General features: G+C 67.7%; 46 protein-coding genes (2 of these 46 running past the window's edge). 21 read left to right on the top strand and 25 right to left on the bottom strand.

The genetic code is table 11. The annotated features are described in order from the left end of the window. The 4 genes from HMPREF3113_RS14750 to HMPREF3113_RS14735 all read left to right on the top strand — a co-directional run. Positions 1 to 2,212, top strand: partial view of an autotransporter domain-containing protein gene (locus HMPREF3113_RS14750; protein ID WP_070473641.1) — the 3' portion only. 1,370 nt of this gene lie to the left of the window's left edge; the window shows 2,212 of its 3,582 coding nt (coding positions 1,371–3,582); the start codon falls outside the window, past its left edge; its stop codon occupies positions 2,210 to 2,212. Positions 2,213 to 2,378: 166 nt separating this feature from the next. After that, positions 2,379 to 2,753: a hypothetical protein gene (locus HMPREF3113_RS14745; RefSeq protein WP_070473639.1), complete on the top strand. Its 375-nt coding sequence runs from the start codon at positions 2,379 to 2,381 to the stop codon at positions 2,751 to 2,753. Between the two features lie 66 nt (positions 2,754 to 2,819). Further along, positions 2,820 to 3,596 carry an AMP nucleosidase gene (locus tag HMPREF3113_RS14740; RefSeq protein ID WP_070473636.1) on the top strand — a complete coding sequence of 259 codons (777 nt, stop codon included), beginning with the start codon at positions 2,820 to 2,822 and terminating at the stop codon, positions 3,594 to 3,596. Between the two features lie 52 nt (positions 3,597 to 3,648). Continuing rightward, positions 3,649 to 4,188 carry a DUF924 family protein gene (locus HMPREF3113_RS14735; protein ID WP_019183764.1) on the top strand — a complete coding sequence of 180 codons (540 nt, stop codon included), beginning with the start codon at positions 3,649 to 3,651 and terminating at the stop codon, positions 4,186 to 4,188. A gap of 77 nt (positions 4,189 to 4,265) precedes the next feature. On the opposite strand, the gene grxD is transcribed toward HMPREF3113_RS14735, so the two are convergent. After that, complete coding sequence (grxD, locus tag HMPREF3113_RS14730) at positions 4,266 to 5,192, bottom strand: Grx4 family monothiol glutaredoxin (protein WP_046273500.1); 927 nt, start codon at positions 5,190 to 5,192, stop codon at positions 4,266 to 4,268. A 58-nt stretch (positions 5,193 to 5,250) separates the two neighbouring features. On the opposite strand from grxD, the gene HMPREF3113_RS14725 reads away from it, so the two are divergent. Continuing rightward, entirely contained in the window at positions 5,251 to 6,027 is a 777-nt protein-coding gene (locus tag HMPREF3113_RS14725; RefSeq protein ID WP_070473634.1) for a polysaccharide deacetylase family protein, read from the top strand. 30 nt (positions 6,028 to 6,057) lie between these two features. Here HMPREF3113_RS14725 and HMPREF3113_RS14720 read toward each other — a convergent pair whose 3' ends face one another. The 5 genes from HMPREF3113_RS14720 to HMPREF3113_RS14700 form a co-directional block, all read right to left on the bottom strand. After that, a complete protein-coding gene (locus HMPREF3113_RS14720) occupies positions 6,058 to 6,381 on the bottom strand; it encodes a hypothetical protein (RefSeq protein WP_046273502.1) in 324 nt (107 codons plus the stop codon). Between the two features lie 35 nt (positions 6,382 to 6,416). Next, positions 6,417 to 6,788 (bottom strand): hypothetical protein, encoded by a 372-nt coding sequence (locus tag HMPREF3113_RS14715; protein WP_046273503.1) that lies wholly within the window; start codon positions 6,786 to 6,788, stop codon positions 6,417 to 6,419. Positions 6,789 to 6,856: 68 nt separating this feature from the next. Then, a complete protein-coding gene (locus HMPREF3113_RS14710) occupies positions 6,857 to 7,540 on the bottom strand; it encodes a class I SAM-dependent methyltransferase (RefSeq protein WP_046273529.1) in 684 nt (227 codons plus the stop codon). A 17-nt stretch (positions 7,541 to 7,557) separates the two neighbouring features. Next, positions 7,558 to 8,178, bottom strand: coding sequence for an SGNH/GDSL hydrolase family protein (locus tag HMPREF3113_RS14705; RefSeq protein WP_070473633.1), 621 nt, complete (start codon positions 8,176 to 8,178; stop codon positions 7,558 to 7,560). Next, a complete protein-coding gene (locus HMPREF3113_RS14700; RefSeq protein WP_070473632.1) occupies positions 8,178 to 9,452 on the bottom strand; it encodes a pyridoxal phosphate-dependent aminotransferase in 1,275 nt (424 codons plus the stop codon). Before HMPREF3113_RS14700 ends, HMPREF3113_RS14705 begins: the two co-directional genes overlap by 1 nt. A 176-nt stretch (positions 9,453 to 9,628) precedes the next feature. On the opposite strand from HMPREF3113_RS14700, the gene rsgA reads away from it, so the two are divergent. The 3 genes from rsgA (at position 9,629) to HMPREF3113_RS14685 (ending at position 14,477) form a co-directional block, all read left to right on the top strand. Beyond that, positions 9,629 to 10,735: a ribosome small subunit-dependent GTPase A gene (gene rsgA, locus HMPREF3113_RS14695; protein ID WP_019183772.1), complete on the top strand. Its 1,107-nt coding sequence runs from the start codon at positions 9,629 to 9,631 to the stop codon at positions 10,733 to 10,735. Between the two features lie 19 nt (positions 10,736 to 10,754). Then, positions 10,755 to 12,008: a flavohemoglobin expression-modulating QEGLA motif protein gene (locus tag HMPREF3113_RS14690; RefSeq protein ID WP_026069868.1), complete on the top strand. Its 1,254-nt coding sequence runs from the start codon at positions 10,755 to 10,757 to the stop codon at positions 12,006 to 12,008. A gap of 177 nt (positions 12,009 to 12,185) precedes the next feature. After that, positions 12,186 to 14,477 carry a TonB-dependent receptor gene (locus HMPREF3113_RS14685; protein ID WP_070473631.1) on the top strand — a complete coding sequence of 764 codons (2,292 nt, stop codon included), beginning with the start codon at positions 12,186 to 12,188 and terminating at the stop codon, positions 14,475 to 14,477. A 221-nt stretch (positions 14,478 to 14,698) separates the two neighbouring features. Here HMPREF3113_RS14685 and phbB read toward each other — a convergent pair whose 3' ends face one another. The 3 genes from phbB to HMPREF3113_RS14670 are packed head-to-tail and all read right to left on the bottom strand — an operon-like array spanning position 14,699 to position 18,015. Further along, positions 14,699 to 15,439, bottom strand: coding sequence for an acetoacetyl-CoA reductase (gene phbB / locus HMPREF3113_RS14680; RefSeq protein WP_019183776.1), 741 nt, complete (start codon positions 15,437 to 15,439; stop codon positions 14,699 to 14,701). 25 nt (positions 15,440 to 15,464) lie between these two features. Continuing rightward, positions 15,465 to 16,793: a CitMHS family transporter gene (locus tag HMPREF3113_RS14675; protein ID WP_070473693.1), complete on the bottom strand. Its 1,329-nt coding sequence runs from the start codon at positions 16,791 to 16,793 to the stop codon at positions 15,465 to 15,467. Between the two features lie 40 nt (positions 16,794 to 16,833). Then, a complete protein-coding gene (locus tag HMPREF3113_RS14670; RefSeq protein ID WP_070473630.1) occupies positions 16,834 to 18,015 on the bottom strand; it encodes an OprO/OprP family phosphate-selective porin in 1,182 nt (393 codons plus the stop codon). 156 nt (positions 18,016 to 18,171) lie between these two features. On the opposite strand from HMPREF3113_RS14670, the gene HMPREF3113_RS14665 reads away from it, so the two are divergent. From HMPREF3113_RS14665 to HMPREF3113_RS14655, 3 genes are read left to right on the top strand one after another with little or no spacing between them, the layout of a single operon-like run. Continuing rightward, the gene (locus HMPREF3113_RS14665; protein ID WP_019183779.1) at positions 18,172 to 18,873 is read left to right on the top strand and encodes a response regulator transcription factor; all 702 of its coding nucleotides are present in this window, start codon (positions 18,172 to 18,174) and stop codon (positions 18,871 to 18,873) included. Continuing rightward, the gene (locus tag HMPREF3113_RS14660; protein ID WP_139146381.1) at positions 18,863 to 20,245 is read left to right on the top strand and encodes a sensor histidine kinase; all 1,383 of its coding nucleotides are present in this window, start codon (positions 18,863 to 18,865) and stop codon (positions 20,243 to 20,245) included. The genes HMPREF3113_RS14665 and HMPREF3113_RS14660 overlap by 11 nt, the downstream gene beginning before the upstream one ends. After that, positions 20,242 to 21,381, top strand: a complete 1,140-nt coding sequence (locus HMPREF3113_RS14655; protein WP_070473626.1) for an ABC transporter substrate-binding protein — start codon at positions 20,242 to 20,244, stop codon at positions 21,379 to 21,381. Before HMPREF3113_RS14660 ends, HMPREF3113_RS14655 begins: the two co-directional genes overlap by 4 nt. Here HMPREF3113_RS14655 and HMPREF3113_RS14650 read toward each other — a convergent pair. Then, the gene (locus tag HMPREF3113_RS14650) at positions 21,309 to 22,610 is read right to left on the bottom strand and encodes a CitMHS family transporter (RefSeq protein WP_070473624.1); all 1,302 of its coding nucleotides are present in this window, start codon (positions 22,608 to 22,610) and stop codon (positions 21,309 to 21,311) included. The two genes, HMPREF3113_RS14655 and HMPREF3113_RS14650, sit on opposite strands and share 73 nt — an antisense overlap. Positions 22,611 to 22,721: 111 nt before the next feature. On the opposite strand from HMPREF3113_RS14650, the gene HMPREF3113_RS14645 reads away from it, so the two are divergent. Next, positions 22,722 to 23,372 (top strand): LuxR C-terminal-related transcriptional regulator, encoded by a 651-nt coding sequence (locus HMPREF3113_RS14645; protein ID WP_070425885.1) that lies wholly within the window; start codon positions 22,722 to 22,724, stop codon positions 23,370 to 23,372. On the opposite strand, the gene HMPREF3113_RS14640 is transcribed toward HMPREF3113_RS14645, so the two are convergent. Both HMPREF3113_RS14640 and HMPREF3113_RS14635 read right to left on the bottom strand, forming a co-directional pair. After that, positions 23,369 to 26,032 carry a hybrid sensor histidine kinase/response regulator gene (locus HMPREF3113_RS14640; RefSeq protein WP_070473621.1) on the bottom strand — a complete coding sequence of 888 codons (2,664 nt, stop codon included), beginning with the start codon at positions 26,030 to 26,032 and terminating at the stop codon, positions 23,369 to 23,371. The genes HMPREF3113_RS14645 and HMPREF3113_RS14640 overlap by 4 nt on opposite strands. 56 nt (positions 26,033 to 26,088) lie before the next feature. Further along, entirely contained in the window at positions 26,089 to 27,255 is a 1,167-nt protein-coding gene (locus HMPREF3113_RS14635; protein WP_019183785.1) for an OprO/OprP family phosphate-selective porin, read from the bottom strand. Positions 27,256 to 27,519: 264 nt separating this feature from the next. Here HMPREF3113_RS14635 and HMPREF3113_RS14630 point away from each other — a divergent pair, with 264 nt between their 5' ends. Both HMPREF3113_RS14630 and HMPREF3113_RS14625 read left to right on the top strand, forming a co-directional pair. After that, positions 27,520 to 28,869: a dicarboxylate/amino acid:cation symporter gene (locus HMPREF3113_RS14630; RefSeq protein WP_070425883.1), complete on the top strand. Its 1,350-nt coding sequence runs from the start codon at positions 27,520 to 27,522 to the stop codon at positions 28,867 to 28,869. A gap of 199 nt (positions 28,870 to 29,068) precedes the next feature. Continuing rightward, positions 29,069 to 31,363 (top strand): NADP-dependent malic enzyme, encoded by a 2,295-nt coding sequence (locus tag HMPREF3113_RS14625; protein WP_019183787.1) that lies wholly within the window; start codon positions 29,069 to 29,071, stop codon positions 31,361 to 31,363. 425 nt (positions 31,364 to 31,788) lie between these two features. On the opposite strand, the gene HMPREF3113_RS14620 is transcribed toward HMPREF3113_RS14625, so the two are convergent. Both HMPREF3113_RS14620 and HMPREF3113_RS14615 read right to left on the bottom strand, forming a co-directional pair. Beyond that, on the bottom strand, positions 31,789 to 32,487 hold the full coding sequence (locus tag HMPREF3113_RS14620) for a basic secretory protein-like protein (protein WP_139146378.1): 699 nt from the start codon (positions 32,485 to 32,487) through the stop codon (positions 31,789 to 31,791). Continuing rightward, complete coding sequence (locus HMPREF3113_RS14615) at positions 32,484 to 35,840, bottom strand: GH92 family glycosyl hydrolase (protein ID WP_070473619.1); 3,357 nt, start codon at positions 35,838 to 35,840, stop codon at positions 32,484 to 32,486. Before HMPREF3113_RS14615 ends, HMPREF3113_RS14620 begins: the two co-directional genes overlap by 4 nt. A gap of 387 nt (positions 35,841 to 36,227) precedes the next feature. On the opposite strand from HMPREF3113_RS14615, the gene HMPREF3113_RS14610 reads away from it, so the two are divergent. The 4 genes from HMPREF3113_RS14610 (at position 36,228) to HMPREF3113_RS14595 (ending at position 39,419) form a co-directional block, all read left to right on the top strand. Next, a complete protein-coding gene (locus tag HMPREF3113_RS14610; protein WP_070473617.1) occupies positions 36,228 to 36,425 on the top strand; it encodes a zinc-finger domain-containing protein in 198 nt (65 codons plus the stop codon). A gap of 15 nt (positions 36,426 to 36,440) precedes the next feature. Further along, a complete protein-coding gene (locus tag HMPREF3113_RS14605) occupies positions 36,441 to 37,553 on the top strand; it encodes a glycosyltransferase (RefSeq protein WP_070473615.1) in 1,113 nt (370 codons plus the stop codon). Further along, positions 37,534 to 38,856, top strand: coding sequence for an O-antigen ligase family protein (locus HMPREF3113_RS14600; RefSeq protein ID WP_070473613.1), 1,323 nt, complete (start codon positions 37,534 to 37,536; stop codon positions 38,854 to 38,856). Before HMPREF3113_RS14605 ends, HMPREF3113_RS14600 begins: the two co-directional genes overlap by 20 nt. A gap of 107 nt (positions 38,857 to 38,963) precedes the next feature. Next, positions 38,964 to 39,419: an REP-associated tyrosine transposase gene (locus HMPREF3113_RS14595; RefSeq protein WP_070473612.1), complete on the top strand. Its 456-nt coding sequence runs from the start codon at positions 38,964 to 38,966 to the stop codon at positions 39,417 to 39,419. Between the two features lie 91 nt (positions 39,420 to 39,510). On the opposite strand, the gene HMPREF3113_RS14590 is transcribed toward HMPREF3113_RS14595, so the two are convergent. Next, complete coding sequence (locus HMPREF3113_RS14590; protein ID WP_019183794.1) at positions 39,511 to 40,431, bottom strand: LpxL/LpxP family Kdo(2)-lipid IV(A) lauroyl/palmitoleoyl acyltransferase; 921 nt, start codon at positions 40,429 to 40,431, stop codon at positions 39,511 to 39,513. Between the two features lie 95 nt (positions 40,432 to 40,526). Here HMPREF3113_RS14590 and waaA point away from each other — a divergent pair, with 95 nt between their 5' ends. Beyond that, on the top strand, positions 40,527 to 41,825 hold the full coding sequence (gene waaA, locus HMPREF3113_RS14585; RefSeq protein WP_019183795.1) for a lipid IV(A) 3-deoxy-D-manno-octulosonic acid transferase: 1,299 nt from the start codon (positions 40,527 to 40,529) through the stop codon (positions 41,823 to 41,825). Between the two features lie 57 nt (positions 41,826 to 41,882). Here waaA and mgtE read toward each other — a convergent pair whose 3' ends face one another. From mgtE to HMPREF3113_RS14560, 5 genes are all read right to left on the bottom strand, one after another. Further along, complete coding sequence (gene mgtE, locus HMPREF3113_RS14580) at positions 41,883 to 43,265, bottom strand: magnesium transporter (RefSeq protein WP_070473609.1); 1,383 nt, start codon at positions 43,263 to 43,265, stop codon at positions 41,883 to 41,885. 175 nt (positions 43,266 to 43,440) lie between these two features. After that, a complete protein-coding gene (locus HMPREF3113_RS14575; protein WP_070473606.1) occupies positions 43,441 to 44,109 on the bottom strand; it encodes a hypothetical protein in 669 nt (222 codons plus the stop codon). A 458-nt stretch (positions 44,110 to 44,567) separates the two neighbouring features. Next, the gene (locus HMPREF3113_RS14570; RefSeq protein ID WP_019183798.1) at positions 44,568 to 45,929 is read right to left on the bottom strand and encodes a TolC family outer membrane protein; all 1,362 of its coding nucleotides are present in this window, start codon (positions 45,927 to 45,929) and stop codon (positions 44,568 to 44,570) included. Positions 45,930 to 45,945: 16 nt separating this feature from the next. Then, on the bottom strand, positions 45,946 to 46,593 hold the full coding sequence (locus tag HMPREF3113_RS14565; protein ID WP_070473604.1) for a protein-L-isoaspartate O-methyltransferase family protein: 648 nt from the start codon (positions 46,591 to 46,593) through the stop codon (positions 45,946 to 45,948). A 131-nt stretch (positions 46,594 to 46,724) separates the two neighbouring features. Then, the gene (locus HMPREF3113_RS14560; protein ID WP_070425872.1) at positions 46,725 to 47,390 is read right to left on the bottom strand and encodes a TetR/AcrR family transcriptional regulator; all 666 of its coding nucleotides are present in this window, start codon (positions 47,388 to 47,390) and stop codon (positions 46,725 to 46,727) included. A gap of 121 nt (positions 47,391 to 47,511) precedes the next feature. On the opposite strand from HMPREF3113_RS14560, the gene HMPREF3113_RS14555 reads away from it, so the two are divergent. Together HMPREF3113_RS14555 and HMPREF3113_RS14550 are read left to right on the top strand one after the other, a co-directional pair. After that, on the top strand, positions 47,512 to 48,657 hold the full coding sequence (locus HMPREF3113_RS14555) for an efflux RND transporter periplasmic adaptor subunit (protein WP_070473602.1): 1,146 nt from the start codon (positions 47,512 to 47,514) through the stop codon (positions 48,655 to 48,657). Positions 48,658 to 48,661: 4 nt separating this feature from the next. Further along, the gene (locus HMPREF3113_RS14550) at positions 48,662 to 51,835 is read left to right on the top strand and encodes an efflux RND transporter permease subunit (RefSeq protein WP_070473601.1); all 3,174 of its coding nucleotides are present in this window, start codon (positions 48,662 to 48,664) and stop codon (positions 51,833 to 51,835) included. 67 nt (positions 51,836 to 51,902) lie between these two features. On the opposite strand, the gene gdhA is transcribed toward HMPREF3113_RS14550, so the two are convergent. The 5 genes from gdhA to HMPREF3113_RS14525 all read right to left on the bottom strand — a co-directional run. Further along, entirely contained in the window at positions 51,903 to 53,246 is a 1,344-nt protein-coding gene (gene gdhA / locus HMPREF3113_RS14545) for an NADP-specific glutamate dehydrogenase (protein WP_070473598.1), read from the bottom strand. 110 nt (positions 53,247 to 53,356) lie between these two features. Further along, on the bottom strand, positions 53,357 to 54,418 hold the full coding sequence (gene leuB, locus HMPREF3113_RS14540) for a 3-isopropylmalate dehydrogenase (protein WP_019183805.1): 1,062 nt from the start codon (positions 54,416 to 54,418) through the stop codon (positions 53,357 to 53,359). Further along, a complete protein-coding gene (leuD, locus tag HMPREF3113_RS14535; protein ID WP_019183806.1) occupies positions 54,408 to 54,986 on the bottom strand; it encodes a 3-isopropylmalate dehydratase small subunit in 579 nt (192 codons plus the stop codon). Before leuD ends, leuB begins: the two co-directional genes overlap by 11 nt. Next, a complete protein-coding gene (gene leuC / locus HMPREF3113_RS14530) occupies positions 54,986 to 56,407 on the bottom strand; it encodes a 3-isopropylmalate dehydratase large subunit (RefSeq protein WP_070473688.1) in 1,422 nt (473 codons plus the stop codon). The genes leuD and leuC overlap by 1 nt, the downstream gene beginning before the upstream one ends. 40 nt (positions 56,408 to 56,447) lie before the next feature. Beyond that, on the bottom strand, positions 56,448 to 57,229 hold the 3' portion of the coding sequence (locus tag HMPREF3113_RS14525) for a 2-isopropylmalate synthase (protein WP_037553334.1). It continues 766 nt past the right edge of the window; the window shows 782 of its 1,548 coding nt (coding positions 767–1,548); its start codon lies off the right edge, out of view; it ends in the stop codon at positions 56,448 to 56,450.

The raw sequence follows: 57,229 nt of genomic DNA, 5'->3' as shown, positions 1-57,229 counted from the left end.
GCACATCACCGGTGCGCTCGGTCTGCTGATGGAGCGCTTCCCGTACCTGGACAACGCACAGGTACGCGATGTGTTGTTGACCACGGCACGCGACCTGGGCGCGCCCGGCGTCGACGCGATCTACGGCTGGGGCATGGTCGATCTGAAGACCGCCATCGAAGGCTACGGCCTGCTGCGCGTGGACACCGACGTGGTCATGAACCAGAAGGCCGGTGGCCTGAAGGTGTGGGAAGGCGATGCGTGGGACGACTGGACCAATGACATCGGCGGCCCGGGCAAGCTGACCAAGTCCGGCATCGGCTGGCTGCGCCTGAGCGGTGACAACAGCTTCAACGGCGCCATCGTGCGCGACGGCGTGCTGGAACTGGACGGTGCCAATGCACTGACCGCTTCGGTCGATGTGCAGGGCGGCCAGTTCCTGCTCAACGGCAGCCTGGTGTCCACCACGCTCAACAGCCTGGGGGGCAGCAGCGTGATCTCCACCACGGGCGTGCTCGATGGCTCGGCACTCAACGTGACCGGCGGCTCGGTCACCTTCAACGGCCTGCAGCAGGCCGGCGACACCACGGTCGGCAGCGGCGGCAGCTTCGTGCTCAATGGCCGGCTGGTCGACAGCTCGCTGACCTCGGCGGGTGCCACCCGCGTCGATGCCGGGGCCCTGCTGGACGGCTCGGACCTGTTCGTCACCGCCGGCACCGTGTCCTTCAACGGCGTGCAGCAGGATGGCGCGACGGTGGTCGGTGCCAAGGGCACCTTGAAGGGCGTCGGCACGCTGGGCAGCACCCGCGTGGAAGGCATCATCGCCCCGGGCAACTCGATCGGCACGCTGACCGTCAACGGCGATTACGTGCAGACCGCCACCGGCATCTATCAGGCCGAGCTGGCGCCGGGCAGCCGCAGCGATCTGCTGCGCGTCTCCGGTACGGCTACGCTGGGCGGCACGCTGAAGGCGCTGCCGGAAGCCGGCGTGTACTACCTCGGCGAGCAGTTCAACTTCCTGCAGGCCGCCGGTGGCATCAACGGTCAGTTCGCCACGACCGACTTCTCGGCCTTCTCGCCGTTCCTGAAGTTCAGCCTGGGCTACAGCGCCAATGGGCTGCGCATCGACGTCGCCCGCGGCAACGCGCTGGCCAGCGCTGCGGTCACGCCGAACCAGATCGCCGTGGCCACCAGCGCCGATGGCCTGGCCATCACCCAGGGCCTGCCCAGGCCGCTGACCCAGCTGTTCCCGGCCCAGGTCGGTGCAGCACTGGATGCGCTGAGTGGTGAACTCCACGCCGCCACGCCGATGGCGCTGGTGGAAAGCAGCCGCTACCTGCGTGATGCGGCCCTGAGCCGTGCGGTCGGCGTGCGTTCGCCGGGTGCCGCGGATGAGGCTGCCGGTGGTGCATGGGTGCAGGCGATCGGGGGCAGCGGCAAGCTCGATGGCGATGCCAACGCTGCGCGCACCGATTCCAACAGCAACGGGTTGCTGGTCGGCGCCGATCATGTGTTCGGTGGTGGCTGGCAGGTCGGTGGGCTGGTCGGTACCGGCCGTACCGACATCAAGCAGGCCGCGGGTCGCGGCGCCCGGTCGGAGATCGACAACACCCACTTCGGTGCCTATGTGGGCAACCAGTGGGGGGCATTTGGCCTGCGCGCCGGTCTGGGCTATTCCCGCCATGACGTGGACAGCAAGCGTCAGCTGACGTTTGCCGGCTACCAGGACGCACTGTCGGCCAAGTACGACGCCACCACCCGCCAGGGCTTCATCGAGGGCGCGTACCGCTTCGGTGGTCGCGAGGCCGGGCTGGAGCCGTACCTGCAGTTCGCCCGGGTCGAGGTGGATGTGGACGGCATCACCGAGCAGGGGGGCGCTGCGGCACTGCACGGCCAGGTCGCCGACACCCGCACCAACGTGGCGACCGCCGGCGTTCGGTTCGACAAGGGCCTGAAGACCTCGTGGCAGCAGGAAAGCTGGCTGCATGTCCGCGGTGGCGTCGGCTACCGCCGTGCCTCCGGCGACCGCAGCCAGGTCGCCGATCTGGCCTGGACCGGCGGCAGCAGCTTCGCGGTCAGCGGTGCGGCGATTGCCGACAACGCCGTGGTCGCCGAGCTGGGCCTGTCGGCCTGGTTGAGCCCGCGCAACCAGCTGGAGCTGGGCTACAACGGCACCTTCGGTGACGACGCCCGCGACCGCAGCGTCACCGCGCGCTGGTCCGTGCAGTTCTGATCCAGCGGTACCGGTAAACGGGAAAAGGCGGCCATGGGCCGCCTTTTTCTTGCCCACGGCCGCCAGGTCGCGATCGCCACTTGCGCCGCTGTCATCCAAGGTGGAAGGTTCAAGCAGGTGGGCAACCCGCGCCCGCAGAGAACCGGACAGTCACAAGGAGGTGTCGATGAAGGTAACCGAAGGCTTTGATCGCAGGCATGCCAGGCACTACTACCTGGTGCTGGTCCTGCTGGCGTTCGCGTCTGGCCTGATGCTGGTGGCCGGCTTCGTGGAGCATTCGCCCAGCGGGCTACCCAACGAGGTGCGCATCGTCCTCGCCGCCCTCTCCCTGTTGTCGTGCACTGCCAGCTACCTGGCCATCAAGCGGATCCAGCACCCCTTTCTGTTGGTTGGCATGTCCTCCATCGCCTTTGCGGCGTCGCTGTGGGGCTTTGGTGCGCCCATGGCGCTGGTCCTGCTGCTGGCCATACCGGCCGCCCTTCTTTCGCTGGCCTCGCTCATCCTCCACGGCAAGGCCGATGGGATCGACCACCCGGATTGAGTGCCCACCCTCGAGGCCACGGGGCGGGTCTCGCAGAATTGTCGCCTGTCGTTCGTTGGATCCATCATGAAAACCAAGCAGGACATCGTTGAAAACTGGCTACCGCGCTACACCGGCGTGCCATTGGAACACTTCGGCCAGCACATCCTGCTGACCAATTTCGGTGGCTACCTGCATACCTTTTCCCAGCTCACCGGGGCGCCCATCCAGGGCGCGGACCGGCCGATGGCCAGCGTCACCAGCGACGACATCACCCTGATCAACTTCGGCATGGGCAGCCCCAACGCGGCCATCATCATGGACCTGCTGTCGGCGGTGATGCCCAAGGCCGTACTGTTCCTGGGCAAGTGCGGCGGGCTCAAGCGCAAGAACCAGCTGGGTGACCTGATCCTGCCGATCGCCGCGATCCGTGGCGAGGGCACCTCCAGCGATTACCTGCCACCGGAAGTCCCGGCCCTGCCGGCCTTTGCCCTCCAGCGGGCGGTCTCGACCATGGTCCGCGACCTCGGCCACGACTACTGGACCGGGACCGTCTACACGACCAACCGCCGGGTCTGGGAGCACGATGATGCCTTCAAGGAAAAGCTGCGGGTGATGCGCTGCATGGCCATCGACATGGAGACGGCAACCCTGTTCGCCGCCGGCTTTGCCAACCACATCCCGATCGGGGCCTTGCTGTTGGTGTCCGACCAGCCGATGATTCCCGACGGCGTGAAGACCGAGGTCTCCGATGCCAAGGTCAGCTCACAGTTCGTCGAGAACCATATCCAGATCGGTATCGAGGCACTTAAGCTGATACGGCGCAACGGCAAGTCGGTCCGCCACCTGCGTTTTGACGAGTAACGGCAATGGAACGGATGGGCGTCTTGGGGCGGGCCATTCACAGGGGTAGTAAATGGACGTGGCGGCACAAGTAGTGGAGTTCTGGCGCGACGCCGGACCGCAGAAGTGGTTCGCGCGCGATGACGCGTTCGATGCGCGGTTTCGCCAGCAGTTCCAGGACGCGCATTTCGCCGCCGCCCGGCGTGCCCGCGAGCATTGGCTCAGCAGTGCCGATGGCGCGCTGGCACTGATGATCCTGCTCGACCAGTTCCCGCGCAACTGCTTCCGCGATACGGCCCATTCCTACGCCACCGATGGCCTGGCGCGTCATTACGCCATGCGCGCGGTGGAAGAAGGCCTGGACCTGCAGCTGGTACCCAAGCTGCGGGCCTTCATCTATCTGCCGTTCGAGCACTCCGAGGATCCGCAGGACCAGGAACGCTCGGTGGCGATGTTCGATGCGCTCGGCGACAAGGAATACCTGCAGTACGCCGAACTGCACCGCGACATCATCCGCCGGTTCGGCCGCTTCCCGCACCGCAATGCGGTGCTGGGCCGGATGCCGACGCCGGAGGAACTGGATTACCTGGCCGAAGGCGGGTTTGCGGGATAACCGATGGACGCCCGTGCGCCACGCACAAAAAACGCCGGCATTGCCGGCGTTTTTCGTATCGCGCTACGTGCTGAAGATCAGTACTTCGGCACGCCGTTGTCCACCTCGTTCGACCAGGCATCGATGCCGCCGGTGATGTTGGACACCTTGGTGAAGCCCAGGGCACGGAACTGCTCGGCGGCCTGTGCGCTGCGGCCACCGTGATGGCACAGGAAGGCCAGCGCGGTGTCCTTGGGCAGGGCTTCCAGGCGGGCGCGGTTGTCGCCGTCGAACGTTTCGAACGGGGCGTTGATCGCCGCGATCGCACGCTCGTCGGCCGGGCGCACGTCGACCACGGTGATGCTGCCGGCACGCAGCTGGTCGTCGGCGTCGCGCACGCTCAGTTCCTGCACCGCCTTGGGGGCGTTCGGGTTGTCGATCGCCAGGCCCTTGCCGCGGATGTCGTCCACCCAGTCGATGGTGATGCCTTCGGCACGACGGGCGCTGGCCAGGTCGAACTGCACGCGCAGGCCGTTGGACTCGGCGGCGATCGCGTTGTCGTCGTGCGGGGCCAGCTGGAAGTTCGGCTGGAAGCGCGCGTCGATGCCCAGCTGCAGCGCAGCACCCGGGGAATCGGCCAGCGCGCCGCGCAGCATTTCCACGGCGGCCGGGGTCACGGTGATGCGCGGCGGGGTGCGGTCCGGGGCGGCAAGCCCAAGCACGCTGCTCAGCTCACCGCTGCCGGCCATCTGCAGGATGATGTCGCTGCCACCGATCAGCTCGCCATCGATGTACAGCTGCGGGATGGTCGGCCACTCGCCGTAGGCCTTGATGCCTTCGCGGATCTCCGCGTCGGCCAGCACGTTGACGTGGTCGAACTCCACGCCGAGGTCCTGCAGGGCGCCGACGGCCTTGGCCGAGAAACCGCACTGCGGCATGCTCGGCTGACCCTTCATGAACAGCACGACGCGGTTGGCGTTGAGAATGGATTCGATGCGCGAGCGCAGGGCGGGATCAAGGGACATGACGGTCGGGGTCCGGATATGCGAACCGCCTATTCTACGCGGCATGGCATCATGGGGCATGACCGTACCGGAAACGTTGTATCGCATTCCCCGGCGCCCCTGGCGCTGGCTGCCGTGGCTGGTGCTGTCGCAGGTGCTGGTGGTGCTCGCCTGGGTCGCCTGGGGCTGGCGCTGTGGGCTGCCGCTGATGGTGGCGTCCCATGCCCTGTTCATGGTGCCGGTGTTCCTGCCCAACAGCCCCTTCTATGCCCCGGTGCTCAGCCGCCTGCCCGGCCAGGCGCGCAAGGTCTGGCTGACCATCGATGATGGGCCGTCGGAAGAAACCCCGGCGGTGCTCGAGCTGCTGGACCGTTACGAGGCTAAGGCGACCTTCTTCCTGGTCGGTGAACGCGCGCAGGCGCGGCCGGAGCTGGTGCAGGCGATGCTGGCCCGCGGGCACAGCCTGGGCAACCACAGCCACAGCCACCCGCAGACCCGCTTCTGGCGGCTGGGGCGGCAGGCCATGGCGGAGGAAATCGCGCTGTGCCAGCAGGCCCTCACCGCGATCGCCGGCACGCCGCCGCGCTGGTACCGCTCGGTGGTGGGGATGACCAATCCGTTCGTGGCCCCTGCATTGAAGCAGTGGCAGCTGACCCGGGTCGGCTGGAGCGCCCGTGGTTTCGACGGTGTCGATTGCACGCCCGGCCAGGTGGTCGAGCGGATCACCCGTGATCTGGCGCCCGGCAGCATCGTGCTGCTGCATGAGGGTGCCGCGCATGGCCACAACCTGGCCATCATCGAAGCGGTGCTGCAGGCGGTGCAGGCGCGTGGCCTGCATGCCGGCCTGCCGGACTGACGCCAGACCGGGGACCGGCGCAGGCCGGGCTCAGCTCAGCGAGCCGATGACCATCAGCAGCACCACGCCGAGCATGCTGCCGATCGAGAACACCAGGCCGAGCACGGCGAACACGCGGCGGCGGTCCGCCTGCAATGCACCGGCCACGCCCAGGCCGAAGGCCACCAGCTGCATCAGGGCGGTGAGCATCAGGCCAAGACCGACCAGGATCGCCGACATCGAGGTTTCTTCCATGCCGCCTGGCGTCGTGGTCTCGATGATGCCGGCGATGACGACCAGGCCCAGCATCAACACGGCGCCGCACACGGCGGTAATGAACGCGGCAATACCCATGCCGGAATGAGGGGTGTGCATCAGGGCTCCTTGTCGATGCGGTGGAACGGACGGTGTCAGTGGGCCAGGGCGGGCGTGGTCGGGGTCGTGGCGCCTGCGGGCGGGTGCGACGCATGCCACTGGTCGCTGATCCAGCCCCCGAGCGAGAGCTGGGCGATCAGCAGGCCCAGGGTCACCAGCAGCGCGATGATGCCGAACAGGCGGCGCCGGCGGGGTTGCAGCACGCTGCCCAGGCCGAGCAAAAGGGCCAGGATCGCCAGGCCGACGCTGCTGCCCAGCAGTGCGGCCAGCGACCATGGCAGCTCGCGCATCGCCGCGTGTTCGGGCGCATGGGCGTAATGCATGCTCAGCAGCAGCATCACCAGGCCCACGCCACTGACGATCAGCGCGGCGATGCCAAGCGCGGAATGTCGGGTCTGTCGAGGCATGGGCGGCTCCGTGCCGGAAGGGGGGCGCGAGTATGCGCGCGTGCGGCCGGTGGCGCGAGCCACGTCGGTCAAGCGACGCGCGCCCGATCGCCGACGATCAGCCAGTTGTTGAACGGGGTGTTGCCATACAGCGGTGTCATCCGCAGCTGCAGCCCGGCCCGCTCCAGGGGGGCGCGCAGGCTCCCGGCATCGGGGTAATGGCGTGGCCGCGTGCCCATCCACCCGACCAGGTGCGCGAGCATGTCGGTGATGCGCGTGGTGCGATCGCGGCCACTGTTGTCGGCCAGCACAGTGCGGATCACCAGCCGCGCACCGGGCGCCACGCGTGCGGCGGCCTCGTGCAGCAACCGGGTCTGGGCCGCGGCGGGCAGGTACTGCAACACGTCCAGCAGCGCGACGTTGCCGTGGTGTGCGGGCAGGGCGGCGCTGGCATCCACGCAGGTGAACCGGGCGTGCGGCAGCGCGGCGCGTGCGCTGGCCCGCTCTGCGCGGGCCACTTTGTCGGCGTCGATATCCAGGCCGTGGTACGCCAGCGCACTGCCGTGCTGGTGCAGCACGTGGGCCAGCAGGCCCAAACCGCAGCCGATATCCAGCAAGGGCGCGGCAGGAGCATCCTCCAGCGCGGCGAGCACCCCGGGATACAGCGGATCGCTGCCAAGTTTGCCGCGGCTGTAGTAGTAATCGCGGCGGTTGCCGAAGCGCTGTGCCGGCAGGAACGCCGTGGCGATCCGGCGGGCCTGTTCCCTGGCCAGCGGCAGCGTGGCCTCGCTCAGCGGCTGGGCTCCGCCCACAGCACGCGCGTTACTTCAAACGCGCGCTGGTGCCACAGCGTGTACATCGCCGCGGAGGGGTGCAGGCCATCGTCGGCCAGCATCACCGTCTCGCCCCCCCATTGGCGGCTCAGGTCGGTGATGTCGACAAACGCTACATCGTGCTCGGCGCAGATCGCTGCCGCCGCCGCGTTGTAGGCATCCAGTTCCTGCCCGATCTGCACGCGGTCTCGCCCGGATGCCACGGCATACGGGGTCACGCCCCAGTCGGGGATCGAGAGCACCAGCACCCGCGCGGCACGGTCACCGGCGAAGGCGAGCGCGCGCTGCAGCAGCGCGGTGAAGCGCGGGCGGTACTCGTCCACGCTGCGCCCACGGTATTGATCATTGACCCCGATCAACAGGCTCACCAGCTCGAACGGCCCCTGCGGTGCGCCTGCATCGATACCGGCCTCGAGCTCGTCGGTGGTCCAGCCGGTGGTGGCGATGATCCTGGGATCGTCCACCGCCACGCCGATATCGCGCAGGGCGGCGGCCAACTGCATCGGCCAGCGCCCGGCGGGGTCAACGCCTTCGCCGATCGTGTAGGAATCGCCCAGGGCCAGGTACGGCAGGCCCATCAGGCCACCGCGCTGCGCGGCTTGAGCGGCACCACCTTGGTGTTGGCCTCGGCACGCCGTGCCAGGGCGCGATCGATGCGCGCGAACACATCACGCATGACCTCCGGCTCGGGCAGCAGGGTCACACGGAAGTGGTGGCGGTAGGGCACGTTGAAGCTCGAGCCCGGGACCACCAGCACGCCTTCCTCGTTCATCAGTTCCAGCGCGAAATCATGGTCGTCGAAGCTGCGCGCCGCCGCACCGACCACCGCCGGGAACGCATACAGCGCACCGGCCGGGGCCACCAGCGACAGGTGCTCGCTGGCATTGCAGGCCTCGATCACTGCGCGGCGGGTTTCATACAGGCGGCCACCGGGCGCGCACAGCGGCGAGATCGTGTCCGGCCCGTTGACCGCCGCATCGATGGCGTACTGGCCCGGCACGTTGGCGCACAGGCGCAGCGCACTGAGCAGATCCATCGCTGCACGGAACTCGCCCAGCCGCTCGGCCGCACCGGACAGCATCGCCCAGCCCACGCGCCAGCCGCAGGCGCGATGCACCTTGCTCAGGCCGCTGAAGGTGATGCACGGGTGGTCGCCCGCCAGTGGTGCGACGGCATGGAACTGCGCGTCGTCGTAGAGGATCTGGTCGTAGATCTCATCGACCATCAACAGCAGGTTGTGCTTGGCTGCGATGGCGACGATGCGCTCCAGCAGCTCACGCGAGTAGCTGGCGCCGCTGGGGTTGTTCGGGTTGATCAGCACGATCGCGCGGGTGCGCGAGGACACCAGCGCCTCGATCTCGACCGGGTCGGGCTGGAAGCCGTTCTCCGGCGCGCAGCGGTAATAGACCGGGCGGCCATCGTTGAGGATGGTCGCGGCCGACCACAAGGGGTAATCGGGCGAGGGCACCAGCACTTCGTCGCCCGGGTTGAGCAGGGCGCGCAATGACAGGTCGATCAACTCGCTGACGCCGTTGCCGATGAATACCCGGTCCGGGTGCGCATCGGGTGCGCCGCGCCGGGCGTACGCGGCGGCGATGGCTTCGCGCGCCTCCGGCAGCCCCTGCTGGTGGGTATAGGGATCGGTGCGGCCCATGTCGTCGGCGATCGCGCGCTGCAGGTGCTCCGGCGCACGGAACCCGAAATTGCCCGGGTTACCGATGTTGAGCTTGATCAGCTTGCGGCCCTGGGCCTCCAGCTCCCGCGCTCGTCGCGCCAGTTCGCCCCGGATCTCGTAGCGGACTTCGGACAGGCGCTCGCGGGTGGCGAGCGGCTTCAGCGGAGGCGTGGACATGAACGGGCCGTCATTCAGGCATGGAAACCGCATGGTAGCGGAATTGTTGCGTTGCAGGGCAAGCGTTTCCGGCCGCATTCCCTGCGCTGGCAAGGCGGTTTCAACTGAAAGGATTTCCACGGGTCGACCCCAGCGCCGGCCCATCGCGGCGACGCCCGGCCGCCACACCCTTTAGAATGGGCACGATGAGCGAACCCACTGATTACCGTGCCCTGCAGACCATCGGCTGGCCCTGGCCGGGCGGCCCTGAACTGCCGGCCTGGCAGGCCCTGTTCGAGCAGTTCCCGCAGGCGCGCCCGGGCCGGGTGATCGAGCAGCATCGCACCGGCTACATCGTGTCCGATGCACCTGACGCGGCGATCAAGACCGAGTCGCCGCCGGAGTGGCAGCGCCCACGCTTCCCCAGCCACGAGCGCGCAGCGGTGGGCGACTGGGTGCTGCTGGAGGGAATCAAGATCGTGGCCCTGCTGCCGCGGCGCACCGCGATCAAGCGTGGCGCGGCCGGCGAGCATTACCACCAGCAGGTCATCGCGGCCAACATCGATACGGTGTTCATCGTCTGTGGCCTGGATGCGGACTTCAATCCGCGCCGGATCGAACGCTACCTGCTGCTGGTCGGCGGGGGCGGCGCGCAGCCGGTGGTGGTGCTGACCAAGGCCGACCAGACCGAATACAGCCAGGACGCCCTGGACGTGCTGGAAGAACTGGCCGCGCAGAACATCCCGCTGCTGGCCATCAACGGCAAGGACCCGGCCAGTGCCTCGGCCCTGCTGCCGTGGCTGGCCGCCGGCCAGACCGTGGTGCTGGTGGGATCTTCCGGGGCCGGCAAGTCGACCCTGACCAATACGCTGCTGGGCGAGGAGCGGATGAAGACCGCCGATGTGCGCGTCAACGACTCGCGCGGGCGCCACACCACCACCCACCGCGCGCTGATCCCGCTGCCGGCCGGCGCCTGCCTGATCGATACCCCCGGCATGCGCGAACTCAAGCCGACCGGTGAGGAGGCCCTGAGCGAAGGTGGCTTCTCCGACGTGGAAGCCCTGTCGGCGCAATGCCGCTTCCGCGACTGCGCCCACCAGCGTGAGCCGGGCTGCGCGATCCGCGCGGCCATCGAGGACGGCACGTTGGATGAAGAGCGCCTGCTCAACTACTTCAAGCTGAAAGAAGAAGTGGCCGCCGCCGCTGCCAAGCTGGCCGTGCGCCAGGCGCAGCAGGCGATCGAACGCAAGCACGTGGGCAAGGGCGCCCAGTGGCGCCCGGGCGGTAAGGGCGGCCGGCGATAGCTTTTGCTACTGTCCGTCCATGGACACGCCAATGACCGTGGATCGTGACGTTGCCCACCACACCGCGCTCGATGCCCAACTGGTCGAGGCGGTGGGCGGGATCAAACTGCTGGGATTGACCAGCTGGCCGGCCGCGCTGCAGGCCCCGTTCCTGGCCAGCGTCGCCCGCGGCCAGCCGGTGCTGCCGCAGGTCGATTACCCCCGGCTCGATTTCAGCGATACCCGCCACCGGCTGGCTGCGATCAGCGCCCAATGCGATCCCGACCATCCCATCGGCCTGTATGTGCAGCGCTCGGCGCACAGCTGGGACCAGGCCGCCGGCCTGCTCGAATCGCTGGGCACCGCCGAGGTCGACCGTTATTCGGTGGAGTTGTTCGGCGCGCCGGAGCAGCCATTGCCAGGCAATGGACCCAGTACCCGCGATGCTGCCCGCCACTTCATCCAGATCGCGCAGGAGCTGGACCACGAACTGCTCGCACCCGAAGAGCAGGTGCCGGTCTCGGCCACTGCGCTGCAGCTGCAGTTGCAGAGTGATCTGGATGCGTTCTTCGAGTCGCGCATCATCACCGTGCAGCTGGACCCGGAGCTGATTTCCAAGGCCGCCGCCGGCCCCAACCGGATCCGCCTGCGCACCAGTGCCCGCTTCAGCGCCTATGACCGCGCGCAGCTGTTCCACCATGAAGCACTGGTGCACTCGCTGACCGCACTCAACGGACGCGAGCAGCCGCACCTGCCCAGCCTGGCGCTGTCGTCGCCGCGGGTCACCGCGACCCAGGAGGGGCTGGCCACGTTCGCCGAACAGATCACCGGCAGCATCGACATCGAGCGCCTCAAGCGCATCAGCCTGCGTACCGAAGCCATCGCGATGGCACGCGAGGGCGCCGATTTCATCGAGGTGTTCCGCTATTTCTGCGCGGCGGGGCAGAACAACGAAGAGAGCTTTGCCTCGGCCCAGCGCGTGTTCCGCGGCGTGCCGCCGAGCGGCGGCGCAGCCTTCACCAAGGACACCGTGTACCTGCGCGGGCTGGTCTCGGTGCACACCTTCTTCCGCCACATGCTGGCCGAGGACCGCCTGCAGGTCTGCCGCTGGTTGTTTGCCGGCAAGATGTCGCTGACCGATGCGATCGCGTTTGCGCCGCTGTTCGAAGAGGGCATCCTGCGCCCGCCGCGCTGGCTCCCGCACTGGGTCAGCCGCGCGAATGGGCTGGCCGGCATGCTCGCCTTCTCGCTGTTCGCCAACCGCATCCGCATGGACCAGCTCGCCCCCGAGTAGTGCCGGCCGCTGGCCGGCAAGCTCGCGCGCCTTCCACATGCACTCAGTGCGTTAATGAGCACTGCATCGCAATTCATCTGCGATGACCCGCACCGTAAACATCCTTTCATGTTCCGCTCGCATGCTGGTCATGCACCTGCATTGCGCAGGTCATCTTCCCCCATGTAACGGACGACCATGCTTACCCGACCCCTGACGATCGCGGTGGCGCTCGCGCTGTGCGCCGCCAACGCCCACGCTGCCGATGTAGACGCCACCGCCGCTGCCAACGTCGCGCTCAGCGCGCAGACCCTGGACACCGTTTCGGTGATCGGCCAGGGCGAGACCCGCCAGGTGCAGCGCATCACCGCCGTGGACAAGGAAGTGCTGCCGCCGGGTACCAGCGGCCAGAAGATCCTCGACCGCCTGCCAGGCGTCTCCGTGCAGTCCAACGATGCCTTCGGCGCCAATGAAGAATCGCAGACGATCAGCCTGCGTGGCTTCGACAAGAGCCGCCTGGGCTACACACTGGATGGCATTCCGCTGGGCGACAACAGCTACGGCAACTACAACGGCCTGAGCATCGCCCGTGCGCTGATCGCCGAGAACCTGGCCGGCGCCGAGCTGTCGCAGGGCATCGGCTCGCTGGGCGTGGCCTCCACCAGCAACCTCGGTGGCACCATCCAGTACTTCTCGCAGGACCCGTCCACCGAGTTCGGCGGCAAGGCCAGTGTCACCGTCGGCGATGACAACCAGCGCCGTGGCTACCTGCGCGTGGACACCGGCGATATCAATGGCTTCTCTGCCTACGTGTCCGGCGTGCACCAGAACGCGGACATGTGGGCCGAGCCGAACCAGAACCAGACCACCCGCCAGTTCAATGCCAAGGCGATCTGGAACGTGGGTGACAATCGCTTCGGCGCGTTCGCGGCGACCTCGCGCGTGAGCCAGGCCAACTACGCCTACCTGTCCAAGAGCATGTTGGCGCGCGGCCTGGGCTGGGACTGGAACATCTACGCGCCGGACTGGGATCGCGCCGTCGCCGCCGCCTATTGCGCACCGGGCACCTACAACGCCCAGAAGTGTGCGTTCACCGGTGGCGTCAACAGCATCGATGATGCGTACTACCAGAGCCGCGCGCTGCGTGATGACAACCTGTATTCGCTGGATGCCGACCTCGCGCTGGGCGACAGCGCCCGCCTGAAGCTGCTTGGCTACCACCATGAGAACCGTGGCCAGGGCCACTGGTGGGCACCGGGCCAGCCGTCCAACCCCGGCACCCCGGAGATGTTGCCGATCTCCATCCGCAGCACCAACTACACCATCAACCGCCAGGGCATCACCGCCGCGCTGAGCTGGCAGTGGGGCATCCATTCGCTGGAGGCAGGGCTGTGGTACGAGCGCAACGACCACAACGTGGAGCGCAACTTCTACTACATCACCGGTCCGTTCCTGGATGACGGCTACCTCAACCACCCGGACCGCCGCCTGTTCGACCAGGACTTCGACATCCGCACGCGCCAGTTCTACGTGCAGGACCGCATGCGCTTCCTGGACGACCGCCTGACCGTGGATGTGGGCATCAAGAGCCCGAACACCCGCATGACCGCCAATGCGAAGCCGGGCACCGAAGCCAGCTACGCCTCCGGCACCCTGACCGCCAAGGAATCGGTGCTGCCGCAGGCCGGTATCGGCTTCAAGCTGAGCCCGAACCAGGAAGTATTTGCCTCGTACTCGGAGAACATCGCCGCCTTCGTCGGCGGCGGCAGCGGTGGCCCGCTGCAGGTCTCGCCGGAATCCTTCGCCGCCAGCGCCGGGCTGGAGCCGGAAAAGTCCAAGACGCTGGAAGCGGGCTTCCGCACCTTCGGCGAGAAGTACCAGGCCTCGATCGCGGCCTACCACGTGATGTTCGACAACCGCCTGCTCTCGCTCAACCCGTGCACCAGCATCGAAGTGGGTACGCGACCGGAGTGCATCACGCGCTTCATCAACGTCGGTTCGGTGAAGAGCCGCGGTGCGGAACTGACCTTCATCCTCAAGCCGATGGACGGCCTGCAGTGGTACAACGCGCTCTCGTGGAACAAGACCACCTACGAGGACAACTACACCTCGGGCGGTGCGATCGTGCCGGTGGCCGGGAAGATCACGGTCGATACGCCCGAGCGCATGGCCTCCAGTGAAATCAGCTGGAACCGCGATGGCTTCTTCGCCAGCCTGCGCGCGAAGTACACGGGCAAGCGGTATTACACCTACACCAACGACCAGTCGGTGCCGGGTGTGACCACCTTCGATGCGGGCATGGGGTACTCGTTCGGGCCGGGCATGGGCCTGCGCGACATCAAGGTCTCGCTCAACGCGACCAACCTGACCAACAAGCGCTACGCCGGCCAGCTCAGTTCGTTCGCCCCGACCGACCCGACCGGCACCCGCTACGCGATCCACGCCAGCGCGCCGCGCCAGCTGTTCATGACGGTCGCTGCGGAGTTCTGATCCGGTGGGGTAGCCACCGACCGTCGGTCGGTGGTGCCGGTAGTGCCGGCCGCTGGCCGGCAACCCCCTGAACCCGCCATCGCGAGGCGCCGGCCAGCGGCCGGCGCTACCGAAACGACGTCCACATAACGCAAACCAGCGAAAAAAAAGCCGCGATGCCAATCAGCATCGCGGCTCACCTCGTGGGGGAGGTCACGCATCAAACAGGACGCGCAAAATCCTCAGAACATGTGCAGACCACCATTCACCGCATAATCCGCACCCGTCACATACGCCGCGTCATCCGACGCCAACCACGCGCACAGACTGGCCACCTCCTCCGGCTTGCCCAGACGACGGATCGGCACCGAACCCGCCAGGCGATCCAGGACATCCGGCGGGAAACTACTGATCGACTGGCTCGCGATATACCCGGGCGAAATCGTATTCACCGTCACGCCCCGCGTCGCCACCTCATTGGCCAGCGCCCGGCTGAAGCCATGCATCGCCGCCTTCGCCGTCGCGAAGTTCACCTGGCCGATCTGGCCCTTGTGCGCACTCACCGAGCCGATGTTCACGATCCGGCCCCAGCCGCGCGTGCTCATGCCATCGATCACCTGCTTGGTGATGTTGAACAGCGCATGCAGGTTCGACCCCATCACCGCATTCCAATCATCCGGGCTCATCTGGCGGAACAGCACATCGCGGCTGCCGCCGGCATTGTTGACGAGAACATCGATCTCGCCGACTTCGGCCTTCACCTTGGCGAACGCGGCCACCGTCGACGCCCAGTCCGCGGCATTGCCTTCCGAGGCGATGAAATCGAAGCCCAGTTCGCGCTGCTCGCGCAGCCAGGCGGCTTTGCGCGGTGAATTCGGGGCGCAGCCGGCGACCACGGTGTGGCCGTTGCGGGCCAGCTTCTGGCAGATGGCAGTGCCGACACTGCCCATGGCGCTGGTGACGTAGGCGATGCGAAGAGTCATGGCGGAAGGCTCCTTGGTAGGCGGATCAGGACGCAAGCGGATACAGGCCGAACAGCAGCCCACCGAACATCAGCAGCATCGAAATGGCGATGGCCCACTTCAGGGTGAACTTCTGGTGATCGGCGAACTCCACCTTGGCCAGGCCGACCAGCAGGTAGGTCGAGGGCACTAGCGGGCTGAGCAGATGCACCGGCTGGCCGGCCAGCGAGGCACGCGCCATCTCCACCGGCGTGATGCCGTAGTTGCCGGCCGCTTCGGACAGGATCGGCAGCACGCCGAAGTAGAAGGCGTCGTTGGACATGAAGAAGGTGAACGGCATCGAGGCCAGCGCGGTGATCACCGCCAGGTAGGGGCCCCAGCTGTCGGGAATGATCGCCAGGAAACTGTGCGACATCGCCTCGACCATGCCGGTGTTGTTGAGGATGCCGGTGAAGATGCCCGCCGCGAAGATCAGCGAGACCACCGACAGCACGTTGCCGGCATGGTTGACCACGCGGCGGCGCTGCTCGGCCAGGTTCGGGTAGTTGATCACCAGGGCGATCGCGAAGCCGACCATGAACAGGACCGGCATCGGCAGCACGCCCAGGATCAGCGCGGTCATCAGGGCGATGGTCAGGCCCAGATTGACCCACAGCAGCTTCGGGCGCTTGGTGTCCTCGGCGTCTTCCACCGTCGGCAGCGTGTTGCCATCATCGGAGACGCTGTTGTCCATCCAGCTCCCGCCCTGCGGCAGGGTGACCACGCCCAGGCGACGGCGTTCCTTCATGCCCAGGTACCAGGCCAGCACCAGCACGCCGGCGCAGGCGATCACCATCGAGGGAATCAGCGGCACAAAGACGTCGGCCGGGTCCACGTGCAGCGCGGTGGCGGCACGGGCGGTGGGCCCGCCCCACGGGGTGAGGTTCATCACGCCACCGGCGAGGATGGTCACGCAGGTCATGTTCAACGCGTTCATGCCCAGGCGCTGATACAACGGCAGCATCGCCGACACGGTGATCATGTAGGTGGTCGAGCCATCGCCGTCGAGCGAGATCAGCATCGCCAGGATGGCGGTGCCGAGCACGATCTTCATCGGGTCGCCCTTGACGAAGCGCAGGATGATCCGCACCAGCGGATCGAACAGGCCCGCATCGATCATCACCCCGAAGTACAGGATGGCGAACATCAGCATCACGCCGGTCGGCGCGATCTTCTTGATGCCTTCCAGCATCATGTCGTCGATGCCGGCCGCGAAGCCGCCGATCAGCGCGAACAGGATCGGAATGGTGATGAGGGCGACCAGCGGCGAGAGCCGCTTGCTCATGATCAAATACATGAATGTAATGACCATGCCAAAGCCGAGGATGCTCAGCATCATCTGCATTCTCCAGAAGAAACGGTGCGGAAAGTAGGCATCAGAAGTCGTACTGCAGGCGGCCGGTGACCGCGCGCGTGCGATCCACGGTGGCGTCGGCCAGGCGGTCGCGGTTGCGGCTTTCGATCAGGTTGAGCATGAAGCGCAGGTTCGGGCGCATGTACCAGTTGCCACCCAGCGTCCACGCCTCGGTCTGGCCGTCGCGCAGGTCCGGCTGGCCGATCAGGTGCTGGTCGCCGCGCATCTGGTCATAGCGCAGTGCCAGTTCGAACGCGCCGGCGGTGTGCTGGAAATCCTTGACCCGGCCGAAGCGCCCCGTCTTGCGGTCGTACACGCGCGATTCGCCGGTGACGAACCAGCTGACCAGGCCGTAGCCGGCCAGCACCTTGCCGCGCTGGCTGCCGTCGTCGAAGGTGGCGCCGCTGAATTCGCCCTGCCAGGACAGCGGCCCGTTCACCTGTGCGTACTCCAGCGACCACTTGTTGACGTCGGTGTCGCGCCCGGCCGAGAAATCGACCAGGGTCAGGCGGCTGTTGTCGGAGAGGTGGCCGGCCGGGCGCGGGCGGATGCGCAGGGCAGGCACGCCGTCCGTGCCGGGGTTGTCGTAGCGCTCATGGGCCAGCGAGAGGCCCAGGTGCAGCACGTCGCCGGCGGTGGCGCCCGGCGCCCAGGTAGCGCGGCCACCGGCGGCACGGCCTTTGACCTGCCATGCGTCGATGCTCTCCAGGCTGTAGGCGCTGGCCGCCCACGTCATGTCGCCGCGTGCGGCCTGCCAGGACGCGCCGAGGCGATACAGCGGGGCCAACGTGGTGCCGGCGTTGCCGCGCTCCAGGAAGGTGCCGTAGTTGGAACTGGTGCGGTCATCCAGCGAGAAGAACTGCTTGAACTGGCCCACGGTCAGCTTGCCGGCATCGCCGAAGCTGCGGCTGACGAACACGTCCTTGGCCTCGACCCGGTCGCCGGAGAAATCCGCTTCCATCTTGTAGTCGACCACGAAGAACTTGCCGGATACGTCAAGCCACGCGCGGCGGATCTCGGTGTCGTCCTTGTTCGGGGTGCCGCGGCGGTCGTTGTGGAAATCGGCGAAATCCAGGTGCAGGCGGCCGCCGAGGCTGGCGGTGACCGGGCGCTCGTCATCACGGTCGTCGGCGGCCCAGGCCGGCGCGGCCAACAACAGCGTGCAGGCAGCCGGCAGACAGCAGCGCAATGCGTTCAGTTCCATGGACCCTCCCAGGTGCCGGATGTTCAGTAGTGACGCGAGGGCGCAGCCTAGTGCCGGGATGCTGTCATCCACCTGTCAGTCATTGCTGCACCGCAGCGAAGCGCACGGAGGCGGCCGCACGCGCTACCATTCCCGCACCTTTCCCGATCCCGACCGATGCGCATCCTGCTGGTGGAAGACAACCCGGACCTGGCCGACGCGATCGTCCGCCGCATGCGCCGCAGTGGGCATGCCGTGGACTGGCAGAGCGACGGGCTGGCCGCGGCGAGCGTGCTGCGCTACCAGAGCTTCGATCTGGTCGTGCTCGATATCGGCCTGCCCAAGCTGGACGGTCTGCGCGTGCTGGCCGGCATGCGCGAGCGCGGCGACAGCACGCCAGTGCTGATGCTCACCGCGCGTGACGGGATCGAAGATCGCGTGCAGGCGCTGGATGTCGGCGCGGATGATTACCTCGGCAAACCGTTCGATTTCCGCGAGTTCGAGGCGCGCTGCCGCGTGTTGCTGCGCCGCACCCGCGGGCAGGCCAGCGAGGTGGTGCAGATCGGTGGCTTCCAGTTCGACAACGCCGCGCACCGGGTCAGCCTGGACGGCCAGCCGATCGAGCTGCCCAACCGCGAGTACCGCCTGCTTGAGATCCTGATGGGGAGGCTGGGGCAGGTGGTGGGCAAGGACGAGATCGGCAACGGCCTGTTCGGCTTCGATGACGAGGCCGGCCCGAACGCGATCGAACTCTACGTCGGTCGCCTGCGGCGCAAGCTGGCCGATGCACCGCTGCGCATCGTCACCGTGCGCGGCAGCGGCTATCTGCTCGAAGCACACGACGCCACGCCCGATGGCAGCCGTCCCGATGGCGGGTGATGCCCGCGCGCCGAGCTCGATCCGGCGCACGCTGTGGCTCTATCTCGGCGGCTTGATGGCGCTGTTCGCCGTGGCGCTGTTCTTCGGTGCACGCGACTATGGCCAGCGCGCCGCCAATCGTTCCTACGATCACCTGCTGGTGTCCTCGGCACTGTCGATCATCGATTCGGTGGCGCTGGTGGAGGCGCAGTGGCAGGTCGATCTGCCCTACGCCGCGCTCGACCTGCTGGCGATGGCGCCGGAAGACCGCGTGTTCTATCGCGTCTCCGATGCACGCAACCAGACCGTGACCGGCTACGGCGATCTGCCGGCGCCGCCGCGCGCGCCGAGCGATCGCCCGCAGTTGTTCGACGCGTCCTACAGCGGTGAGACCGTGCGCTTCGTGGTGGTGTCGCGGCGGGTCTCCTCCCCGTCCGCGCAGGCGGAAGTCCGCGTGCAGGTCGGGCAGACCCGGCGCGCACGCGAGGCGCTGGCCCAGGACATGGTGACCCGCGCCCTGGTCGCGATCGTGGTGCTCTCGCTGTTGTCGCTGGCCCTGGTCGCGCTCGGCGTGCACCGGGCGCTGCGGCCGCTGGTGCGGGTCGAACGCGAGCTGTCCCGGCGCGAGCCCTCCGATCTGCGGCCACTGGATGCGGCCACGCCGCAGGAGATGGACCAGATGGTCGGTGCGCTGAACCGCTTCATGGGGCGGCTGTCGACCAGCAATGAAACCCTGCGCGCGTTCATGGCCGAGGCCGCGCACCAGATGCGTACGCCGCTGGCCGCGCTGCGCGCGCAGGCGCAGCTGGCACTGGATGATGATGATCCGGAGGACATGCGCCGCAGCCTGCAGGCGATCGAGCGCAACGCCACCCACATGAGCCGCCTGCTCAACCAGCTGCTCAGCGATGCCAGCGTGATCCATCGCGCGAACCTGCAGCGGTTCGCGCCGGTGGACCTGGCCGAGACCGTGCACCAGGCCCTGCATGAGGCGCTTCCGCAGGCATTGCCCGCACCCCGCGTGCAGTTGGCGGTGACCCGCGAGCCGGCCTGTGTCAACGGCGATGCACTGCTGCTGCGCGAAGCGATCAAGAACCTGATCGACAACGCGCTCAAGTACGGTGGGGACGGCGCGTTGCAGCTCGCGTTGACCACCGATGACACCCACTGCGTACTGACCATCGCCGATCACGGCCGAGGCATCGCGCCGGCCGATGCGGAGCGGGTCTTCGAGCGTTTCGCGCGTGGCGAAGGTGCGGCCGCCGGTGGCGCCGGGCTCGGGCTGGCGATCGTCAAGCGCGTGGTTGACAGCCATGGCGGCCATATCGATCTGTCCAACCGGGTGGGCGGCGGCCTGATCGCCACGATCCGGCTGCCGAGGAGGCACGCATGAAGGTTCTGTCTGGTCTGTGGTTGATGCTGGTGGCTTTCACCGCAGCGGCCGACCCCGGCGACGTGCAGCGCTTTCCCGCGCAGGGCGCGCCCACCGCGCAGCTGCGCATCCATGGCTCGACCGACATCGAGGTGTTCGCCACGGTGATCGCCGACTACCAGCGGTTGCATCCGGGGACGGAGGTGATCTACGAAGACATCATCACCCAGGATATCTACAGCCGTTACCTGCACGTGCCGGGGCCTGGTGCGGCACCGGATCTGCTCATCAGCAGTGGCATGGACCTGCAGACCAAGCTCGTCAACGATGGACACGCGCTGCCGCACCGCTCGGCGCAGACCGATGCCTTGCCCTCTTGGGCGCAGTGGCGGCACGAGGCGTTCGGGATCAGCTACGAGCCGGTGGTCATGGTCTACAACACCCGCCGCCTGGCGGCGAACCGGGTGCCGCGCACGCGCCGGCAACTGCTCGATCTGCTGCACGCTGCCGATGCACCGTTGAAAGGGCGGGTGGGCACCTACGATATCGAGCGCAGCAACGTGGGTTACCTCATGGCCACCCAGGACAGCCAGCGCGGCAGCATTGCCGGCGCGCTGCTGGGTGCACTGGGCGACAACGCGGTGCAGTTGGAGGAACGGACCGGCGTGCTGCTGGACCGGGTCAGCCGGGGCGAACTGGCCCTTGTCTACAACGTGCTGGGGTCCTATGCACGCGCACGGATCGAGGCCGGCGCGCCGTTGGCCATCGTCGAGCCGGAGGACTACACCCTGGTGGTGCTGCGTACGGCGGTCATACCGCGCAGCAGCCGGCACCCCGAGGAAGCGGGCCGATTCCTGGATTACCTGCTGTCTCCGCGCGGGCAGCAGGTCCTCTCACGGGAGGCACGCCTGACCTCGATCCTGCCCGCGGCTACTACTGGCGGCGGGCCATCCAGCAACCTTCGCCCGATCCAGCTCGGCCCCGGCCTGCTGGTGTATCTGGACGCACTCAAGCGTCGCCAGTTCCTGGAAGCCTGGCGCGCCAGCGTGCTGCCCGCAGGCAGTGACAGCACGCCGCGCGAAGATCAGAACACGCCCAGCAACCAGGCAGCCCCCAACAGAAGCAGAGAGAAGCCCCACATCCACCCCAGCGAGTAGCGGATGTGGCGCCCGATGTCCGCTCCGGCCAGCCCCAGCGCCAGCCATAGCGCCGGTGAGAACGGGCTGATGAAGGTCCCCACGATGTTTCCGATGGTCAGCGCATACACGCTGTGCGCGGGGTCCACGCCGAGCGGCGTAGTGATCTCCAGTACCACCGGCAGCAGTCCGAAATAGTAGGCATCGGTACTGAGCAGCAGTTCCATCGGCAAGCCGACCACGCCCAGCAGCACATGCAGCCATGGCAGCATGGAGTCGGGAAGCACATGGGCCAGGTCCGCCGCGATGGAGCGCAGCATCCCGCTGCCGTCCATCACCCCCAGGAACGAGCCCGCGGCCAGGATGATCGCACCCATCTTCAGCGCCGCCGGCGCATGCGCGGCGATCGCCTCCATCTGCTGCGCGGGGCCCCGGTAGTTGATCAGCAGGGCCAGCGCCAAACCGATCATGAAGATGTAGGCCGAGGGCAACAGACTCCCGACCAGCGCACCCAGGACCGCGACGAACAGCAGCGCGTTCAACCCCGCATGGCGCACGGGTACTGGCGCCGCTGCGCGGGGCAGCGGCGCAGCAGTCCCGGCAGGCGCCAGGTCGCCACCACTGGCGGCAAGGCGGGCCGCACGCCCGCGTTCGCGCAGCCCCAGCACGGCCGCCATCGCCAGCAGCAACACCGCACCGACCACCTGCACCGGCACCAGCGGCTGCCACAGCACGCCGACGTCGATGCCGGTCACGGCGGCAGCGCGCCCGAGCGGCCCCGCCCACGGAAGCATGTTGAAGATGCCTGCACCGGTCGCCAGCAGGAGCAGCATCAGGTACGGACTCATGTGCAGGCGCCGGTACAGCGGCAGCAGCGCCGGCACGGTGAGCAGGAAGGTGGTGGCACCGGCACCGTCCAGATGCGCCACCATCCCCAGCAGTGCGGTCATCATGGCGACCGCGACGACATTGCCCGCGGTCATCCGCACCAGCCCGTCAACCAGGGGGCGGAACAGCCCCGCATCCTGCAGCACCCCGAAGAAAGTGATCGCGAACATGAACATCGCAGCGATCGGGGCGACCCGCCTCAGGCCGTCATTGAAGTAGCCAGCAAGCGCATCCGTGCCGGTTCCGACAATCAGCGCAGCCACCAGCGGGACCAACACGAGGGCGATGATGGCCGTCGTTCGCCCGGTGATCAGCAGAGCCACCAGTGCAGCAATGGTCAATAGCCCGATGAGTGTCAGCATGCAGCCTCCAGTACAAGGAAATGTCGATCCGACCCTGTCACCGGTGAGCTGTCATCCAGCTGTCAGCGGCCGAATGCGACAGTGCGCCGGGTGGCATGCCACACTTCGTGCATGAGTGACATCACCGTCCTGGTCGCCGATGACCACCCGCTGCTCCGCGCTGCGGTCGTGCATTCCCTGCGTCAGGCGCTGCCGCAGGTCCACGTGATCGAAGTGGCCAGTGCCGCGACACTGGAAAGCGCGCTCGATCAGCACGCCGAGATCGAACTGGTCCTGCTCGACCTGACCATGCCCGGTGCGCGCGGATTCTCCTCGCTGCTGCACGTACGCGGTGCGCATCCGGACATACCGGTGGTGATCGTGTCCTCCAACGACCACCCGCGCGTGATCCGGCGGGCGCAGCAGTTCGGCGCGGCGGGGTTCATTCCCAAATCAGCGCCGGCCGAAACGCTCGGCCAGGCGGTGGCGGCGGTGCTCGATGGCGGCGTGTGGTTCCCGGCGATGGCGGCAGAGCGGTCCGAATCCGATGCGCTGCTGGCCACGCGGCTGGCGCAACTGACCCCGCAGCAGTTCCGGGTGCTGTTGTGCCTGGCCGACGGCCTGCTCAACAAGCAGATCGCCTATGAACTGGGCTTGGCCGAAAATACGGTCAAGGTGCACGTGACCGCGATCCTGAAGAAGCTCGAGTGCCACAGCCGCACGCAGGCGGCGGTGCTGGTGAAGGCGCTGGAGCCGGAAGGGGACGCAGGCGCCGGCATCTAGCGCGTGGCATCACCGCGATGGCGCAGCAGCACCTGCGTCATCAGCGCGCGCAAGGCCGGCGGACGCACCGGTTTGGACAGGAATCCCCACCCGTTTTCGGCCGCCTGTGCGCGCAGTGCATCGTCGCGTTCGGCCGTGACCAGGATCACCGGGGGCCGCGCCTGCCATTGCACGCACAGCGCCTCGTAAAGATCGGGGCCATGGAACTCGCCCATGCGCACATCGAGCAGCAGCAGCTGCGGCACCGTGGCGGGCGCGGCCAGGTCCAGCGCGGCCTGCGGGCCATCGGCCAGTTCCACCGCACAGCCCCAGCGTTCCAACAGCGCGCGGGTGGCGGCGCAGACCCGCGGATCATCATCGATGCTCCAGACCCGGCAATGGCGTAGCGGGCTGTCATCGCCGGTGTCGACCACCGGGGCAGCCGCGGGCGCCGATGCGGGCACCACGTCTGCCGCCTCGCCCATGGGCAGGCTTACCGAAAACACACTGCCACGCCCCAGCGTCGAGCGCAGGCGGATCGGGTGGCCGAGCAGGCGGCCGATGCGCTCCACGATCGCCAGGCCCAGCCCGGCCCCGCGTTCCTGGTCCACGCCATCGTCCAGCCGCCGGAACTCTTCGAAGATCTCGCCCTGCAGGCTGTCGGGAATGCCCGGCCCCTGGTCATGCACTTCGATGCGCAGCTGGGCACCGTCGCGGCGGCAGCCGATCAGTACCCGGCCACGCGGGGTGTAGCGCAGCGCATTGGACAGGAAGTTCTGCAGGATCCGGCGCAGCAACGCCTCGTCGCTGACCACCACCGCCCGCGTATCCACCCAGCGCAGCTGCAGGCCGCGGCTTTCGGCAGCCAGGCCGAACTCGCGCGCCAGCGTTTCCAGCAGCGGCGACAGCGCGAAGGCGCGCACATGGGTCTGCAGCGCACCCGATTCCAGCCGCGAGATATCGAGCAGGCTGTTGAGGATGGCGTCCTGCGCCGCGAGCGCGGCATCCACGTGCTCGCTGAGCTCGCGCGCGTCGCCCTGCAGCTTGCCGCGCAGCACCGAAACGAACATCCGCGCGGCGTTCAGCGGCTGCAGCAGATCGTGTACGGCCGAGGCCACGAAGCGCGACTTGTAGCGGTTGGCCCGTTCGGCTTCGCGGCGCGCTTCATCCAGATCCCGGGTGCGCTCGGCGACGCGGTGCTCCAGCGCATCGGCGAGCGAGCGCAGTTCGCGCGCGGTGTTCTTGTAGGCGGTGATGTCGGCGTAGCTGGTGACGAAGCCACCGTCGGGCAGCGGGTTGCCGCGGATCTCCAGCACCGTGCCGTCGTCTTTCTCGCTCTCGCGCATGTGCGGGCGTCCGCTGCGCAGATGGTTCAACCGGCGTTCGATGGCTTCATCGATCGGCCCGGGGCCAAGCAGGCCACGGCGCGCGTTGTAGCGGAAGATCTCCTCGATCGGGCGTCCGACCCGGATCAGCCCGGTCGGAAAGCGGAACAGCTCCAGGTAGCGTGCGTTCCACGCCACCAGCTTCTGCTCGTTGTCGATCACCACCACGCCCTGTGGCAGGTGGGCCAGGCTGCGGCTGAGACCGCTGTCGGCCTGCTGCGCGGCCTGCAGCACGCCGTCCTGGGCGGTGCGCAGCTCCTGCGCATGCTGCTTGAGCACGCTTTCCAGCTCGCGCCGGCTGCGCTGGCGGTGCGCGGCCAGGCGTCGGCGCTGCTGCACGAACAGGCCCAGGAAACACAGCGCCAACCAGATCCCGCCAGCGGCCAGCGCGGCGCTGCGGCCGACGGCCGTGCTGGCGCTGGCGTCATGCAGCAGGTGCAATTTCCACTGCGGTTCGTTCAGCGCCAGGGTCTGCCACAGCACCGGCCGTGGCAGGGCGGGCTGCTCCACACGCACCATGCGCCCGCCGTCGGCGAGCACCTCCGCGGTGCGGGCCTGCAGCGGCTGCAGCGAGCGGTCGGCGTACTGGCGGGTTGCCAGCATCTCGCTGCGCTCCTGCGGGCCGAGCGGGCGCAGCAGGCGGTAGCGCCAGGCATCGCCATTGGCCAGGAACACCACGTCATGCGCGTCGGTGGCCAGCACGATGTCCGGACTCTGCAGCCATTCCTGTTCGAGTGCGCGCAGCTCGATCTTGATCGCCACCACGCCCAGCACGGTGCCGCGATCGTCGTAGATCGCCTGCGAGAGGAAGTAGCCCGGCACGGCCGTGGTCATGCCGATGCCGTAGAAATGCCCGCTGCCGCGCGCCATCGCCTGCTGGTAGTAGGGGCGGTAGCTGTAGTCCTCGCCGACATTGCTGGTCGGCTGGTCCCAGTTGCTGGCGGCCACGGCGATGCCGTGCCGGTCGATCAGGGTCAGGGTCGAGGCACGGGTGACGCTGTTGGCCTGGGCCAGCTTGAGGTTCAGGCGCTGCCGCTCGGCGGCGGTGAGCGGATGGGACACCGCCTGGTGCAGGTCCGGGTCCAGTGCCAGTACCTGCGGCAGCGTGCCGAAGCGATCGATGCGCTGCTGCAGGGTCTGCGCATACAGGCCGAGCTGACGCCGCACCTGCAGGCTTTCGTCATCCAGCGCCCGCTGTTGCGCATAGCGCCCGGCCAGCAGCGCACACATCGCCGTGCCGCCGAGCATCAGGACGATGAGCAGCCACCAGGGGCGATAGCGGGAGACGCGGTACATGGCGCCAGTCTAGGCAGGGCAGGGCGGACGCGCGTCAACGCGTCCGCCGGACGGGCTCAGAAATGCATCTGCGCGCGCAGTTCGAAGATCTCCGGCTGGCTGCGCACGCCGCGACGGCTGGCGTCGACCTTGACGTAGTTCGCCTGGAACTTGAAGTGCGAGGTCAGGTACCAGTTGGCGCCGAGGGTCCAATCGTGCTGGCGGCCGCCGAACACGTCGGCATCGTCCAGATCGATGCGGCTGTAGCGGGTGACCAGCTCGACCGCGCCGTAGCCGTGGGCCGGCTTGACGTTGGCCACCGCGCCGGCGCTGTACGGGCGCGATTCGCCGGTCAGGATCCAGCTCGCCATCGCGTACTGGCCGCTGCCGGTGTAATCCGGCTTGCCGTCACGGCTGACCGTGGTCTGCAGCGCTTCGCCCTGCAGCGAGAACGGGCCGCGGATCCAGATGCCTTCCAGTCCGGTGCGCACGATCTTGTCGGCGGTGGTCAGGGCACCGGAGTCGACCAGGCGGATGTCGGTCAGGCCGGCTTCCGGACGCGCACGCAGGCGCGCGCTGGCGGCGTGCGAGACATCACGGCCATCGCGGTAGCCGCGCGGGTTTTCCTGCGAATACGCCAGGCCCAGGTGGACCACGTCGCCTGCGGCCTTGACCGGGGTCCACACGCCGCGCACGGCCTGGGTGGTGCCGGGGTTGTCGCCCTGCAGGTCCTTGCCGCCGTAGGCGCCGGCCTGCAGCAGGTACTGCGGGCGCTCCAGCACCCATTCGGCACCGGTGCGGCGGCCTTCGTAGAACGCCTGCACGGGCAGGGCGGTTTCCAGGAAGCTGCCGGCGCGCGAGGAGGTGCCGGCATCCAGGCCGACCGGGGTCTTCATGTAGCCGAAGCGGAAGCGGCCGATGTCGCTGCCGAAGAAGGCCTTGCTCTCGAAGCGGACGAACACGTCCAGCCAGGTGTCGGCCTGGAAGTCGTAATAGACCATGGCGTCGTACACGCCCTTCTTCTTCAGGGTCGCGCCGAATTCCTTGCGGCGCACGGCGTCGGCGTCTTCGATGCCGCTGCCGCCGGAGAAGTCGTTGAGGTCATAGGCGATGTTGGCAGTCGCTGCCAGCTCGGTACCGTCACTGAAAGTGGTCTTGGTCGGCCAGTTGTCCCAGTCGGCCGCGGTGGCGGCGAGCGGGGCGGTGGTCAGGGCCAGGGCGATGAACAGGGGCGTAGGGCGCATGGGCGGTAGCTGCTTGAATAAGGGTGGGGCAGAACAACAACGGCCGCGGACGGCAAATCTGTGGGTCTGTCCCCCTTGATCCGCAGCCGGGCCACCCGCCGCCGTGGGGGCGCGGTGCCGGGGCAGTGTAGGCAGTCCGGCCAGCTGAACCGGGGGGCTAGTACCAATAGGTTATCTGCGTTGGCGAGATGCGGGCGTAAAAAGGCCACGCCAGATGCCGCCCAACGCGGCCGGCATCCTTCGTGACACTGCCGGAGCTTTCCCATGCACGTTCCCACCACCGCCCCGCTGGCGGCCAAGCCGCTGCCGTTCTACCGCCAACTGTATTTCCAGGTGGTGGTGGCGATCGTCCTCGGTGCCATCCTCGGCCATTACGAGCCGGCCTTCGCCGAATCGCTCAAGCCGCTGGGCGACGCCTTCATCAAGCTGGTGAAGATGATCATCGCCCCGGTGATCTTCCTGACCATCGTCACCGGCATCGCCGGCATGACCCACCTGCGCACCGTGGGCCGGGTGTTCGCCAAATCGATGGCCTACTTCCTGTTCTTCTCCACGCTGGCCCTGGTGGTCGGCATGGTGGTGGCGCACGTGGTGCAGCCGGGCGCGGGGATGAACATCAACCCGGCCGACCTGGACCAGACCGCTGTCAACGGCTATGTGCAGAAATCCCATGAGCTGACCCTGGTCGGCTTCGCGATGGACATCATCCCGGCCACCCTGGTCAGTGCCTTCGTCGAGGGCAACATCCTGCAGGTGCTGTTCGTGGCGGTGCTGTTCGGCATCGCGCTGGCCCTGACCGGCGAGAAGGGCCGCCCGGTGCTGACCTTCCTGGAGGCGCTGACCGCACCCGTGTTCCGCCTGGTCCACATCCTGATGAAGGCCGCTCCGATCGGCGCGTTCGGCGCGATCGCCTTCACCATCGGCAAGTACGGGGTCGGCTCGCTGGTCAACCTGGCCTGGCTGGTCGGCTCGTTCTACCTGACCGCCTTCCTGTTCGTGGCGGTGATCCTGGGCGTGGTCTGCCGCCTGTGCGGGTTCTCGGTGTTCAAGCTGGCCCGTTACCTCAAGGCCGAGCTGCTGCTGGTGCTGGGCACCTCGTCCTCGGAATCGGCGCTGCCCTCGCTGATGGAGAAGATGGAAAAGGCGGGCTGCAGCAAGTCCGTGGTGGGCTTGGTGGTCCCGACCGGTTACTCGTTCAACCTGGACGGCACCAACATCTACATGACCCTGGCGGCGCTGTTCATCGCCCAGGCCACCAACACCGAGCTGACCCTGGGCCACCAGATCGCCCTGCTGCTGGTGGCGATGCTCAGCTCCAAGGGCGCCGCCGGCGTCACCGGCGCCGGCTTCATCACCCTGGCCGCCACCCTGGCCGTGGTGCCGGAAGTGCCGGTGGCCGGCATGGCGCTGATCCTGGGCGTGGACCGCTTCATGAGCGAATGCCGCTCGCTGACCAACTTCATCGGCAATGCCGTGGCCACGGTGGTGGTCTCGCGCTGGGAAAACGCGCTGGACCGTGACCGCCTGGCGATGGTGCTCGATGGCCGTGAAGCCGAGCTGCCGCCGCTGGTGGTCGATGACCTGCCGGCGACGCTCCCGGCCCCGGCGCATTGAGCCCGATGAGCTGATTGTGTGGTGCATGGTCGTGCCGTTCCTGCCGGGGCGGCACGGCCATGTTTTGTTTTGAAGGCCCGGTGCGCGGTGCTGGATTATGTGCGGTTGCAGCATGACCGCGACAGCGTAGCGACAGGTCCGTCCACGCCAACGGGGGTATGATCCCTTGTTCCTCTCGCCCATTCATCTGCAGAAAGCGATGTCCAACGAAGATTTCAAACAGGCAGCCCTCGACTATCACCGGCTCTCGCCGCCCGGCAAGATCAAGGTCACCGCGACCAAGCCGATGTTGACCCAGCGCGATCTGTCGTTGGCGTACTCCCCGGGCGTGGCACACGCCTGCGAGGCGATCATGGCCGACCCGCAGCAGGCCAGCGAGCTCACCGCGCGCGGCAATCTGGTCGCCGTGATCTCCAATGGCACCGCCGTGCTGGGCCTGGGCAACATCGGCCCGCTGGCCGGCAAGCCGGTCATGGAAGGCAAGGGCGTGCTGTTCCAGAAGTTCGCCGGCATCGATGTGTTCGACATCGAGATCGATGAAAACGACCCGGACAAGCTGGTCGACATCATCGCCTCGCTGGAACCGACCTTCGGTGGCATCAACCTGGAAGACATCAAGGCACCGGAGTGCTTCATCGTCGAGCGCAAGCTGCGCGAGCGCATGAACATTCCGGTGTTCCATGACGATCAGCACGGCACCGCGATCATCGTCGGTGCGGCCGTGCTCAACGCCATGCTGGTCACCGGCAAGAAGATCGAAGAGGTGAAGCTGGCCACCACCGGCATGGGTGCGGCGGGCATCTCCTGCGTCAACATGCTGGTCTCGCTGGGCCTGAAGAAAGAGAACATCCTCGCCTTCGACCGCGACGGCGTGATCCACACCGGCCGCAGCGATCTGGACCCGGAGAAGGCGCGTTACGCGCGTGATACCGACAAGCGCACGCTGGCCGAGATCGTCGACGGCGCGGACATCTTCCTGGGCCTGTCGGCCCCGGGCATCCTCACCGCGGACATGGTCAAGACCATGGCCAAGGACCCGGTGATCTTCGCGCTGGCCAACCCGACCCCGGAAATCATGCCGGAAGTGGCCCGTTCGGTGCGTCCGGACGCGCTGATCGGCACCGGCCGTTCGGACTACCCGAACCAGATCAACAACGTGCTGTGCTTCCCGTACCTGTTCCGTGGTGCGCTGGACGTCGGCGCGACCGCGATCAACGAGGAAATGAAGATCGCCTGCGTGCACGCGATCGCCGCGATGGCACGCCGCGAGGCCAGCGACCTGGGCTCGGCCTATGGCGATGAGACCCCGAGCTTCGGCCGTGACTACCTGATTCCGCGTCCGTTCGACCGTCGCCTGCTGGTGGAGCTGTCGGCCGCCGTGGCCCAGGCCGCGATGGATTCGGGCGTGGCCACGCGTCCGGTCGCCGACATGGGCGCCTACCGCGAGAAGCTGGCCCAGTTCGTTTACCGCACCAGCCTGATGATGAAGCCGGTCTACGACCGTGCACGTTCGGACAAGCAGCGCGTGGTGTACGCCGAAGGCGAAGAAGAAGTGGTGCTGCGCGCGGTGCAGAACGTGGTCGATGAAGGCCTGGCGCAGCCGATCCTGATCGGCCGCCCGGACGTGATCGAATCGCGTATCGAGCGCCTGGGCCTGCGCATGAAGGCCGGTGTCGACTTCGACATCACCAACATCAACGACGACCCGCGCTTCAACGATTACTGGCAGTACTACCACAACCTCACCGGCCGCCGCGGTGTGACCGTGGCCGCGGCCAAGAACCTGATGCGCTCGCGCCCGACCCTGATCGCGGCGGTGATGGTGGCGCGTGGCGAAGCCGACGCGATGCTGACCGGCGTGGTCGGCCGCTTCCACAAGAAGCTGGGCTACGTGCGCAGCGTGCTGCCGCTGGAAGCCAAGGTGACCTCCACCTCGGCGATGACCGGCGTGATCAACCAGCAGGGCGTGTTCTTCTTCGTGGATACCCACGTGCAGGAAGACCCGACCGCCGAGCAGATCACCGAAGCCACGCTGCAGGCGGCGTACCGAATGAAGCTGTTCGGCATCGAGCCGAAGGTGGCGTTGCTGTCGCACTCCAACTTCGGCAGCCACGATTCCAGGGACGCGCTGAAGATGCGTGCGGTCCGCGAGATGCTGCTCAAGCGCAACCCGCGTCTGAATGTTGATGGCGAAATGCAGGGCGACACTGCATGGGATGAAGCCCTGCGCCAGAAGCTGCTGCCCAACAGCACGCTGAAGGGCCGCGCCAACCTGTTCGTGCTGCCCAACCTGGAAGCGGCCAACATCGCCTACAACCTGGTACGCGTGTTCACCGACGGCGTGGCGATCGGCCCGATCCTGATGGGCGTGGCCAAGCCGGTGCACATCCTGACCACCAGCGCGACCTCGCGCCGCGTGCTCAACATGACCGCGATCGCGGCCGTGGATGCGCAGATCCGCAAGCAGCTGGAGGCCGAAAAGAACGGCGCGTAACCTGCCGGTCTTTTTGATCTCAGTTGCCAGAACGCGCCCTTCGGGGCGCGTTCTCGTTTCAGGCAGCGAAACCGGTGGCTCTGCCACACGCGCGCCGCACAGACGTCACCGCCCTGCAACCTCCCAGGCGCCCAATAGCACCACGCGGCCCGGCCGTGGTGGCGCTCCGGTGGGGGCGCCGCCACCCTGGGCCCGACCATATCCTCCACGGTCAGCCACGGGAACGGTGTCATGCGCGATCCACGCACGAAGCGGTATTTCCAGCAGTTGTTCGCGCTGTACGCCGGGTTGGTGGGCGCGCGCTGACCCACGAAAGCGTACCGACCAACGGTCGGTACCTACCAACACCCCGTGGGCACCGATGGCACCGGTAGTGCCGGCCGCTGGCCGGCGCCTCGCAGACGCCGATCGGGCACCCGGAGCAATCAGCGTGCCCGCACGTACTGTTCCCACAACGCCGGCAACGCCACGCCACTGAGCGTTTCCCACAACGCCGGCGTGTAGCGCCCCTCGCGCAGGGCGCCATCGAGCGCCTTCACCAGCCCGGGATGCTGCGCCTCGCTCCAGGCGAGAAACGCACCGGTCACCCGGTAGCCGGTATCGAAGTTCTGCTCCGGCTTGACCTGCGTGGGCAACGCCCAGCCGGCCCCGGCATTGTCCTTGCCGTAGCGGTCGCGGGCGTAATCGGCGATGCCTTCCACCAGCCAGCCCGGCACGCGCGCATTGGCGTACTCCGGGTAGCCCTGCACGATATGCATGGCTTCATGGGTGACCAGATCGATGTCGCCCGGGTGCTTGGCCAGCCAGGCCGGATTGATCGTGATCGTCGCCGCCTGCGCCTTCTCGCCGACAAAGGCGATGCCGTCGTAAGCCGGGTCGATCACGATGCCGACCTGCGTCGGTGCGGCTGGATGGAAATCGGCGCGCTCGCGCAGATACGCGCCGAAGAAGGTCTCGATGATGCGCTCCCGGACCGGCGCGGCCAGCGCATCGCTGGCGTCGCGGTAGTGCAGGGTCACGTCCTCGCGGGTCTGCGTGGTCTCGAATGCGTGCGCATCGGCGAGCCCGGCGCTGACGAGCAGGGCGGTCAGCAGGCAGCGGGTGATCGGTAGGGCAGTGCTCATCGCGCCGCCGCCGGTGCGAGCAGTTCGACTTCCGCCAGCTGCAGGCGACCCGGTGCACCGATGCGCAGCCGGTACTCGGCGTAGCGGCCCGGCTGGGCGATGCGGAACGGTCGGGTCTGCATCGCCCAAGCGAAGGCTTCGCCGCGGCGCTGGTCGACCTGCACCCAGCGATCACCGGTGGTGCGCGCTTCCAGCGTCCATTCACCGCCGCGGATGGGGCCATTGCCGCTGGTCAGCGTGTACATCGACGGCGTGCCCGCGGCGACGTTGCTGAAGGTGATCGTGCTCGAGCCGCCCAACGGCAGTGCCGTGGCCGCATCGTCATCGATCAGGGCCTCCGCCGCGCGGCCATCGCCGAGCTGGGCGGTGGCCCCCCCGCCCAGCAGATCATGCAGCAGGGCCGGCTGCTGGCCGCGCGCGGTGAGCGAGCGCGGTGCATCATCCGGGCCGGTGCCCCAGCGCGAGGGTTCCGGGCCCATGACGAAGTCCAGCGTGGCGCCCTTGGCCAGCAGCTCGTGCGGCAGCCAGGTCCTGGTCCACGGCGTGCCGTTCACCTTCAACGACTGCACGTAGATGTTGGTGGCCGAGTTCTCCGGCGCGTTGACGGTCAGCACCGCGCCGCCCTGCAGCTCGACACGGGCGTGGCGGAACAGCGGCGAACCGATCACGTACTCCGGCGCGCCCATGCGCAGCGGATAGATGCCCAGCGACGCGAACAGGTACCACGCCGAGGTCTCGCCGTTGTCCTCATCGCCCGGGTAGCCCTGGCCGATCTCACTGCCCAGGTACAGGCGCGACAGGATCTCACGCACATGCTGCTGGGTCTTCCACGGCTGCCCGGCATACAGGTACATCCACGGGATGTGGTGCGCCGGCTGGTTGCTGTGCGCGTACATGCCCATGCGCACATCGCGCGCCTCGGTCATTTCATGGATGGTGCCGCCGTAGGAACCGGAAAACGCGGCATCGGCGGTTTCCGGGGTGGCGAAGAACGTGTCCAGCTTGGCCGCCAGCTGCTCGCGGCCACCGTACAGCGCGGCCAGCCCTTCGCCGTCGTGCGCGGCGGTGAAGGCGAAGGTCCAGCCGTTGGATTCGGTGTAGTCATGGCCCCACACGCGCGGGTCGTAGTCCTTGGCATCCAGCCGCCAGCTGCCATCCGGTTTGCGCCCCTGGAAGAAGCCCGCGGCCGGATCGAACAGCGTGGCGTAGGTGCCAGCGCGGTGACGGAAATAATCGGCTTCAGTGGCATAGCGTTCGCGGGCGGCCGGTGTATCGGCCTGTTTGGCCAGGGCCTCGGCCATGTTGGCCACGCCGAAATCGTTGAGCGCGCCTTCCATCGTCCACGACATGCCTTCATGCACATCGGCGGTGGCGTAGCCGCGGAAGGTGGAACGGTCCATGCCCTTGCGCCCGACATGGCGGTCCGGCGGAACCACGGTCGCATTCTTCAGCGCGGCGGCATAGGCCTCCTGCGCGTCGAAACCGCCGATCCCCTTCAGCCACGCATCGGCGAAGGCCACGTCCGAACTGGTGCCCACCATCAGGTCGGCATAGCCGGGCGAGGACCAGCGGGCAACCCAGCCGCCGGCGCGGTACTGCTCCAGGAAGCCCTGCACCAGCGCACCGGCATCGTCCTTGGTGAACAGCGCATACGCCGGCCAGGTGGTGCGGAAGGTGTCCCAGAAGCCGTTGTTGACGTAGACCTTGCCGTCGCGCACCGGCGCGAAGCTGCGCGTGGCGCTGCCGTCGGTGTTCTCATCCGAGGCACTGGCCTGGCTGGCGTAGCGCCAGTCAGGTGCCGCCGCGGTACCGGCGTTCTCGTGCCCGGAGTTGGGATAGAGGTAAAGGCGGTACAGATTGGAATACAGCGTGGTCTTCTGGTCGTCGGTGGCGTCGCCCACGTCGAAGCGGGCCAGGCGCTGGTCCCAGGCATCCTGCGCGCGTGCGGCCACGCGGTCGACATCGTCAGCGGCCGACAGCTCCAGCGCGAGGTTGTGGCGCGCCTGCTCGACCGAGATCAGTGAGGTGGCGATGCGCATCGAGACGCGGCGGTCGGCACCGGCATCGAACTTGATGTAGCCGGTCGGGCGGCCGGTCTCCACGGTGCCGCTGCTGCGCCACGGCCGGTCGAAGCTGGCCACCACATACATGCGGGTGGCGCCGGTGGACAGGCCGCTGCGGGTGTCGGTGTAGCCGGAGAGCGTCTGGGTCGCCGCATCCAGGGTCAGCCCGCCGCGGGCATCGACATTGTCGAACAGCAGGTTGGCATCGCCCCCTTCCGGGAATACGAAGCGGAACACCGCGGCGTGGTCGGTTGGCGCGATCGATGCGGCGATGCCGTTGTCGAAGCGCACGTCATAGCGGTACGGACGGGCCTGTTCGTTCTCGCGCGAGAAGGTGAGCGCGCGCTTGCTGCGATCGGCGTCGGGCACCCCGCGCGTGGCCGACGGCATCACCTGGAAGGTCTGGCGGTCGCCCATCCACGGGCTGGGCTGGTGGCTCAGTGCCAGCGCCTGCAGGCGCGGCCGGTTGGCCGCGTCGTTCTGTTCGTTCCAGCGGTACAGCCAGGTCAGCGAGCCGGCATCGGTCACCGGCGTCCAGAAGTTGAAGCCATGCGGCACGGCGGTGGCCGGGAAATTGTTGCCGCGCGAGAAGGTGCCGTTGGCCTGCGTGCCGCGGGTGGTCAGCACCCAGTCCGAGGGACGCTGCGGCGTGCTGCGCGGCTGCGCCTGCAGGCGGACGTCGTCGATCCAACCGGCGACCGGGGCGCCGTCGGCGCTGGCGACCTCCAGCTCCAGTGCGACCACGCGCCGCCCGCGCAGGGCCGGGGTGTCGCCCAGGCGCACGGCTTTGCGCGCCCACTGCTGCGGGTACAGCGTCTTCGAATCGCCCTGCGCACGCGCGCCCAGCGCCACGCCATGGTGATCGCGCGCGGCACTGGCCGAAACGCGCGTGCCGTCGTCCAGGACCAGGTCAAGCGAGACGTAGGTCGAGGCCACGGTGTCCTTGCCGACGATCTCGGGCAGCACCAGCCAGGACAGGGTGGTGTCGGCGTCGATGGTCAGATCGGTTTTGAAGAGCTGGCGGCGCGCCTGGCCGCCGGTGCTGGCGTAATGCAGCGCATGCAGGCCGCTGTAACCGACGCCGGGCTTGGCCGCGTAGGGCGCGGCGGGGCCATTGCCGATCCGGACCTGCAGGGCGCCCTCGCCGGCCGCCGCGGCCGGGGCCGGCTGGCCCGGCTCGAAGGAGGTCTGCAGGCCCTGCGCGGCCGCCGGCAACGCGATGGATGCGCAGGCCAGGGCCAGGGCGAGGGGAAGGGCGCGGCGGGCGGGGCGCAGGTCGGACAGGGTCATGCAAGGGTCTCCCGGGAAGGGCAGGCGGCAGGCAGGACCCGCATCGATGGCCACGGCGGACGGCGTCGCCCCAGCCATCGGCAGACGGCAGGTAAAGAGGCGATGCATGTCCGGTGGGGGCGGGCAGGCGATCGGGTCGATGATCGGTACCGGTCGATCCTGCATCACCGGAACTGGCCCTGACAAGTGCAATTAGTTCGATCTAAATCCGGCAAATCCGTTTCATATCGAATTGTTGACAAGCAATTTGGATCGATTTAAAAGGACCGGTGATGCGTCGCCGGGCCACCAGCGGCGGCGCCAGGCACCCGCAGGGCCCCTGCGGCCTGACGCGGCCACCAGATGCTAGAATCCACGGTCTCGCAACCCCCTTTGTGTGTCCACGCCATGAGCCATACCGCCACTGCGCCCGCCAACGCCGAGAAGCGTTACACCGTGCACCGCAGCGACCTGCCGCTGAGCTGCCCGACGCCGGAAATGGCGCTGTGGAACTCGCACCCGCGCGTATACCTGCCGATCGAAGACGAGCCCAACCGCGAGGCCGCGTGCCCGTACTGCGGCGCCGTGTTCGTGCTCGCCGACTGATCCGCGGACAACACTGTGCGCCGACTGACCGTGGTGCAGCTGCTGCCGGCGCTGCACTCCGGCGGGGTCGAACGTTCCACCCTTGAGATCGCCTCCGCCCTGGTTGCCGCCGGCCACCGGGCGATCGTCGTGTCCGCCGGTGGGCGCCTGGTCGAGCCGCTGCTGGCCAGTGGCGCCGAACACCTGACCCTGGATATCGGCCGCAAATCGCTGTTGACCCTGCGTCACGTGCTGACCCTGCGCAATCTCTTCAACGAGGTGGGCGCGGACATCGTGCACGCGCGCTCGCGGCTGCCGGCATGGCTGGGCCTGTACGCGGTACGCAATCTGCCGGCCGCGACCCGCCCACATTGGGTCACCACCGTGCACGGTCTCAATTCCCCGGGCCGCTACAGCGCGGTGATGACCAGCGGCGAGCGCGTGATCTGCGTGTCCAACAGCGTGCGCGAGTTCGTGCAGACGCATTACCCCAGGGTCCCGGCCGAGCGGCTGCAGGTGATCCCCCGCGGTGTCGATGTCGCGCAGTTCCCGCGCGTGGGCCGCCAGGACAGGCGCGCGCGCCTGGCGGTGGCCGGGCAGCATCCGGCGCTGGCCGGCGATGCGCCGCTGCTGTTGCTGCCGGGCCGCGGCACCCGCCTGAAAGGGCATCGCCACGCCCTGACCCTGCTGGCCGGGCTGCATGCTGCCGGCGTGCCGGCCAGACTGTGGATGCCGGGCACGCGCGAGCCGGGTCGCGAATCCTATGTCGCCGAACTGGACGCCCAGGCACGCAGCCTGGGTGTGTTCGATGCGGTGCTGATGACCGCGCCGACCTCGCGCATCGCGCAGGCCTATGCGGCCAGCGATCTGGTGCTTCAGCTCTCGGACAAGGCCGAAGCGTTCGGCCGCACCGTGGTCGAAGCGCTGTCGGTGGGGCGCCCCGTGCTGGGCTGGAACCACGGCGGCGTGGGCGAGTTGTTGACTCAGCTGCAACCCTCCGGCGCGGTACCCTTGGGCGACGCCGATGCGCTGTTGGCGCGCGCGCAGCAGCTGTTGCTGCAGCCGCCGGCCTTGCCGTCGCGGATCCCGTTTACCTTGCAGGCGATGCAGCGTGACACGCTCCAGCTCTATGCCTCCCTCGTCGGCTGAGACGACCCTCGTGCCCGGGTCGCCGGCCTCCCGCGCTGGCCGCTGGGCGCCGTGGTGGGTCATCGCGTTCGTTGCGCTGTGGCCGTTGCCGGGCATCGCCGAAGGCGTGCTGGTGCTCGGCGCGCTGTATGCGGCAGTGCGCATGGTGCAGCTGCGGCTGCAGGGCAATCAGCGCCTGCTCAGCAGCCCGGCGTGGGCACTGACCAGCATTCTGTTCCTGGGCTATTGGCTGCCACAGGCAGTGTCCGCCTTCGATGCGATCGACCCCGGCACCGCGTGGCGCAAAACCGCCGCCGGCCTGCGCTACCTGCCCTTCATGTGGCTGGTGGCGATAGCCGTGGCCACCCCGCAGCGGCGCGCGCTGACCCTGGGCGGCCTGGCCGCGATCACCGGCTTGTGGACCGCCGATGCATTGGCCCAGGCCCTCATCGGCAGCAGTCCGTTGTTCTGGTCGATGGACCAGCTCAAGTGGGCCGTCAGTGGCCACGGCCTGTGCTCGCCTGAAGAGATGGCGCTGGTGGACCGGCTCAGCGGGGTGCTCGGCCCCTGCAATCTCAAGTTCGGCCAGGTGCTGGCCAGCCTCTCGCCGTTCCTGCTGTTTGCTGCCTCCCGCCGCGCCGGCATCCTCGGCTGGTCGCTGGTAGCGGCCGCGGTGGGGGTGGTGCTGGTGCTGGCCGGTTCGCGCGCGGCCTGGCTGACCTATGCGCTGGTGCTGGTGTTCTCCGGCTGGCGCCTGATCGGCGTGCGCGGGCTGCTGGCCTGCGTCGCCTTCGGTGCGGTGGCAGCGGTCGTCCTGACCGTGACCGTGCCCCAGGTCGGTGACCGCGTTGCGCGTACCGCCATGGCCTGGGAGGGTGAGAGCGATGGCGTCAATCAAGCCCTGTCCGGCCGCGCACAGATCTGGGCGGCAGCTGCCTGCATGATCGAAGCGCACCCCATCAACGGCGTCGGCGCACGTGGCTTCCGCGACGCCTACCCGGCCTGCAACCCGGACCCTGCCGCCCAGGAAGTCTGGGGCGCGGGTCCGGCACTGCATGCGCACCAGATCGTGCTCGAGATCCTGTCTGAAACCGGCATCCTCGGCCTGCTGCTGTGGCTGGCGGCGGTCGCACAGGCGTGGCGCGCGTGGCGCTTCGCGCCGGCCCAGGCCCGTGAGCGCGCACGCCCGGCGATGCTGGCGCTGGCGGTGACCGTGTTCCCGCTCAACACGCATCTGGCGTTCTATTCCACCTTCTGGGGTGGCCTCACGCTGTTGTTGGCCGCGCTGTATGCCGGCAGTCTGTTGGCACGCGACGACGGGTAGAGCCACGCCATGCGTGGCTGCTTGTGGCCCGGGTATGGGGACATGCCGACGCACATGCGCGCCATCCACCGATGGGCTCCATGCCCCGGCCAACGCACTCTCGTGCGATGGCCAGCCAACGCCTTCAACGCGGCCGATACTCGCATCCAGGGTATTGCTACGCGCTCACCACCACCACGCACGACAGGCGCAAGTGGTTCGAGGATCCCCTCAACGCAGAGGTAATCATCGACACGCTGCGCTACATGGATCGTTGCGGGGTCAGCTGCACGTTATCTTGGGTGGTAATGCCGGACCATGTGCATTGGTTGATCCAACTGCGGCAAGACACCTTGGCTCGTTGCGTGCTGCTGTTCAAATCACGCAGCAGCCGATTGTTGAATGAGCGTCTGCAGCGAAAGGGAAAGCTCTGGCAGCACGGGTACTTCGACCACGCCGTGAGAAATGAGGCATCTTTGCGCCGGCAGGCGCTGTACATCCTCGCCAACCCGATACGTGCGGGATTGGCCAGTGCGTTGGGGGAGTACCCGCACGCCTGGTCGCGGTGGCCCATGGAAGCGTAGAGCCACCCAATGGGTGGCTGTTCGCGGTCAGGCACCCTGCAGCCACTCATGGGGTGGCGCTACCGAGGGGGCAGCCACCCATGGGGTGGTTCTACCGGTAATAATCGCTGCGGCCGCCGGGCTGGCGCTTGAAGCGGCGGTGGATCCACAGGTACTGGTCCGGGGCCTCGCGCACCATCGCTTCGATGGCCTGGTTGACGCGCGCAGTATCAGCCTCGACATCCTCGCTGGGGAAATTCTCCAGCGGCGCGCCGATCTTCAGGAAGTACTTGCCGCCTTCGCGACGGTGGAAATACGGAATCACCGCGCAGCCGGTCATCCGGGCCAGCTGGTGCGTGGCGGTGATGGTCGAAGCGGTGTGGCCGAAGAACGGCACGAACACCGTGTCCTTGCCGCGCATGTCCTGGTCCGGCGCGTACCAGAGGAAGCCGCCCTTCTTCAGATGCCGCACCGTCGCGCGGATGTCCTCGTTGGCGTACATCGCCTTGGCGTAGCGCAGGCGGCCGAACTTCACCGCCCACTCGTACACCGGGTTGCGATGCTTGCGGTACATGCCGGAGAGCTCGACGTGGTCGCACAGCAGGCGGCCACACATCTCCAGCGTCATGAAGTGGCCGGACACCAGCAGCACCCCACGGCCCTCGGCCTGCATGCGGTGCAGGTGCTCCAGCCCCTCGATCTGCACCTGCGGGCGGATGCTGTCGATGCTGCCCCACCAGGCCCGGGCGAATTCAAAGATGCCCACGCCCAGCGCGTCGAAGCTGTCGCGCAGCAGGCGCTGGCGCCAGGCGTCGTCCTTCTCGGGGAAGCACAGCTTCAGGTTGACCTCGGCGGCGCGCCGGCGGCTGCTGGCCAGCCGGTAGGCCACCGTGCCGACGCCGCGGCCAAGCGCACGCTGCAGCATCCACGGCAGGCGGGCGATCGCGAAGGCGACCAGCATGAAAGCGAAGGTCGGCCAGTGGCGCGGATTGCGCAGGGACGGCCGGGTGGCGGTGGAAGCGTTATCGGACATGCCTCGATTCTAATGGATGCGCCCGGATGCGTCCCGGCAGGGCCATCACGGCGGCGCGGCGTGTCTTCCCCGCGCCGCTCCCGTATCCTTTGCCCATGCGTAAAAGCCCTGTCGAATGGATCCTGCGCGGCCTGTACTCGGCCGTGCTCTACCTGCTGTTGCCGATCACCGTGTACCACCTGGTGTGGCGGGGCTTCCGGGTGCGCGAGTACTTCCAGCGCTGGGATGAGCGCTATGCCTCCTATCCGCACTCCAGCGGCCAGCCGCGGGTCTGGCTGCACGCGGTCTCGGTGGGTGAGGTGAACGCCGCAGCGCCACTGGTGAACGCCTTGCGTGCGCTGCGTCCGGACATCCGCTGGGTGATCACCACCATCACCCCGACCGGCTCCGAACGGGTCCGCGCGCTGTGGGGCGATGCGGTCGACCACGTGTACCTGCCCTACGACGTGCCGGGCAGCGTCGGTCGCTTCCTCGGTCACTTCAAGCCGAGCCTGGCGCTGATCCTGGAAACCGAGCTGTGGCCGAACCTGCTGTTCGGGTGCCGCGACCGCAGGATCCCGGTCTACATCCTCAACGCGCGGTTGTCGGCGCGCTCGCTGCGCGGCTACCGCCTGCTGCGGCCGCTGATCGGCCGCGCGCTGCGTACCGTGACCTGTGTGGCGGCGCAATCGGCCGACGATGCCGAGCGCTTCATCCAGCTCGGCGCCCGCCCGGACCAGGTGCAGCCGCTGGGCAATCTGAAATTCGATATCGCCACGCCGAACGTGCAGGACTTCATCGCGCGCTTCCATGAGCTGGTGCCCGCCCAGCATCCGGTCTGGATCGCCGCCAGTACGCACGAGGGCGAAGAGCAGGCCACCATCGATCTGCACCGCCGCCTGCGCGAGGCGGTGCCGGGCCTGCTGCTGTTGTGGGCGCCACGGCATCCCGAGCGCTTCCCAAGGGTGGAAGCGCTGGCCCGCGAGCAGGGCTGGAAGGTGGCCACGCGCCGCCAGCAGCAGTGGCCGCAGGCCGATACCGATGTGTTCGTGATCGATACGCTTGGCGAGTTGATGTCGTTCTACGGGTGCGCCCAGGTGGCCTTCGTCGGTGGCAGCCTGCAGGCCATCGGGGGGCACAATCTGCTGGAGCCGGCGGCAATGGGCACCGCAGCGGTCACTGGCCCGCACCTGCACAACTTCGCCGAGATTTCCCGGCGCATGCGCGAGGCCGGTGCGGTGGTCATTGCCGAGGATGCCAACGGGGTCGGCGATGCACTGCTGACCCTGCTGCGCGATCCGCAGGCCCGCGAGGACATGGCCCGGGCGGGCTGCGCGCTGGTGAGCAACGGGCGCGGCGCACTGAAGCGCACCGTAGCCCTGATCGCCCCGCAGTTGCCGCCGCCGGTGGCCTGATTGCAGGCCTGATCGCAGGCCTGATCGCGCGATGCGACGACCGGGCCCGCGCCTGCGTCAGGCAGCGGCGACCAGCAGGTCGCCCAGGAAGGCGTAGGCAAAGCCGAAGTAGATGAACACGCCGAGCAGGTCCATCACCGAGGTGATCATCGGGGCCGACAGCGTGGCCGGATCCGCCCCGATGCGGCGTGCGGCGAACGGCAGCAATGCGCCGATGATGCCGCCCAGTGCGGTGCACACCAGCATGCTCGAGCCCACCACCAGCAGCACGTCCATGCCAACGCCCTTGCTGAAATAGGCCAGGACCGCTTCCAGCACGGCGATGCTGATGCCCAGCGCGGCGGCCACCGGCAGTTCGCGTTTGATCACGAACGCCACATCGCGCCAGCTCAGTTTCAATTCGCCCAGTGCCATGCTGCGGATCACCAGCGTGGCCGACTGGCTGCCGGTGTTGCCACCCATGTCCACGATCGGGGCGATGAAGGCGGCCAGCACGATCACCTGCGACAGCAGCTCTTCCTGCGCGGCCACAAAGGTACTGGTGACGATGCCGAAGCAGGTCAGGATCGCCAGCCAGAACACCCGCACGCGGAACATCTGCTTCAGTGGCGTGCTGCGAACGTCCAGGTCGTTGCCGTGCGCGCTCACCGTGCCGCCGAAGCGCGCCAGCTGCGAGGCGTCCTGTTCCTTGTCGATGTCCATCGCATCGTCGACGGTGACGATGCCGATCATGCGGTCTCCGCCGTTGGTGACCGGCAGCGCGAGCAGATCGTAGCGACGGATCAGCTCGGCGGCCTGCAGTCGCGGCCAATGTGCCTTCGCGGCGATCGGCTGCTCATGCATGATCGAGGCGACCGTGCGGTTCTCGTTGGCCAGGACCAGATCGCGCAGCGCCACGGTGCCGCGCAGGCGCAGGGTGTGGTCGAGCACGAACAGGATGTTCACCGTCTCGCTGTGCAGTGCGGTGGCGCGGATGTGTGAAAGCGCCTGCGCGACCGTCATTTCCGGCGAGACCCAGACATAGTCGGACGTCGTCGCCGAACCGACCGTGCCCTCGGGATAGGACGCCATCTTGAGGATGTCGTCGCGTTCCACCTTGGTCAGCGCCGGCAGCAGTGTCTGCTTGGCGTCATCGCCAAGGCGGTTGAACAGATCGGCACGATCATCCGATGGCATGTGTTCGAACAGCTGCACTACCGCCTCGCGCGGCATCGCGGCCAGCAGTTGATCCTGGCGGAGCTCGGCGAAGTGCGCGAACAGAGCCGCGCGCGCCGGTGGCGTGAGCGTCATCAGCAACGGCAGCGTCCTGTCCACGCTCAGCGCGTCGAGCGCATCGACCAGATCAGACGGATGGGTGGTCGCGGCGATGCTGGCAAAGCCAGCGGCGTCGAGGGAGAGCGAGAGGGTGCGGATCGAGAACAGGAGGTCTTCGCGGTTCATGGTGGTTCTCCAGCAGAAAGCGGCGCGTGGGGTGACAACGCGCAGTGATGAGGTACAGGCGTGGGACGCATCGGCGTGCGCCCGTGCGAGGCAGGCAGGGGTGTGTGTGCGCGCCGCGTACGCAGCGCAGGCGGCCGGCAGGATCAGTCGGTGCGGTCAGCCGGCACGCGCGGCATTACGGCGCGGCGGCGAGATTGAGGCCGAGCGTGATCCACTGCCCGTCGCGCCGGTGGTGGGCACGTCCCGCGAGCAGATCCACGCTGGCGCCACGCCGGAGTTCGTGGCGCACGCCGAACTGGCTGCTGCGCTGGCGCGCCGCATCGCGGGCGGTTTCGGCCAGCAGTGACCACTGCGGTGCAGCCACGATTTCCACGCCGATGCCATCGGTGCGGCCCCGTGCATCGACCGTGCGTGCCCAGCCCAGGTTGAGGTGCAGCAGGGTGCGATCCGACGCGCCGAGCACCACCGTCAGCGGTGCATTGAGGCTCCAGTCGTCGGCGCGCGGGCGGTGCCAGTCGCTGCCGAGGCCGGCACTGATCGCCACGCCCCAGCGGCGCTGATCCAGATCACGCAGTACCCGCTTGGCGCCCACGGCCCACTGCGTCGTCGAGGTGGCGTGTTGATGGCTGACGCCGAGCGACCATTCGGTATCGGCGAACGTGCAGGCCGGGACGGCCGTCCAGTCGTTGCCGGCATCGGTATGGCGGCCCCAGCTTTCCAACTGGCAGCGACCGGCATCGGTGATGGAGGCGTCGTCCACCATCAGGCTGGCGGCGGCGCGGGTGTCGAGCGGAAGCATCGCCACGGCCACGAGGGGCAGGGCGAACACACGGGAAACGTGCATGGGCAATCTCCAGGCAAACGGAAACGCCAGCGGCACCCTTCTTGGGGTCGGTGGAACGGCGATACGGATGATGCGAGGCGGGCGAGCGTGTCAGCTGCGCCGGTGGGCCCCGTCCTGTGCGGACGGAACCGACCTTGGGGTCAGTGGGTCCGTCGGCTCAGGAGCAGCAACGAGATCGACTATGACTGTCCAAGGAGGGGGCCTCTGGAGGGAAAGGGAAGGTGGTGCGGGGCGGACCTTAGTCGGCCGCTGCCGGAGGGTCAAGCCCTTTTTCACGGCACGTGCCGGACTGTGGACCGGTTCACGGTGGAGAGTGTGCGCGGGTAGGCATCGCACGAAGCGGTCGCGATGGCGGCCGCCACATGGGCAGCATCTGTGGCATGTCGCGATCACCACCTTGCACGCAAAAAAAAACCACCCGCAGGCGGGTGGTTTTTTCTCTCGCCGTGCGCCGTCGATCAGTTGACGGTGGTGCTCGGCGTGGCCGCCTTCTGCGTCAGCAGGCGGTTGATGTCCTGCAGTTCGGCGATGTCCAGCGTGCCGACGGCCTGGCCCAGCTGCAGACGGTTCTGCAGGAAGGTGTAGCGGGCGTTGGCGTAGTCCAGCTGCGCGGAGAACAGGATGCGCTGGTTCTGGATCACGTCCAGCACGGTACGCGTACCGACTTCCAGGCCGACCTGCGAGGCGTCATAGGCGCTCTGTGCCGACACGACCGCCAGGCGACGCGCTTCCACTTCGCTGATGCCCGCCACCAGGGTCTGGTAGGCGTTGCGGGTGTTGCGGTCCAGGGCACGCTTCTGCTGCTCGTAACCGTCCTGGGCGATGTCACGCTGGGCCAGCGCCTGGCGCACGCCGGACTGGGTGGCGCCGCCGGAGAAGATCGGCACGTTCAGGGTCAGGCCGACGCTGTTGGTGCGGCGGTCCGGGCTGAAGCTGCCGCTGTCGCCGACCACATCACCCCAGCTGGCCGACTTGCCGGCAGTGGCACCGATCGACAGGGTCGGGTAGTGCGCGCCGCGGGCGGCCGAGACGCCGGATTCGGCAGCGTTGACCTTCAGTTCCTGCGCCTTCAGCGCCGGATTCTGCGCAACGGCCTCGTTCACCAGCGTATCGATGGTGGCGTACTTGGCCGGCAGCTCCGGACGGAAATCGGCCGGCAGGGCGCGCAGGTCGGTGACCGGCTGGCCGGTCAGTTCGGTCAGCGCCTGGTAGGCGTCGGCCAGGGTGTTCTGCGCGATGATCGTGTTGGCGCGCGCCTGGTCGTACTGGGCGCGGGCTTCGTGCACGTCGGTGATCGGGGCCAGGCCCACTTCCAGGCGCTTGTCGGCGAAGTCGAACTGCTTCTTGGCAGCGGCTTCGTTGGTCTGCGCGGCCGACAGCGATTCAATGCCCACCAGCACGTTGAAGTACGCCGCCGAGGTGCGCACGATCAGGTCGTCGTTGGCCGAATCCAGGGTGAAATCCGCTGCGCGGCTCAGTTCGCGCTGCGAACGCAGGTTGGCGAACTGGGTGAAGTTGAAGACCGTCTGGCTGCCGTTGATCGTGTAGTTCCGGCTCTTGGTGGTGAACGAGCTGGAGGTCAGATCATGGTTCGGGTTGGTGCGGCTGCGGTTGAGCGAGGCCTCGCCGTTGAGCTGCGGCAGCAATGCGGCACGCGCCTGCACGGCGCCTTCCTTGTCATACAGGCGGGTCGACTCGGCAGCCGAGAGCTGCGGATCGCCGTTGCGCGCCATTTCGTAGACCTGCAGCAGGTCGGCGGCAGAGGCGGTCATCGGCAGCAGGGCGGCGGCCAGCGCAAGGGCGAGGGATCGGCGGATCATTGCGGCTTCCTTGGACTCAGAGTTGGAACTGGGGTGCCGGGGCGGCACCGCGCAGGTAGTCGATATCGGTTTCGAACAGCGATTCAGTGGTGCCGTCCGCCTTGACCAGCACCGCTTCCATGACCGGGGACCGGCCACGGATCACGAACAGTCGACCGCCCGGACGCAGCCACTGGGCGAAACGTGACGGGATGACATCCACCGCGCCGGTGACGCAGATCGCATCGAAGCGGCGCTCGGTATCCCAGCTCAGCGCGTCGGCGGTTTCGATGCGGACGTTGTTGCCCAGGCTGGCGGCGTCCAGACGCGCGCGCGCGGTGGTGGCCAGCTCGGCATCGATCTCCAGGCTCAGCACTTCGCGGGCCAGCTCGCCCATGCAGGCGCTCAGGTAGCCGCTGCCGGTGCCGATTTCCAGCACTTCATCACCCGGCTGCAGATCCAGCGCCTGCAGGGTGCGGCCTTCGATGACCGGCTTCATCATCTTCTGGCCGTTGCCCAGCGGCAGCTCGATATCGGCGTAAGCCAGGGCCCGGTGCGATTCAGCGACGAACGCCTCCCGCGGCAAGCGTGCCAGTACATCGAGCACGCGGATTTCCAGCACATCCCAGGGGCGGATCTGCTGTTCGACCATCAGTTCGCGGGCGTGGGAGTAATCGATCGTCATGAGGTTCTATATCCAGCGCAGTGGGCCGGCCATTTTACCGGTGCCGGGAGCCGGCGGCGCGCTGAGAGCATCGCTGCCGTCGCGCCGGGGTCGCAGTGCCGGAAGTCACCGCGACCTCCGGTCCATTCAGTTTAGTGCCGCCGGGCATACGCCCGCAGGAAAAAGTCGACGCTGGCGCTCACATGAGCGTTGGCATCGCACTCGGCCGGGGCCGGCCGCAGCCCGCACATCATATGCGTATGCAGCTCGCCCTTGATCAAGGTCAGGAACTGGATGGCGGCGGTCGGGAAATCGGTGATCTCCAGCTCGCCGCGGGCCGTACGGGCACGCAGGAAGTCGGCCAGCGCATCGGTGGTCCGCTGCGGGCCGGCCAGCCAGAACATCTCGCGGATCCGATCATCGGTATCCGGCGACATCATCACACGCTGCACGGCGACGGCCGCATCGGAGGTGATCAGGGTGAAGAAGGCGTGGCCGATGCCCATCAGCTGGTCGCGCAGCGGGCCTTCGACGTCGGTGACGAACAGTTCGTCAGGCAGCATCTCGACGCATTTGGACTGCACTGCTTCGGTGAAAAGCGTCTCTTTGTCGCCGAAATGGCTGTAAACGGTCAGCTTCGATACGCCCGCTTGGGCGGCGATGCTGTCCATGCTCACCCCGTTGTAGCCTTGGTCGACGAACAGCGACTTGGCCGCTTCCAGGATGGCCGCGCGCTTGCCCAGATCCTTCGGGCGCCCCGGCCCGGCGGCCTTGGCGACCGGCTTGGAGGGCGATTTGGAGGAGGTCGGATCAGTCATCCAATCAATACTAGACCAATCGGTTCGATATTTATACTATACCGACTGGTTCAATATTGAGGCGATTGGAACAGAGCGTTTCCAATGGCTTTTCCCGGGTTACTTTCAGGTCCAGGACCTCATGAAAAACATGCGATGGATGGGTGGTGGGTTGCTGGCGCTGGCGTTGGCAGCATGTGGCAAGCAGGATGCCGAACCGGCCGCGCCGATGCCGGTGCTGGTTGTCCACCCGGGCACCGTGGCCGGCCAGGAAGTGGCCGCCTACCCCGGTGAGATCCGGGCCCGCGAGGAAAGCCCGCTCTCCTTCCGCGTCGGCGGCAATCTGATCAAGCGCCATGTCGATGCCGGCCAGCGCGTGCGCAAGGGCCAGTTGCTGGCCGAGCTGGACGCCGCCGACTACGCCTCCCAGGCCAGCGCCTCACAGGCGCAGCTGGCCGCTGCCGAAGCCGACCTGATCCGTGCCCGTGATGACCAGAAGCGCTACGCCACCCTGGCCGAGCAGCAACTGGTCAGCCAGTCCGCGCTGGACAGCCAGACTGCTGCCTTCAAGGCCGCGCAGGGCCAGGCCAATGCCGCACGCGCCAATCTGGCCGTGGCGCGCAACCAGGCCGAGTACGCGCAGCTGCGCGCGCCGGCCGATGGCGTGATCGCCAGTCGCCAGGCCGAAGCCGGGCAGGTGGTCAGCGCTGGGCAGACCGTGTTCACCCTGGCCGCCGACGGTGGCCGCGAAGTCGTGATCGCCCTGCCGGAGAGCAACATCCGCGATTACCAGGTCAGCCAGCCGGTGCAGGTGGAATTGTGGAACCGCCCCGGCCAGATGCTGCCGGGCACGATCCGTGAGATCGCCCCGGCCGCCGATGCACAGGGGCGCACCTATGCCACCCGCGTCAGCCTGGCACCGGAAGCGTTGACCGAAGTGGAACTGGGCCAGAGCGCGCGCGTGTTCGCCGCCGCAGGACGCCAGGGCACGCTGCAGTTGCCGCTGGCCGCCGTACAGCGCGGCGCCGACGGCCGCAGCAGCGTGTGGGTGGTCGATCCGGCCAAGCACACGTTGAAGGCCACGCCGGTGACGGTCGGGGCGTACGCCGTTGAATCGGTTCCGGTGCTGAGCGGGGTGACTGCGAACGACTGGGTGGTCGCCGCCGGCGGCCATCTGCTGCGCGAGGGCCAGCCGGTGACGGCGGTGGACCGCCAGAACCGCCCGGTGCTGGCACCGGCAGCCAAGCCTGCCGCGGCCGACGCGCCTGCTGCCGGCAAGGGGAACTGATCCCGTGCGCCGCTTCAATCTTTCCGAATGGGCGCTGGGCAACCGGCCCCTGGTGCTGTTTGCGATGCTGGCCTTCGCGATCATCGGCGCGTGGTCGTACAAGCACCTGGGCCAGTCCGAAGATCCCCCGTTCACCTTCAAGGTGATGGTGGTGCGCACGAACTGGCCCGGCGCGACCGCCGAACAGGTCTCCCGCCAGGTCACCGAGCCGATCGAAAAAGCCCTGCTGAACACCGGGCAGTACGAGTTCATCCGCTCCTACTCGCGCCCGGGCGAATCGCAGGTGATCTTCGTGGCGCGCGACAGCCTGCGCTCCAAGGCGATTCCCGACCTGTGGTACCAGGTGCGCAAGCGCGTGGGCGACATCAAGCCGACCCTGCCGCGCGAGATCGTCGGTCCGTTCTTCAACGACGAATTCGGCGACACCTTCGGCAACATCTACGCGTTGACCGGGCGGGGCTTCGACTACGCCGTGATGCGCGACTACGCCGACCGCATCCAGCTGGAACTGCAGCGCGTGCCCGATGTGGGCAAGATCGAGCTGGAAGGCCTGCAGGACGAAAAGGTCTGGATCGAGCTGTCCAACACCAAGCTGGCCACGCTGGGCGTATCGCTGCAGCAGGTGCAGCAGGCCTTGGCCGACCAGAACGCGATTGCCGCCACCAGCTTCTTTGAAACCCCGACCGATCGCGTGCAGCTGCGCGTCACCGGGCAGTTCCAGAGCGTGGAGGACATCCGCAGCTTCCCGATCCAGGCCGGCGACCGCACCGTGCACCTGGGCGACATCGCCGAGATCAAGCGCGGTTTTGCCGATCCGGCGTCGCCGAAGATGCGCTTCATGGGCGAAGACGCCATCGGCATTGCGGTGGCGATGAAAGACGGCGGCGACATCCTCAAACTGGGCAGTACGCTGGACGCCGAGTTCGAACGCCTGCAGAAGACGCTGCCGGCCGGCATGCAGCTGCGCAAGGTCTCCGACCAGCCGCATGCGGTGGAAGAGTCGGTCGGCGAGTTCGTGCAGGTGCTGACCGAAGCGGTGGTGATCGTGCTGCTGGTGAGCTTCTTCTCGCTCGGACTGCGCACCGGCCTGGTGGTGGGCGTGACCATTCCGCTGGTGCTGGCGATGACCTTCTTCGTCATGCATTACTTCGGCATCGGCCTGCACAAGATTTCCCTGGGCGCGCTGGTGCTGGCGCTGGGCCTGCTGGTGGACGATGCGATCATCGCCGTGGAGATGATGGCGACCAAGATGGAGCAGGGGTACGACCGCCTGCGCGCGGCCAGCTTCGCGTGGGAGTCGACCGCGTTCCCGATGCTGACCGGCACGCTGATCACCGCGGCCGGCTTCCTGCCGATCGCCACGGCCGCCTCCAGCACGGGCGAGTACACCCGCTCGCTGTTCCAGGTGGTGACCATCGCACTGGTGGTGTCGTGGATCGCCGCGGTGCTGTTCATTCCGTACCTGGGCGACAAGATGTTGCCGGACCTGTTCAACCCGCAGCCGCCCAAGCCGGACAGCCTGGTCGGGCGCTGGCACGCGCGTCGCATGCAGTGGGCCGACCGCCATCCCGCGTTCGCGCGCTGGATCGCACCGAAGGTGCATGCGCACGACCACGATCCGTACCAGCGTCCGTTCTACGTGCGCTTCCGCAGGTTCCTCGATGTCTGCCTGCGCCATCGCTGGTGGGTGATCGCCGCCACCGCCGCGCTGTTCGTGTTCTCGCTGCTGATCTTCCGCTTCGTGCCCCAGCAGTTCTTCCCGGATTCGACCCGCCCGGAACTGATGGTGGACATCGAACTGGCCGAGGGCGCCTCGCTGCAGGCGACCCAGGCCCAGGCGGCCAAGCTGGAAAAACTGCTCAAGGACCGCGAGGGCATCAGCAACTATGTCGCTTACGTGGGCACCGGCTCGCCGCGCTTCTACCTGCCGTTGGACCAGCAGCTGCCGGCCACCAACTTCTCGCAGTTCGTGGTGCTGACCGAGAACACCAAGGCACGTGAGGCGACCCGCGACTGGCTGCTCAAGGACGTGATTCCGCAGTTCCCGGACGTGCAGATGCGCGTGACCCGCCTGGAGAACGGCCCGCCGGTCGGCTACCCGGTGCAGATGCGCATCTCCGGCGAGCATATCGAGCAGGTGCAGGCCATCGCCCGGCAGGTGGAAGCCAAGGTGCGTGCGAACCCGCACGTGATGAACGTCAACCTGGACTGGAGCGAGCCGAGCAAAGTGGTACGGCTGGTGATCGACCAGGACCGGGCACGCGCACTGGGTGTGAGCAGCGCGCAGGTGAGCCAGCTGCTGGGCACCTCGTTGTCGGGCATGAGTGTGAGCACCTACCGGGAAGGCAACCGCCTGATCGAAATGCTGCTGCGTGGGCCGGACAACGAACGCGTGCGGCTGGACATGCTGGGCAGCCTGGCGATCCCGACCAGCAGCGGCACCTCGGTGACGCTGTCGCAGGTGGCGCGCCTGGAGTACGTGTTCGAGGACGGCATCATCTGGCACCGCAACCGCCTGCCGACGGTGACGGTGCGCGCCGACATCGCCGATGCGAAGCAGCCGCTGGACGTGGTGCAGCAGATCCTGCCGACACTGGAGGAAATCCGTGCCGGGCTGCCGTCCGGCTACCTGCTTGAAACCGGCGGCACCGTGGAGGATTCCACGCGCGGCCAGGATTCGATCAAGGCCGGCATGCCGCTGTTCCTGATCGTGGTGGCGACCCTGCTGATGCTGCAGCTGCGCAGCTTCTCGCGTGCGGCGATGGTGCTGGTCACCGCGCCGCTGGGCATCATCGGCGCAACCCTGTTCCTGTTGCTGTTCCGTGCACCGTTCGGCTTCGTGGCCCTGCTGGGCACGATCGCGCTGGCTGGCATGATCATGCGCAATTCGGTGATCCTGATCGACCAGATCCAGCAGGACATCGACGCCGGCCACGACCGCTGGCACGCGATCATCGATGCCACCGTGCGCCGCTTCCGACCGATCGTGCTGACCGCGCTGGCCGCGGTGCTGGCGATGATCCCGCTGTCGCGCAGTGCGTTCTACGGCTCGATGGCGATCTCGATCATGGGCGGCCTGATCGTCGGTACCGTGCTGACCCTGGTGTTCCTGCCCGCACTGTATGCGGCGTGGTTCCGAGTGAAGCCGGATGAGGCGGGCGCTGGCACGCCGCACTGACTGACGCGTCAGATGACGCCCAAAGTCGCAGCGGATGCCTTCCGCTGCGCCTTTTTACTGATCCGTGTCAGTAAACGCCCTGCGCCAGCATCGCATCGGCCACTTTGACGAAGCCGGCGATATTGGCGCCATCCACGTAGTTCACGCTGCCATCGGCCCGCTTGCCATGGCGCACGCAGTTGGCGTGGATATCCTTCATGATGCCGTGCAGGCGCTCATCGACATCGGCGTGGTGCCACGACAGGCGCTGCGCGTTCTGGCTCATTTCCAGCCCCGAGGTGGCCACGCCGCCGGCGTTGCTGGCCTTGCCCGGCGCATACAGGGTGCCTGCCTTGAGGAAGACCTCCATGGCCTCCAGTGTCGACGGCATGTTGGCGCCTTCGGCCACGCACAGCACATCGTTGTCCACCAAGGCGCGGGCGTCGTTCTCGTCCAGTTCGTTCTGGGTGGCGCAGGGCAGGGCGATCTCAGCCGGGATGTGCCAGGGGCGCTTGCCGTCCAGGTACTCGAAGCGTGTGTCGTCGGCCAGTTCGGACAGGCAGCCGCGACGTTCGTTGCGCAGTTCCATCACCTCCTGCAGGCCCGCTTCGTCGAAGCCCTCCCGGGCGTACAGCGTGCCGCCGGAATCGGAAAGCGTGAGGACTTTCGCGCCGAGTTCGATGGCTTTGATCGCCGCATGCTGGGCCACGTTGCCAGCGCCGGAAATCAGCACTTTCGCGCCATCGGTATTGCGCCGCGCATGGTGCAGCATCTGCTCGACAAAGTAGACCGTGCCGAAGCCCGTCGCTTCCGGGCGCATCAGGCTGCCACCATAGGAGAGGCCTTTGCCGGTGAACACGCAGGCGGCATTGTTGGTGAGCTTCTTCATCATGCCGGCCATGTAGCCGACCTCGCGCGCGCCCACGCCGATATCGCCAGCCGGTACATCGGTGTCTGCCCCCAGGTGGCGATGCAGTTCCAGCATCAGCGCCTGGCAGAAGCGCATCACCTCGGTGTCGCTGCGGCCCTTGGGATTGAAATCCGAACCGCCCTTGCCACCGCCCATCGGCAGGGTGGTCAGCGCGTTCTTCAGGGTCTGCTCGAACGCCAGGAACTTCAGGATCGACTGGTTCACCGAGGGATGAAAGCGCATGCCGCCCTTGAACGGACCGATCGCCGAGCTGTGCTGCACGCGCCAGCCACGGTTGACATGGGTCTTGCCGGCATCATCGGCCCAGGCAACGCGGAACTGGATCACCCGCTCCGGCTCCACCAGCCGCTCCAGCAGGCCCTGTTCCAGGTAGCGGGGGTGGCGCTGCAGGAACGGCCACAGGCTCTGGATCACTTCTTTGACGGCCTGCAGGAATTCCGGCTGGTGCGGATCACGCTGGGCCACGTGGTTGAGAAAGTCGTCAGAGGAACGATGGTTCAAGGGCTTTCCTTGTTGGGGGCCGGCCGCTGACTGCGACGTGGCCGACGGGACAGGGAGGCCGTGCGGGATGTAGAAACACGAACGCGGCCCTCAGGCCGCGCTCGTTGCGATCATTGCAGCTTGGCAAGGACCGCGTCGGTTGCGGCGGCGGTACTCACCGCGAAACCCTTGGCGGCGAGGTCGGCGGTGAACACGCCGTCATCCAGTACGGCGTACACCGCTGCCTCGACCGTAGCAGCCTCTTCGTCCAGCCCCAGTGAATGCCGCAGCAGCATCGCAGCGCTGAAGATCGTGGCGTAGGGATTGGCGATGCCCTTGCCGGCGATGTCCGGCGCCGAGCCGTGGATCGGCTCGTAGATGCCGACCGCGCCGGGCTCGCCCAGCGAGGCCGAGGGCAGCAGGCCGAGCGAGCCGGCCAGCATCGAGGCTTCGTCGGTGAGGATGTCGCCGAACATGTTCTCGGTCACGATCACGTCGTACTCGCGCGGCTTGGCCAGCAGGTGCATGGCCATCGAATCGACCAGCTGGTGCTCCAGGGCAATCTCCGGGAATTCCTCGCGGCCGATCCGTGCGGCGACGTCGCGCCACAGGCGCGAGGTCTCCAGGACGTTGGCCTTGTCCACCGAGGTGACCTTGCCGCGGCGGGTCTGCGCGAGCCGGAACGCGGTGCGCATGACGCGCTCGATCTCGCCCACGCTGTAACTGCACAGGTCGCTGGCGGTGTCGGCGGTGCGGGTCTTCTCACCGAAGTAGATGCCGCCGGTCAGTTCGCGCACGACCACGAAGTCCACACCCTCCAGCAGTTCGGCCTTGATCGGCGAGGCGCCAAGCGCGGCCGCGTGCGTGCGCACCGGGCGCAGGTTGGCGTACAGACCCAGCGCCTTTCGGATCGCCAGCAGGCCCTGTTCCGGGCGGACCTTGGCATTCGGGTCGGACCACTTCGGCCCGCCCACCGCGCCAAGCAGGATGGCGTCTGCCTTGCGGCACGCCTCCAGCGTGGTGGCCGGCAGCGGCTCGCCGTGGCGATCGATGGCGATGCCCCCGATATCGTGCTCCTGGAACCCGAAGGTGTGACCGAAACGGGTGGCGACGGCTTCCAGCACCGCGACGGCGGCGGCGGCGACTTCCGGACCGATGCCATCACCGGGCAATACGACAATCTCAGCGTGCATGTTCACTCTCGTAACGTTCAATGTCAGGGGTGCGGCCCAACAGATACCCCAATTGGTCCACGCCTTCCAGCAGGCAGGTCTGCGAGAAGCCGTCCAGCGGGAAGGTATACACACGCCCGTCGGGCGTGCGCAGTTCGCGTGCGGCCACGTCGATGGTCAGTGCGTCATCCGGGCGCTGCATCAGCGTCTGCACGTCGGCTTCGTCCAGCACGATCGGCAGCAGGCCGTTCTTCAGCGAATTGCCGCGGAAGATATCGGCGATCTCGCTGCTGACGATGGCGCGCAGGCCCAGGTCGGTCAGCGCCCACGGCGCATGCTCGCGCGAAGAGCCGCAGCCGAAGTTGCGGCCGGCCAGCAGGATGCTGCGGCCGGCGTTGTGCGGCTGGTTGAAGGCGAACGCCGGGTTCGGCACGCCTTCGCTCTGCCAGCGCCAATCATTGAACGCATGCTTGCCCAGCCCGACGCGCTCGGTGGTGGACAGGAAGCGCGCGGGGATGATCTGGTCGGTATCGATGTTGGTCTCGCGCAGCACCACGCTGGTCGAGGTCAGGGTACGGAAGCCGCTCATCAGGCCACCTCCAGCGTGGCATACAGTTCACGTGGGTCGGCGACGCGGCCGTTCACTGCGGCCCAGGCGGCTGTCATCGGCGAGGCCAGCAGGGTGCGCGAACCGGGGCCCTGGCGGCCTTCGAAATTGCGGTTGCTGGTGCTGACGGCCAGCTGCCCCGGGGCGACCAGGTCGCCGTTCATGGCGATGCACATCGAACAGCCGGGCTCGCGCCATTCGGCACCGGCAGCGCGCACCACCACATCGATGCCTTCGGCTTCGGCCTGGCGCTTGACGATTTCCGAGCCCGGCACCACCAGCATGCGCACGCTCGGGGCGACGCGGCGGCCCTGGAGTACCTGCGCCACTTCGCGCATGTCGCTCAGGCGGCCGTTGGTGCAGGAACCGACGAAGACCACATCCACCGGGGTGCCGGCCAGGGTCTGCCCGGCGTGGAAGTGCATGTAATCCAGGCCCTTCTGGTCGGCCGCATCGTTGGCCGCCGGAATCGGCTGGTCCACGGCGATGGCGGTGCCGGGGTGGGTGCCCCAGGTCAGGGTCGGCCGGATGTCGGCGGCGTCGATGTGGACCTCGACATCGAAGCGCGCACCTTCATCGCTGCGCAGCTGCGACCACGCGGCCACGGCGGTATCGAAGTCGGCGCCCTTGGGGCCACGCGGGGTGGCGGCCACCCAGTCGAAGGTGACCTGGTCGGGGGCGACCATGCCGGCACGTGCCCCGGCTTCGATGGACATGTTGCACAAGGTCATGCGCTGCTCCATGTCCATCGCTTCGATCGCGCTGCCGCGGAACTCCAGCACATGGCCGGTGCCACCGTTGACGCCGATCACGCCGATGATATGCAGCACCACGTCCTTGGCGCCGACGCCCTGCGCCAGCGTGCCATCCACGGTGATCGCCATCGTTTTCGCCTTGCGCTGCAGCAGGCACTGGGTGGCCAGCACGTGGCCGACCTCGCTGGTGCCGATGCCGAAGGCGAGCGCGCCGAACGCGCCGTGGGTGGAGGTGTGGCTGTCACCGCAGACGATGGTCATCCCCGGCTGGGTAAAGCCCTGTTCGGGGGCGATCACGTGCACGATGCCGCGGCTGGCCGATTGCAGGTCGAACAGCTCGATGCCGTGCGTGGCGCAGTTGTCGGCCAGCATCGCCACCTGGGCTTCGGAGGCGGCGCTGGCATACGGCAGCTTGCCATCGGCAGCGGCCGGCAGGGTCGGGGTGGAGTGGTCCATAGTCGCCTTGGTCCGGTCCGGCCGGCGCGGGGAGAGGCCGCGCTCGCGCAGTTCGGTGAAGGCCTGCGGCGAGGTCACTTCGTGGATCAGGTGCAGGTCGATGTACAGCACGGCGGGGGCGCTGTCGGTTTCGGGCACGACGACGTGGGCGTCCCACAGTTTGTCGTACAGGGTGCGGGGAGCTGGGGTCATGGACTGGCCTTGCTGCGGTTCGGGGTACGTCATGGGGTGCTCAGGCCGCGGCGGTGGCCGTGGGCTGCTCGGTCGTCGCGCTGCGCTGGCGCAGCAGACGGTTGGCCACCTCCAGCCACGCCAATGCGGAGGCTTCGATGATGTCGCGGCTGGTGCCGGTGCCTTCGTACTCCACGCCTTCGTGGCGCACGCTCAGGTTGGCTTCGCCGCGCGCATCGGCGCCGATGCCCACACTGTGCACGTGGTAGCTGTCCAGCATCAACTGCACGCCGGTCGCGGCCGACAGCGCGCCGAACAACGCATCCACCGGGCCATCGCCCTGGGCGGTCTCGGCAACCCGGTTGCCTTCAGGATCGGACAGCTCGACCAGCGCATTGGCGCGGCTGCCGACGTCGCTGATCGTCATCGACGCCAGGCGGTAGCCGTTCTGGGTGGCACTGCCCTGCATCAGGGTCTGCAGGTCGGCATCGGTGACCACGCGCTGCTGCTCGCACAGCGCCTTGAACTGTTCGAAGACCAGCTTCAGCTCTTCTTCTTCCAGCCAGAAGCCCAACGCACGCAGGCGCTGGTCGACCGCGGCGCGGCCACTGTGGCGGCCCAGCACCATCTGCGAGGACTCCCAGCCCACGTCTTCCGGTCGCATGATTTCGTAGGTGCCGCGGTGGCGCAGCATGCCGTGCTGGTGGATGCCCGACTCGTGCGCGAAGGCGTTGGCGCCGACGATCGCCTTGTTGCGCTGGACCGGCATGCCGACCAGGCGCTGCAGCAGCTGCGAGGTAGCTACGATGCGCTGGGTGTTGATGCGCGTGTCTTCGTCGTAGA

The organism is Stenotrophomonas sp. HMSC10F06, from assembly GCF_001807865.1.
Lineage (GTDB): Bacteria > Pseudomonadota > Gammaproteobacteria > Xanthomonadales > Xanthomonadaceae > Stenotrophomonas > Stenotrophomonas bentonitica_A.
The sequence above is the reverse complement of the archived record's forward strand: the minus strand, read 5'-3'. Positions and strand labels throughout refer to the sequence as shown.

Bases quoted from the DNA above. Each gene is read 5' to 3' on its own strand.
- HMPREF3113_RS14745 (WP_070473639.1), top strand. From the start codon at position 2,379: ATGAAGGTAACCGAAGGCTTTGATCGCAGGCATGCCAGGCACTACTAC.
- HMPREF3113_RS14740 (WP_070473636.1), top strand. From the start codon at position 2,820: ATGAAAACCAAGCAGGACATCGTTGAAAACTGGCTACCGCGCTACACC.
- HMPREF3113_RS14735 (WP_019183764.1), top strand. From the start codon at position 3,649: ATGGACGTGGCGGCACAAGTAGTGGAGTTCTGGCGCGACGCCGGACCG.
- grxD (WP_046273500.1), bottom strand. From the start codon at position 5,192: ATGTCCCTTGATCCCGCCCTGCGCTCGCGCATCGAATCCATTCTCAAC.
- HMPREF3113_RS14725 (WP_070473634.1), top strand. From the start codon at position 5,251: ATGACCGTACCGGAAACGTTGTATCGCATTCCCCGGCGCCCCTGGCGC.
- HMPREF3113_RS14720 (WP_046273502.1), bottom strand. From the start codon at position 6,381: ATGCACACCCCTCATTCCGGCATGGGTATTGCCGCGTTCATTACCGCC.
- HMPREF3113_RS14715 (WP_046273503.1), bottom strand. From the start codon at position 6,788: ATGCCTCGACAGACCCGACATTCCGCGCTTGGCATCGCCGCGCTGATC.
- HMPREF3113_RS14705 (WP_070473633.1), bottom strand. From the start codon at position 8,178: ATGGGCCTGCCGTACCTGGCCCTGGGCGATTCCTACACGATCGGCGAA.
- HMPREF3113_RS14700 (WP_070473632.1), bottom strand. From the start codon at position 9,452: ATGTCCACGCCTCCGCTGAAGCCGCTCGCCACCCGCGAGCGCCTGTCC.
- rsgA (WP_019183772.1), top strand. From the start codon at position 9,629: ATGGGCACGATGAGCGAACCCACTGATTACCGTGCCCTGCAGACCATC.
- HMPREF3113_RS14690 (WP_026069868.1), top strand. From the start codon at position 10,755: ATGGACACGCCAATGACCGTGGATCGTGACGTTGCCCACCACACCGCG.
- HMPREF3113_RS14685 (WP_070473631.1), top strand. From the start codon at position 12,186: ATGCTTACCCGACCCCTGACGATCGCGGTGGCGCTCGCGCTGTGCGCC.
- phbB (WP_019183776.1), bottom strand. From the start codon at position 15,439: ATGACTCTTCGCATCGCCTACGTCACCAGCGCCATGGGCAGTGTCGGC.
- HMPREF3113_RS14675 (WP_070473693.1), bottom strand. From the start codon at position 16,793: ATGCTGAGCATCCTCGGCTTTGGCATGGTCATTACATTCATGTATTTG.
- HMPREF3113_RS14670 (WP_070473630.1), bottom strand. From the start codon at position 18,015: ATGGAACTGAACGCATTGCGCTGCTGTCTGCCGGCTGCCTGCACGCTG.
- HMPREF3113_RS14665 (WP_019183779.1), top strand. From the start codon at position 18,172: ATGCGCATCCTGCTGGTGGAAGACAACCCGGACCTGGCCGACGCGATC.
- HMPREF3113_RS14660 (WP_139146381.1), top strand. From the start codon at position 18,863: ATGGCGGGTGATGCCCGCGCGCCGAGCTCGATCCGGCGCACGCTGTGG.
- HMPREF3113_RS14655 (WP_070473626.1), top strand. From the start codon at position 20,242: ATGAAGGTTCTGTCTGGTCTGTGGTTGATGCTGGTGGCTTTCACCGCA.
- HMPREF3113_RS14650 (WP_070473624.1), bottom strand. From the start codon at position 22,610: ATGCTGACACTCATCGGGCTATTGACCATTGCTGCACTGGTGGCTCTG.
- HMPREF3113_RS14645 (WP_070425885.1), top strand. From the start codon at position 22,722: ATGAGTGACATCACCGTCCTGGTCGCCGATGACCACCCGCTGCTCCGC.
- HMPREF3113_RS14640 (WP_070473621.1), bottom strand. From the start codon at position 26,032: ATGTACCGCGTCTCCCGCTATCGCCCCTGGTGGCTGCTCATCGTCCTG.
- HMPREF3113_RS14635 (WP_019183785.1), bottom strand. From the start codon at position 27,255: ATGCGCCCTACGCCCCTGTTCATCGCCCTGGCCCTGACCACCGCCCCG.
- HMPREF3113_RS14630 (WP_070425883.1), top strand. From the start codon at position 27,520: ATGCACGTTCCCACCACCGCCCCGCTGGCGGCCAAGCCGCTGCCGTTC.
- HMPREF3113_RS14625 (WP_019183787.1), top strand. From the start codon at position 29,069: ATGTCCAACGAAGATTTCAAACAGGCAGCCCTCGACTATCACCGGCTC.
- HMPREF3113_RS14620 (WP_139146378.1), bottom strand. From the start codon at position 32,487: ATGAGCACTGCCCTACCGATCACCCGCTGCCTGCTGACCGCCCTGCTC.
- HMPREF3113_RS14615 (WP_070473619.1), bottom strand. From the start codon at position 35,840: ATGACCCTGTCCGACCTGCGCCCCGCCCGCCGCGCCCTTCCCCTCGCC.
- HMPREF3113_RS14610 (WP_070473617.1), top strand. From the start codon at position 36,228: ATGAGCCATACCGCCACTGCGCCCGCCAACGCCGAGAAGCGTTACACC.
- HMPREF3113_RS14600 (WP_070473613.1), top strand. From the start codon at position 37,534: ATGCCTCCCTCGTCGGCTGAGACGACCCTCGTGCCCGGGTCGCCGGCC.
- HMPREF3113_RS14595 (WP_070473612.1), top strand. From the start codon at position 38,964: ATGGCCAGCCAACGCCTTCAACGCGGCCGATACTCGCATCCAGGGTAT.
- HMPREF3113_RS14590 (WP_019183794.1), bottom strand. From the start codon at position 40,431: ATGTCCGATAACGCTTCCACCGCCACCCGGCCGTCCCTGCGCAATCCG.
- waaA (WP_019183795.1), top strand. From the start codon at position 40,527: ATGCGTAAAAGCCCTGTCGAATGGATCCTGCGCGGCCTGTACTCGGCC.
- mgtE (WP_070473609.1), bottom strand. From the start codon at position 43,265: ATGAACCGCGAAGACCTCCTGTTCTCGATCCGCACCCTCTCGCTCTCC.
- HMPREF3113_RS14575 (WP_070473606.1), bottom strand. From the start codon at position 44,109: ATGCACGTTTCCCGTGTGTTCGCCCTGCCCCTCGTGGCCGTGGCGATG.
- HMPREF3113_RS14570 (WP_019183798.1), bottom strand. From the start codon at position 45,929: ATGATCCGCCGATCCCTCGCCCTTGCGCTGGCCGCCGCCCTGCTGCCG.
- HMPREF3113_RS14565 (WP_070473604.1), bottom strand. From the start codon at position 46,593: ATGACGATCGATTACTCCCACGCCCGCGAACTGATGGTCGAACAGCAG.
- HMPREF3113_RS14560 (WP_070425872.1), bottom strand. From the start codon at position 47,390: ATGACTGATCCGACCTCCTCCAAATCGCCCTCCAAGCCGGTCGCCAAG.
- HMPREF3113_RS14555 (WP_070473602.1), top strand. From the start codon at position 47,512: ATGAAAAACATGCGATGGATGGGTGGTGGGTTGCTGGCGCTGGCGTTG.
- leuB (WP_019183805.1), bottom strand. From the start codon at position 54,418: ATGCACGCTGAGATTGTCGTATTGCCCGGTGATGGCATCGGTCCGGAA.
- leuD (WP_019183806.1), bottom strand. From the start codon at position 54,986: ATGAGCGGCTTCCGTACCCTGACCTCGACCAGCGTGGTGCTGCGCGAG.
- leuC (WP_070473688.1), bottom strand. From the start codon at position 56,407: ATGACCCCAGCTCCCCGCACCCTGTACGACAAACTGTGGGACGCCCAC.